46 protein-coding genes (2 of these 46 cut by a window edge) are annotated in these 57,671 nt (G+C 63.5%); 31 read left to right on the forward strand and 15 right to left on the reverse strand.

Translation table 11 applies throughout. The annotated features are described in order from the left end of the window. Both MUN81_RS18495 and MUN81_RS18500 read right to left on the reverse strand, forming a co-directional pair. Positions 1-163, reverse strand: the 5' portion of a protein-coding gene (locus tag MUN81_RS18495) for a LysR family transcriptional regulator (RefSeq protein WP_245113163.1). 743 nt of this gene lie to the left of the window's left edge; only the first 163 of its 906 coding nucleotides appear in the window; it begins with the start codon at positions 161-163; its stop codon lies beyond the left edge, outside the window. 60 nt (positions 164-223) lie between these two features. After that, entirely contained in the window at positions 224-1,681 is a 1,458-nt protein-coding gene (locus MUN81_RS18500) for a L,D-transpeptidase family protein (protein WP_245113165.1), read from the reverse strand. A 234-nt stretch (positions 1,682-1,915) separates the two neighbouring features. On the opposite strand from MUN81_RS18500, the gene MUN81_RS18505 reads away from it, so the two are divergent. From MUN81_RS18505 to MUN81_RS18525, 5 genes are all read left to right on the forward strand, one after another. Then, entirely contained in the window at positions 1,916-2,419 is a 504-nt protein-coding gene (locus MUN81_RS18505; protein WP_245113174.1) for a hypothetical protein, read from the forward strand. Between the two features lie 11 nt (positions 2,420-2,430). Continuing rightward, positions 2,431-3,843, forward strand: coding sequence for a M64 family metallopeptidase (locus MUN81_RS18510; RefSeq protein WP_245113175.1), 1,413 nt, complete (start codon positions 2,431-2,433; stop codon positions 3,841-3,843). 84 nt (positions 3,844-3,927) lie between these two features. Continuing rightward, a complete protein-coding gene (locus MUN81_RS18515; protein WP_245113177.1) occupies positions 3,928-9,504 on the forward strand; it encodes an MG2 domain-containing protein in 5,577 nt (1,858 codons plus the stop codon). Positions 9,505-9,512: 8 nt separating this feature from the next. Then, positions 9,513-11,948, forward strand: coding sequence for a penicillin-binding protein 1C (gene pbpC / locus MUN81_RS18520; RefSeq protein ID WP_245113178.1), 2,436 nt, complete (start codon positions 9,513-9,515; stop codon positions 11,946-11,948). Between the two features lie 45 nt (positions 11,949-11,993). After that, positions 11,994-12,413: a hypothetical protein gene (locus MUN81_RS18525; protein ID WP_245113180.1), complete on the forward strand. Its 420-nt coding sequence runs from the start codon at positions 11,994-11,996 to the stop codon at positions 12,411-12,413. Between the two features lie 15 nt (positions 12,414-12,428). On the opposite strand, the gene MUN81_RS18530 is transcribed toward MUN81_RS18525, so the two are convergent. The 4 genes from MUN81_RS18530 to MUN81_RS18545 form a co-directional block, all read right to left on the reverse strand. Next, a complete protein-coding gene (locus MUN81_RS18530) occupies positions 12,429-13,298 on the reverse strand; it encodes an SMP-30/gluconolactonase/LRE family protein (protein ID WP_245113182.1) in 870 nt (289 codons plus the stop codon). Between the two features lie 15 nt (positions 13,299-13,313). Beyond that, positions 13,314-14,303 carry a 2-dehydro-3-deoxygalactonokinase gene (locus MUN81_RS18535; protein ID WP_245113184.1) on the reverse strand — a complete coding sequence of 330 codons (990 nt, stop codon included), beginning with the start codon at positions 14,301-14,303 and terminating at the stop codon, positions 13,314-13,316. A gap of 158 nt (positions 14,304-14,461) precedes the next feature. Beyond that, positions 14,462-15,610, reverse strand: coding sequence for a galactonate dehydratase (dgoD, locus tag MUN81_RS18540; protein WP_245113193.1), 1,149 nt, complete (start codon positions 15,608-15,610; stop codon positions 14,462-14,464). A gap of 67 nt (positions 15,611-15,677) precedes the next feature. Then, complete coding sequence (locus tag MUN81_RS18545; RefSeq protein ID WP_245113194.1) at positions 15,678-16,352, reverse strand: bifunctional 4-hydroxy-2-oxoglutarate aldolase/2-dehydro-3-deoxy-phosphogluconate aldolase; 675 nt, start codon at positions 16,350-16,352, stop codon at positions 15,678-15,680. A gap of 210 nt (positions 16,353-16,562) precedes the next feature. Between MUN81_RS18545 and MUN81_RS18550 the strand changes: the two genes are divergently transcribed. The 5 genes from MUN81_RS18550 (at position 16,563) to MUN81_RS18570 (ending at position 22,522) form a co-directional block, all read left to right on the forward strand. Further along, entirely contained in the window at positions 16,563-17,876 is a 1,314-nt protein-coding gene (locus MUN81_RS18550) for a family 1 glycosylhydrolase (RefSeq protein ID WP_245113196.1), read from the forward strand. 160 nt (positions 17,877-18,036) lie between these two features. After that, positions 18,037-18,780 carry an SDR family NAD(P)-dependent oxidoreductase gene (locus tag MUN81_RS18555; RefSeq protein WP_245113198.1) on the forward strand — a complete coding sequence of 248 codons (744 nt, stop codon included), beginning with the start codon at positions 18,037-18,039 and terminating at the stop codon, positions 18,778-18,780. Between the two features lie 162 nt (positions 18,781-18,942). After that, positions 18,943-19,707, forward strand: a complete 765-nt coding sequence (locus MUN81_RS18560) for a DUF4197 domain-containing protein (protein ID WP_245113201.1) — start codon at positions 18,943-18,945, stop codon at positions 19,705-19,707. A 192-nt stretch (positions 19,708-19,899) separates the two neighbouring features. Beyond that, the gene (locus MUN81_RS18565; protein ID WP_245113204.1) at positions 19,900-20,370 is read left to right on the forward strand and encodes a MaoC family dehydratase; all 471 of its coding nucleotides are present in this window, start codon (positions 19,900-19,902) and stop codon (positions 20,368-20,370) included. A gap of 106 nt (positions 20,371-20,476) precedes the next feature. Further along, positions 20,477-22,522, forward strand: a complete 2,046-nt coding sequence (locus tag MUN81_RS18570) for a S9 family peptidase (protein WP_245113207.1) — start codon at positions 20,477-20,479, stop codon at positions 22,520-22,522. A 160-nt stretch (positions 22,523-22,682) separates the two neighbouring features. Here MUN81_RS18570 and MUN81_RS18575 read toward each other — a convergent pair whose 3' ends face one another. Next, entirely contained in the window at positions 22,683-23,075 is a 393-nt protein-coding gene (locus MUN81_RS18575; RefSeq protein ID WP_245113210.1) for a DUF779 domain-containing protein, read from the reverse strand. Positions 23,076-23,152: 77 nt separating this feature from the next. Between MUN81_RS18575 and MUN81_RS18580 the strand changes: the two genes are divergently transcribed. Next, the gene (locus MUN81_RS18580) at positions 23,153-23,527 is read left to right on the forward strand and encodes a four helix bundle protein (protein WP_245113212.1); all 375 of its coding nucleotides are present in this window, start codon (positions 23,153-23,155) and stop codon (positions 23,525-23,527) included. A gap of 62 nt (positions 23,528-23,589) precedes the next feature. On the opposite strand, the gene MUN81_RS18585 is transcribed toward MUN81_RS18580, so the two are convergent. Further along, positions 23,590-25,119: an aldehyde dehydrogenase family protein gene (locus MUN81_RS18585; protein ID WP_245113214.1), complete on the reverse strand. Its 1,530-nt coding sequence runs from the start codon at positions 25,117-25,119 to the stop codon at positions 23,590-23,592. Positions 25,120-25,284: 165 nt separating this feature from the next. Between MUN81_RS18585 and MUN81_RS18590 the strand changes: the two genes are divergently transcribed. After that, the gene (locus MUN81_RS18590) at positions 25,285-26,214 is read left to right on the forward strand and encodes an AraC family transcriptional regulator (RefSeq protein ID WP_245113216.1); all 930 of its coding nucleotides are present in this window, start codon (positions 25,285-25,287) and stop codon (positions 26,212-26,214) included. A 69-nt stretch (positions 26,215-26,283) separates the two neighbouring features. Here MUN81_RS18590 and MUN81_RS18595 read toward each other — a convergent pair whose 3' ends face one another. Continuing rightward, the gene (locus MUN81_RS18595) at positions 26,284-27,210 is read right to left on the reverse strand and encodes a bestrophin family ion channel (RefSeq protein ID WP_245113217.1); all 927 of its coding nucleotides are present in this window, start codon (positions 27,208-27,210) and stop codon (positions 26,284-26,286) included. Between the two features lie 167 nt (positions 27,211-27,377). Here MUN81_RS18595 and MUN81_RS18600 point away from each other — a divergent pair, with 167 nt between their 5' ends. Continuing rightward, on the forward strand, positions 27,378-28,658 hold the full coding sequence (locus MUN81_RS18600; RefSeq protein ID WP_245113219.1) for a hypothetical protein: 1,281 nt from the start codon (positions 27,378-27,380) through the stop codon (positions 28,656-28,658). Here the strand turns inward: MUN81_RS18600 and MUN81_RS18605 are convergent. Then, entirely contained in the window at positions 28,655-29,173 is a 519-nt protein-coding gene (locus tag MUN81_RS18605) for a GreA/GreB family elongation factor (protein ID WP_245113221.1), read from the reverse strand. The genes MUN81_RS18600 and MUN81_RS18605 overlap by 4 nt on opposite strands. 163 nt (positions 29,174-29,336) lie before the next feature. Between MUN81_RS18605 and MUN81_RS18610 the strand changes: the two genes are divergently transcribed. From MUN81_RS18610 to MUN81_RS18640, 7 genes are all read left to right on the forward strand, one after another. Beyond that, positions 29,337-30,563: an MFS transporter gene (locus tag MUN81_RS18610; protein WP_245113223.1), complete on the forward strand. Its 1,227-nt coding sequence runs from the start codon at positions 29,337-29,339 to the stop codon at positions 30,561-30,563. A 178-nt stretch (positions 30,564-30,741) separates the two neighbouring features. Then, positions 30,742-32,685 (forward strand): tetratricopeptide repeat protein, encoded by a 1,944-nt coding sequence (locus tag MUN81_RS18615; RefSeq protein ID WP_245113224.1) that lies wholly within the window; start codon positions 30,742-30,744, stop codon positions 32,683-32,685. Between the two features lie 128 nt (positions 32,686-32,813). Next, positions 32,814-33,440, forward strand: coding sequence for a response regulator transcription factor (locus MUN81_RS18620; protein ID WP_245113226.1), 627 nt, complete (start codon positions 32,814-32,816; stop codon positions 33,438-33,440). 104 nt (positions 33,441-33,544) lie between these two features. Continuing rightward, entirely contained in the window at positions 33,545-34,996 is a 1,452-nt protein-coding gene (locus MUN81_RS18625) for a glycine-rich protein (RefSeq protein ID WP_245113228.1), read from the forward strand. A gap of 135 nt (positions 34,997-35,131) precedes the next feature. Continuing rightward, the gene (locus MUN81_RS18630) at positions 35,132-36,073 is read left to right on the forward strand and encodes a beta-propeller fold lactonase family protein (protein WP_245113234.1); all 942 of its coding nucleotides are present in this window, start codon (positions 35,132-35,134) and stop codon (positions 36,071-36,073) included. After that, positions 36,070-37,119, forward strand: a complete 1,050-nt coding sequence (locus tag MUN81_RS18635; RefSeq protein WP_245113235.1) for a hypothetical protein — start codon at positions 36,070-36,072, stop codon at positions 37,117-37,119. Before MUN81_RS18630 ends, MUN81_RS18635 begins: the two co-directional genes overlap by 4 nt. A 148-nt stretch (positions 37,120-37,267) precedes the next feature. Beyond that, on the forward strand, positions 37,268-38,734 hold the full coding sequence (locus MUN81_RS18640; protein WP_245113237.1) for a hypothetical protein: 1,467 nt from the start codon (positions 37,268-37,270) through the stop codon (positions 38,732-38,734). Between the two features lie 17 nt (positions 38,735-38,751). On the opposite strand, the gene MUN81_RS18645 is transcribed toward MUN81_RS18640, so the two are convergent. The 3 genes from MUN81_RS18645 to MUN81_RS18655 all read right to left on the reverse strand — a co-directional run bounded on the left by MUN81_RS18645 (position 38,752) and on the right by MUN81_RS18655 (position 41,314). Further along, entirely contained in the window at positions 38,752-39,681 is a 930-nt protein-coding gene (locus MUN81_RS18645) for a TIGR03915 family putative DNA repair protein (RefSeq protein ID WP_245113238.1), read from the reverse strand. An 86-nt stretch (positions 39,682-39,767) separates the two neighbouring features. Further along, a complete protein-coding gene (locus MUN81_RS18650) occupies positions 39,768-39,950 on the reverse strand; it encodes a hypothetical protein (protein ID WP_245113240.1) in 183 nt (60 codons plus the stop codon). Between the two features lie 95 nt (positions 39,951-40,045). Then, positions 40,046-41,314 carry a putative DNA modification/repair radical SAM protein gene (locus MUN81_RS18655; protein WP_245113241.1) on the reverse strand — a complete coding sequence of 423 codons (1,269 nt, stop codon included), beginning with the start codon at positions 41,312-41,314 and terminating at the stop codon, positions 40,046-40,048. A 196-nt stretch (positions 41,315-41,510) separates the two neighbouring features. Here MUN81_RS18655 and MUN81_RS18660 point away from each other — a divergent pair, with 196 nt between their 5' ends. Next, on the forward strand, positions 41,511-43,472 hold the full coding sequence (locus MUN81_RS18660; protein WP_245113242.1) for a hypothetical protein: 1,962 nt from the start codon (positions 41,511-41,513) through the stop codon (positions 43,470-43,472). A gap of 207 nt (positions 43,473-43,679) precedes the next feature. Here MUN81_RS18660 and MUN81_RS18665 read toward each other — a convergent pair whose 3' ends face one another. Further along, positions 43,680-44,177 (reverse strand): energy transducer TonB, encoded by a 498-nt coding sequence (locus MUN81_RS18665; protein ID WP_245117415.1) that lies wholly within the window; start codon positions 44,175-44,177, stop codon positions 43,680-43,682. Positions 44,178-44,546: 369 nt separating this feature from the next. On the opposite strand from MUN81_RS18665, the gene MUN81_RS18670 reads away from it, so the two are divergent. The 6 genes from MUN81_RS18670 to MUN81_RS18695 all read left to right on the forward strand — a co-directional run bounded on the left by MUN81_RS18670 (position 44,547) and on the right by MUN81_RS18695 (position 47,843). Next, positions 44,547-44,876 carry a metalloregulator ArsR/SmtB family transcription factor gene (locus MUN81_RS18670; protein WP_245113243.1) on the forward strand — a complete coding sequence of 110 codons (330 nt, stop codon included), beginning with the start codon at positions 44,547-44,549 and terminating at the stop codon, positions 44,874-44,876. A gap of 64 nt (positions 44,877-44,940) precedes the next feature. Beyond that, positions 44,941-45,399: a DUF6428 family protein gene (locus tag MUN81_RS18675; RefSeq protein WP_245113244.1), complete on the forward strand. Its 459-nt coding sequence runs from the start codon at positions 44,941-44,943 to the stop codon at positions 45,397-45,399. Between the two features lie 30 nt (positions 45,400-45,429). Next, positions 45,430-45,861 carry an arsenate reductase ArsC gene (locus MUN81_RS18680; protein ID WP_245113245.1) on the forward strand — a complete coding sequence of 144 codons (432 nt, stop codon included), beginning with the start codon at positions 45,430-45,432 and terminating at the stop codon, positions 45,859-45,861. A 113-nt stretch (positions 45,862-45,974) separates the two neighbouring features. Continuing rightward, positions 45,975-46,487 carry a GNAT family N-acetyltransferase gene (locus MUN81_RS18685; protein ID WP_245113246.1) on the forward strand — a complete coding sequence of 171 codons (513 nt, stop codon included), beginning with the start codon at positions 45,975-45,977 and terminating at the stop codon, positions 46,485-46,487. Next, complete coding sequence (locus MUN81_RS18690) at positions 46,487-47,209, forward strand: aquaporin (protein ID WP_245113247.1); 723 nt, start codon at positions 46,487-46,489, stop codon at positions 47,207-47,209. Before MUN81_RS18685 ends, MUN81_RS18690 begins: the two co-directional genes overlap by 1 nt. Before the next feature lie 151 nt (positions 47,210-47,360). Beyond that, entirely contained in the window at positions 47,361-47,843 is a 483-nt protein-coding gene (locus tag MUN81_RS18695; protein ID WP_245113248.1) for a hypothetical protein, read from the forward strand. Positions 47,844-48,049: 206 nt separating this feature from the next. Here the strand turns inward: MUN81_RS18695 and MUN81_RS18700 are convergent, their stop codons facing one another. After that, positions 48,050-51,001, reverse strand: coding sequence for an ATP-binding protein (locus MUN81_RS18700; RefSeq protein WP_245113249.1), 2,952 nt, complete (start codon positions 50,999-51,001; stop codon positions 48,050-48,052). A 99-nt stretch (positions 51,002-51,100) separates the two neighbouring features. Here MUN81_RS18700 and MUN81_RS18705 point away from each other — a divergent pair, with 99 nt between their 5' ends. From MUN81_RS18705 to MUN81_RS18720, 4 genes are all read left to right on the forward strand, one after another. After that, positions 51,101-51,937, forward strand: coding sequence for a S1-like domain-containing RNA-binding protein (locus MUN81_RS18705; RefSeq protein ID WP_245113250.1), 837 nt, complete (start codon positions 51,101-51,103; stop codon positions 51,935-51,937). Between the two features lie 111 nt (positions 51,938-52,048). Next, complete coding sequence (locus tag MUN81_RS18710) at positions 52,049-52,708, forward strand: NAD(P)H-binding protein (protein ID WP_245113252.1); 660 nt, start codon at positions 52,049-52,051, stop codon at positions 52,706-52,708. Positions 52,709-53,077: 369 nt separating this feature from the next. Continuing rightward, positions 53,078-54,079 (forward strand): hypothetical protein, encoded by a 1,002-nt coding sequence (locus MUN81_RS18715; RefSeq protein ID WP_245113254.1) that lies wholly within the window; start codon positions 53,078-53,080, stop codon positions 54,077-54,079. A gap of 14 nt (positions 54,080-54,093) precedes the next feature. Then, positions 54,094-57,671, forward strand: the 5' portion of a protein-coding gene (locus tag MUN81_RS18720; protein WP_245113256.1) for a T9SS type A sorting domain-containing protein. It continues 6,205 nt past the right edge of the window; the window shows 3,578 of its 9,783 coding nt (coding positions 1-3,578); the start codon lies at positions 54,094-54,096; the stop codon falls past the right edge of the window.

Below are 57,671 nucleotides of genomic sequence, written 5' to 3' on the forward strand. Positions count from 1 at the left end.
TGCTGCTGCCCAGGCGCTCAAACAGGCCCGTTTTATAATACTCCTCCAGCGCTTTCACCTGCTTGCTCACCGCCGACTGGCTGATGAACAAGGTCTGGCTGGCCTTGGTGAAGCTGAGGCGCTGGGCCACTTCGAGGAAAACTTCGTGGGGATGGGAGAGCATAAGGTAACGAAGCTAACGGGTGCGGGAGATACGGACCGCGCCCACCCTTTGGACTCGTCCTCAACGCCCGAATAGTTGCCGCCGCAGGGCTTCGTCCTGCTTGTACACGTCGGGGTAGAAGCGCAGCTGGCCCCCTACCACCGCGCAGGTAGCGTAGCGCACGTGCAGCGGCACCGCGCGCTCGGCCGTGACGCGGCGCGGCACGGGCGCCGCCGCCAGCTCGGCCTCGGTGGGCAGGGTGGCGCGCAGGCTGTCGGCGCCGCGCAGCAGGTAGTCTGCCAGCTGCAGCGGGTGCTCCATGCGAATGCAGCCGTGGCCGAGGGCGCGATAGGGGCGCTTGAAATCGTGGGTGTCGTAGGTGGCGTGCAGGTACACTTGGTAGGGGTTCGCAAAGCGGAAAATGACCGAGCCCAGCGCATTGCCCGGCCCCGAGCGCTGCCGGACAGTGTAGCGAAACCGCTTCTTGTCCACATCCCACCAGTCCACGGCCGTGGCGTCCACGGGCTGGCCCTGGGCATCGTAAATGGCAAAGCGGTGCCGGGCGGCGTAGCGCGGGTTGTGGCGCAGGCGGGGCAGTAGCTCCTCGGTGGCAATGCTGTAGGGCACGCGCCACTCGGGCGCCAGCGTGAACACCCGCAGCCGGCTGCTAAACGTGGGCGTGGGGCTCTCGGGCTTGCCGATGACGAGGCGCTGGGTTTGCAGCACGCTGTCGCGGTGCACCACTTCCAAGGCGTAGGCGGGCAGGTTGACCAGCACGTAGTTGGTATCCGGAATGGCCTGCCAGCGCCAGCGCTCCAGCGTGAGGGCCAACTGCCAGGCGCGCTTTAGCCGGGCTGAGTCGCGGCCCCCGGGCTGCCGCCGCCAGCGCGCCAGCGCCTGCTGCAGCTGCTGGTACTCGCGCTGCTGCGGCTGGCAGCGCAGCAGAGCGGGCACAAAATCGGGCGCGGCCAAGGCTTGAGAAAGCCAGACCGCCGGCACAAACGTTGAATCGACGGCTTCCAGTGGCGACGGGGTGAGTTCGCGCAGCTGGCCCCGGCGCAGGTGCCGCGTGAACCGCAGCAGGCCGTCGGTGAGCAGCACTTCCAGGCGGGCCTGCAGCACCGCACGGCGGGCTGGGGGCACGGGCGGCCGCAGCGCCTGAACCAGGGCCTGCACCGCGGGGCCGTGGTAGTTGGCCGGCTGCAGGCCATAGTCTTCGGCGCTGAGCAGCAGGCCGCTGGCCGCCCGCCCCCGGGCGCTAAGCCGGAAGCTGTCGCACCAGGCCGGGGCGCAGGCCCGCCGCTGGTAGAAGGTGCGCGTAGCGGGCAGGTCGTAGTACTGCAAGGGGCGGTGGCCGGGCGCGTCTACGGTGTCGAGCAACAAGGCCCGAATGCGGCCGGCCAACGAGTCGGGCGCCGCGCGGCTACTGCTGCTTCCGGCCGGCGGCGGGGCGCTCGCAACGGGCGCGGCCGGCCGGGCTGGGCCGGTGGTTACCAACGTCAGCAACGAGGCCAACAGCAGGTAACCTAGTCGTCGCATAAGCACTCGGAGTACGGAGGTTTTTCACCATAGAAACCCTGCAGATGAAAGCGAAAGCCGGTGTGTTTATATTCAATTTAGGCAATATTTGTGACAGAATCAATACCGGAACGGCAGGCGGGGCGCACCGACCAGCTTGAACGTGCCAGAAGCACCATCTTCCCGAAACGATATCCGCCTGAGCGGAATCACAAATAAGTCAACTCTCTATCATTTAAAGGCTATATTTACACCATGCGCCTTTCGTTCTGCATTGTTGGTTGCGGCCTGCTGCTGGCGGGCATGATGGGGTGCGCGAGACGGCCGGCAGCCGCCTATCAACCGGCGGCGAAGGCTGCGTCGGAACCGGCCCCGGCCCCGCAGCTGCTGTTTCTGAGCTGCCGGCTCACGGCGGCCCCGGCCGGTACGCAGGTGCAGGTGCTGCAGGCCCAGGCCGTGCCCGGCGAGCTGAAAGCGCCGGAACCCGACGCCGATGCTCCCAACTACGTGCGCGTGTCGCAGCTCAACGGCCAGGGCCAGCCGCTGGCGCAGGTGCGGGTGGCGCACCCCTTGCGGCGCAGCGTGGAACACGTGGCCGACGACCAGCGCACCTTTCAGCGCAGCGAAGTGGTGGTGCCCACGGCCGAGCTGTTTGTACGCCTGGCCCTGCGGCCCGCTGCCACCGCCATTCGCCTCGAAGAAGTGGTGGATGGCAAAACCAATTTGCTCACCGAAATTCCTGTTCCGCACAAATCCTAAGCGCCTGCCCCATGAAGAAACTTGCTACCCTTTGCTTCCTGCTACTGCTTGGTATCGGGATGGCCGCGCCGCTGGCCGCCCAGACATTCCCGGTAGACACCCTGGTCAAAACCGGCTCGCTGACCAGGCGCATCAACCTGGTTTTTGTGCCCGATGGCTACCAGGCCAGCGAGATGCCGCTGTTTCTGAGCCGCGTGAACCAGGTGCTGACCAGCTTCTTCGGGCAAACGCCGTTTCAGGAATACCAGCCGTATTTCAATGCGTTTGCCATCAAGGTGCCCTCGGCCCAGAGCGGCACCACGCACCCGCGCACAGCGCCCGACTGCGCCAGCACGCCCTCCTTTGCGGCGAGTACCTACTTCAACTCCACGTTTGACTACGGCGGCATTCACCGCCTGCTGGTGCCGCAGTCCAACGCCGCCATTGCCGGGGTGCTGGCCACCAATTTCCCGCGCTACGACCAGGTGTTTGTGCTGGTGAACCACGCCGAATACGGCGGTTCGGGCGGCACCTGGGCCACGGCTTCGGCCAACGCCAGCGCCACCGAAATCATGGTGCACGAAATCGGCCACTCGTTCGCGGGCCTGTCGGACGAGTACTGGGCCGGGCCGCAGTACGCCCGCGAGTCGGCCAACATGACCCAAACCACCTCCCCCACCACCGTGCGCTGGTCCCCGTGGATGAACACCAACGGCATCGGCATCATTTCGCACGCCACCGACCCCAGCTGGAAGAAGCCCCACGCTGGCTGCAAAATGCAGTACCTAGGCCCGGCTTATCCGTTTTGCGCGGTGTGTCGCGAGGCCTTTGTGGAGAAAATCCACACCCTAGTGTCGCCGCTGCAGGCTTACACGCCCACGGCGCTCAGCATCAACGCGCCCACCCAGAACCTCAACTTTGCGCTGAGCCTGCTGGCACCCGCTCCTAATACCCTCAAAGTGACCTGGACGCTGGACGGCGCGGCCATCGGAGTCCGCAACGCGCCCACGGCCACCGTAGCACTCTCTCAGCTGCCCGTGGGCAGCCACGTGGTGCGCGCCACCGTCACCGATACCACTGCCCTGACCCGCCGCAGCACCCACGCCGCCCAGCACACCTACACCGTGAACTGGACCATCAACCGCACCACCACGGCCGTGCGCATGGCCTCGGCCACGGCCGAATACGAGGTAGAAACCTACCCCAACCCGGTGGGCGACCTGCTCAACCTGAACTACACCCTGCCGCGCACCGCACCCGTGGTGCTCACCCTGCACGACGCCGCCGGCCGCACCGTGAAAACGCTGCGCTACAACCGCCAGGCCGCCGGCCGCTACCAGTACCAGCTGCGCCCCGAGGACCTGGGCGTGCGCGCTGCCGGCACCTACACCCTGCTGATAAACGTGGACGGCGTGCTGATTTCGCGGCAGCTCACAAAAGAATAATAAGCGGGCGACGTTGAGGGCGTAATTATTCCGGCCGTTCTGCTACCTTCCGGCCGGATTTACCCCCCTTTCCTCCCCCACCCCATGCTGGCCCGTTTCCGTTTTTTGCCACTGCTGCTGTTGCTGTTGGCCGCTTCGTCGTGCTCTAAAAAATCGGCTCAGGAGCAGGCCGCCCAGGAGCAGACCGATGGGGAGGAAATTGACCCCTACGCCAACATCACCTTCACGTTTGACGACGCGGTGGTGGACGCCAGCAAAATCAATCAGTGGGACACCACGCAGTTTGTGCAGTTTTCGCCGGCGGTGCCGGGGCGGTTCAAGTGGACCAGCGCGCACGAACTGACGTTTTCGCCGCTGAGCCCCTTTCGGCCCAGCACGGTGTTCAAGGCCGCGCTGCGGGGCGAGAACATGCCCAGCGGCAAGCAGGAGCTGGCCCTGAACCGCCGGGCCTTCCACACGCCGTATTTGAAGATGGCGGCGCCGCAGGTATTCTACGGCGCCTCGAAGCGGGCGGCGGGCACGGCCGAGCTGGCCGCCAACCTCGTGTTCAACTACCCCGTGCGGCCCGCCGACGTGCGGCCCCGCCTGCGCGTGACCCAGGACGGCAAACCCGTGGCCGTGGAAATCAATTCGGCCGAGCCGGATGCCACGCTGGGCCTGACCTTCAAGCAGGAGGTGCGGCCGGGCTCGCCGCTGCAGGTCGACATTGCGCCGGGCCTGAAACCGGCTACCGGCACCATTGCGACGGATGCCACCCTCACGGCCCAGGCCGACGTACCCGACCAGCAAACCCTGGAAGTGCGCGAGCTGACGGGCTCGCTGCTCAACGGCCAGCCCGTGGTGACGGTGCTCACCAACCAGCCCGTGGCCGCGCCCGACATCGAGCCCAACCTCAAAGTGACGCCTAAAGTGGCTTTTTCGGTTGAAACCGTGGAAAGCGGCTTCGTGCTCAAGGGCGGTTTTGAGGTGGGTAAGTCCTACCAGATTGCGCTGGCGCAGGGTACGCGCGGCACGCTGGGCGGCGTGCTGAACGACAAGTTCAGCCAAACCGTGTCGTTTGAGGCGGAGCGGCCGAGCCTGGACTTTTCGACCTCCGACAAAGCCATGTACCTCGACGCGCTGGGCGCCCGCAACCTGGGCCTGCGCATCAACCAGGTGCAGAAGGTGAAGGTGACCATTGCGAAGGTGTACGCCAACAACATCCAGCAGCTGCTGCGCGGCGAAAAGCAGTACGGCTACCCCGAATACGACGAAGACGAACCGCGCGAATCGAACACCGACGAGGAAGGCAACTACATCGACCGCAGCTTCCAGTACTACGACACCGAAAACATCGGCAATGTGCTGTCGGAGCGCACCATTTCGGTGAATGGCCTGCCCAAGGAAGCCGGCCTGCGCCTGCTGAATATCAACCTGAAAGACCTGGAGTTTCAGGGGCCGATGAAGGGGCTGTACGTCATTCGGGTGCAGGATACCGAACGGCAGTGGCTGCAGGTGAGCAAGCTAGTGGCCGTGACGGACATCGGTCTGATTGTGAAGCAGGGTGCCACGGGCGGCACGGTGGTATTTGCCAATTCTATCCGGACCGCACAGCCGCTGAGCGGCGTCACGGTGAACCTGGTGAGCTCGAATAATCAGGTGATTGGCAGCACCACGACTGATAACTCCGGCGTGGCGCAGTTCGACTCGGCGGCCAGCATGAAGCGGTTTAAGCTGGGCATGATTACGGCCACGAAGGAAGCCGACTTTTCGTTTCTGGATTTGACCAAAAGCCGGGTCGAAACCTCCCGCTTCGAAGTGGGCGGGCTGACCTCGAACGCAGCGCACTACCAGGCGTTTTTGTACGGCGACCGCAACCTCTACCGGCCCGGCGACACCGTGCGGACGAATACCGTGGTGCGCACCGAAGATTGGAAAAGCCCGGCTGCCGGCCTGCCCGTGAAAATCCGCCTGCTGCTGCCCAGCGGCAAGGAATACAGCAGCCTGCGGCAGAAGCTGAGCGCAGCGGGCAGCTTCGAGAGCAGCTTCATTTTGCCGCCCACCGTGATGACCGGCCTCTACACCCTGGAAGTGCTGACCGGCAACGACGTGCTGCTGACCTCGCGCCAAATCAGCGTGGAAGAATTCATCCCCGACCGCATGAAGGTGACGGTGACGGCCGCCCCCGCCGTGCTCAAACCGGGCCAGGACGTGACGGCCAGCATCACGGCCATGAACCTGTTTGGCCCGCCCGCGGCCGACCGCAAGTTTGAGGTCGAATTCTCACTCAAGCAGAAGGCGTTTGCGCCGAAGAATTACCCCAATTACAACTTCACCATCAACAGCGGCGAAAAGCGCAAAACCACCAGCGAAGACGGCGAGGAAACCAGCGAAAGCGCCCTCACCTCGCGCTTCGAGAAAACCGTGCGCGAAGGCACCACCGACGCCACCGGCAAAGGCACGGCCGCCTACACCGTGCCCGACTACCGCGACCTCGGCACGCTGGAAGGCGTGGCCTTCGCCACCGTATTCGACGAAACCGGCCGGCCCGTGAACCGGCTCGCCACCTTCGACGTGCAGACGCAGGCCACCATGTTCGGCATCGCCAATCTGCCCGACCTCATCGGCACCAAACACGCCCTCACGGTGAAGCTGCTGGCCCTCACGCCCGCCGGCAAGCCCACCACCGCACCGGCCGAAATCAAGGTGGTGCGCAAGCTTTGGGAAACCGTGCTGGAGCGCCAGGGCGGCCGCTACGTGTACAATTCGCAGCAGCGCGAGCAAACCATTCTGAGCCAAACCCGCCCCGTGGGGGCCGAAACAAGCTTCACGTTCACGCCCATTTACTCGGGCGAGTACGAGGTGCGCGTGAGCCGGCCGGGGGCCACCAGCTACGTCACGCAGCCCTTTTACGCCTATGGCTACGGCGACACCCAGGCCAATTCCTTCGAGGTGAACAACGAGGGCGCCGTCACCATCGAGGCCGACAAGCCCAAGTACGAACCCGGCGAAACCGCCCGGCTCCTGCTCAAAGCGCCCTTCGCCGGCCGCATCCTGGTAACGGTGGAGCGGGCCAACGTGCTCGACCATTTCTACGTGAGCACCGACGGCAAGGCGGCCGAGGTGAAGGTGCCAATCAAGGGCGAGCATGTGCCCAACGTGTACATCACCGCCACAGCTGTGCGCGCCCTCGACGGCCACGACCGCCTGCCCCTCACCGTGGCCCGCGGCTTCCTGCCCCTCACGGTGGAAAAAGCCGATTCGCGCCTCGCCCTGGCCCTGGCCGCGCCGGCTGCCAGCCGCTCCCAAACCTGGCAAACGGTGGAAGTAACCACCGCGCCCCGCGCCCAGGTCACGCTGGCCGTGGTGGACGAGGGCATTCTGCAGCTCAAAAACTACCAGACGCCCGACCCGCACGCCTACTTCTACCAGAAGCGCGCCCTCGAAGTATCGGCCTTCGACGTGTACCCATTCATCTTGCCGGAACTGGGCACCAGCAGCAGCGGGGGCGACGCCGCCGACATGCGCCGCCGCACCAACCCCGTGCCCAACCGCCGCGTGAAACTGGTGGCCAAGTGGAGCGGCGTGCTCACCGCCGATGCCGACGGCAAAGTGCTCTACCGGGTGCGCGTGCCGCAGTTCAGCGGGGCACTCCGCATCATGGCCGTGGCCTACAAAGACGATGCGTTCAACTCGCGCGAGTTCACCATGAAGGTGGCTGACCCGGTGGTGATTTCGACGGCGCTGCCGCGGTTTATGAGCCCGGGCGATACGATTGATGTGCCGGTGACTTTCACGAACACAACTGCGCGAGGAATCACTGGGTTCGCTGGAATCATTTTGAACACGCACGACCCTAAACCTTCGCGGATAGCAACTCAAGGGGCTTTAGTAGCTATTCCTTCTGCCGAAGATTTGCAGGAAGCGGAAACAGCCATTCCCGGTGATAGGACCGGCCGCAGAATTACGCTGGGCCCTAACAGCGAGAAGCGAATTGTTTATCGGGTTCGGGCTAATCAATTGAGTGGCAATGGCATTGTTAACACGGTTTTTCAATCGTCGACAGAGAAATTCCGTGAAGAAATCGAACTCCCCGTTCGCCCAGCCGCCTCGCTCGAAAAGCGCACCGGCAGCGGCGTGATTGCCGGCGGGGCCACGCTCCCGCTCAACCTGAAAACCGATTTCCTGCCCGCCTCACTCACCAGCCGGCTTGTTGTGAGCCGCTCGCCGCTCACGGAGTTCAGCAAGGATTTGCGCTACCTGCTGCAATACCCCTACGGCTGCCTGGAGCAAACCGTGTCGGCCGCCTTCCCGCAGCTCTACTACGCCGATTTGGCGGCCACTTTGCAGCAGAAAACCGGGGCCGGGCCTAAAGCGCAGCGCTACAACCCGAACTACCACGTGCAGGAAGCCATCCGCAAGATTGAGGCGATGCAGCTCTACAACGGCAGCCTGAGCTACTGGCCGGGCGGCGACTACGACAACTGGTGGGCCACCGCCTACGCCGCCCATTTCCTGCAGGAAGCCCAGCAGGCCGGCTTCGCGGTGAATAAATCCGTCCTCGACAAGGTGCTGAAATACCTGGCCTTCCGCCTCAAAAAACGCGAAACCGAGCCCTACCAGTACTTCGACGTCAACAACATTGCCCGCGAACGCACCATCGCCAGCCGCGAAATCACTTACTCGCTCTACGTCCTGGCCCTGGCCGGCCGCCAGGACCCCGTGGCCCTGAGCTACTACCGCGCCAACCGCCCTCTGCTCACCGAAGACGCCAAATTCCTACTGGCCTGTACGCAGAGCCTGCTCGGCAACCAGCGCGCCTTCCGCGAGCTGCTGCCCGCCAAGTTCGGCAGCGAGCGAGCGGCCAAGCGTGCCCTCGACGGCTCGTTCTACTCCCCCATCCGCGACCTCGGCCTCATGCTCAACGCCCTCGTCAGCACCGACCCCAACAACCCGCAAATCCCCGGCATGGCCCGCCAGCTCAGCCGCCGGATGAAAGCGGCCGGTTGGCTCAACACCCAGGAAAGTGCCTTCGCCCTACTGGCCCTCGGCAAAGTAGCCCGCCAAAACACCCGCAGCACCGCCACCGCCGCCCTCTTCATCGACGGCAAACCAGCCGGCAATTTCACCGGCAAAGACCTCGCCGTGCGCAACGTGGCCAACCGCAACGTGAGCATCCGCAGCGCCGGCCGCGGCAGCCTCTACTACTTCTGGGAAACCGAGGGCATCTCGGCCAGCGGCCAGGTGCACGAGGAAGATTCTTACCTGAAAGTGCGCCGCCAGTTCCTCACCCGCGACGGCGCCCCGCTGGGCACGCCCACCTTCCGCCAAAATGATTTGGTAGTAGTGAAGCTCACGCTCGAAGCCGGCGACGCGGCCGGGGTAATCAAAAACGTAGCCATCACCGACTTGCTGCCCGCTGGTCTGGAAATTGAAAACCCGCGCATCGGCGCTTTGCGCGAGCTGGATTGGGCGAAGGACGCCAGCACGCCCGATTACCTGGATGTGCGCGACGACCGGATTAACATGTTTGCCACGGCCACGAGTACGCCGCAGCATTTTTACTACCTCTGCCGCGCCGTGTCGAAAGGCACATTTAAGTTGGGCCCGGTGAATGCGGATGCGATGTACAACGCGGAGTACCACAGCTACAACGGGGCCGGGGTGGTACGGGTGAAATGAGATTCCGAGTGACCAAGCGGCTTAAGCTGGCGGCCAGTGCGGTACTGGCCTTAGTCGGCGTGCTTTTTTTGCTCGATTGGCTGTTTCCCCTACCGCCTGCGCCGCGTTATTCTCCCATCGTGCTGGCGGCCGACGGCAGCGTGCTCCACGCCTTCCTGAACCCCACGCAAAAGTGGCGCATGAAAACCGAGCTGGCGGAAATCACGCCGGCCTTGCAACAGGCCATTATCAATAAGGAAGACCGGTATTTCCGCTACCATTTGGGGGTGAACCCCGTGGCGATAATGCAGGCCGCGGGGCGCAATATGTTCCGAAAAGGCCGCACCACCGGGGCCAGCACCATCACCATGCAGGTGGCCCGGCTGCTGGAGCCCAAGGAGCGCACCTTCGGCAACAAGCTGAAGGAAATGCTGCGCGCCATGCAGCTGGAAGCTCATTACAGCAAGGCCGAAATTCTGCAGCTTTACCTGAACCTAGTGCCTTATGGCGGCAACATTGAAGGGGTGAAATCGGCCGCGCAGCTCTACTTCCAGCAGCCGCCCGACTACCTCTCCCTGGCCCAAACCGTCACGCTGGCCATCATCCCGAACCAACCGCGCGTGCTGGTGCTGGGCAAAAACAACGCCCTGATTCTGGCCGAGCGCAACCGCTGGCTGCGGCAGTTCCAGCAGCAGCACCTGTTTCCGGACCAGGACATTGCCGACGCCCTGGCGGAGCCGCTGGATGCGCAGCGCCACGCGGCGCCCACGCTGGCCCCGCACCTGGCGCGGCGCTTGGTCACGCAGTTTCCCACACAGCCCATCATCCGCTCCACCCTGCGGCGCAGCCCGCAGGCCAATGCCGAGGACCTGACCCGCAACTACGTGCGACGCCTGCACGAGCTGGGCATTTCGCAGGCCGCCGTGCTGGTGGTGAACAACCGCACCCGCGCCGTGGAAGCCTACGTGGGGTCGGCCGATTTTCAGGATGCTGCCAGCGCCGGGCAGGTGGACGGCGTGCGGGCCATTCGTTCGCCCGGCAGCACGCTCAAGCCCTTCCTCTACGCCCTGGCCGTGGACCGCGGCATTGTGACGCCGAAGCTGAAGCTGCCCGACGTGCCCACCAATTTCAGCGGCTTTCGACCCGAAAACTTCGACAAGAGCTGCGCCGGCGAAGTGACCGTGGAGCGCGCCCTGACCTACTCGCTCAACATCCCGGCCGTGCGCGTGCTGGCCGAGGTGGGTGTGCCCACCTTCACGGATAAACTACGGGCCGCCAGCTTCAAAAGCGTGGCCAAAGCAGCCCCGCAGCTGGGCCTGAGCACCATCCTGGGCGGCTGTGGCGCTACGCTGGAGGAGTTGACGGGCCTGTACGCCGCCCTGGCGGATGGCGGGCGGTGGCGAGCTTTGCGACTAGTGGCGCCCTCCGCGTCGACCTCACCCCCTGACCCCCTCTCCAAAAGAGAGGGGGCACCGGACATGCACCAAATAACTTCAGCTAAAAAGTCGACTGTACAAACCGGTGCCCCCTCTCTTTTGGAGAGGGGGTCAGGGGGTGAGGTCCTGGCAGCACGACTCGTCTCCCCCGCCGCGGCCTTCCTCATCACCGACATCCTGGCCCAGCGCACGCGCCCCGACCTGCCGATGGGCTACCAGAACAGCCGGCACCTGCCCAAAATTGCCTGGAAAACCGGCACCAGCTACGGCCGCCGCGACGCCTGGAGCATCGGCTACAACCACGACTACACCATCGGCGTGTGGGTGGGCAATTTTAGCGGGCAGGGTAGCCCGGCGCTGACGGGCGCCGACGTGGCCTCGCCCCTGCTTTTCGACCTGTTCAATTCCCTGGCCTATAACTCGCCCAACCGCTGGGCCACCCCGCCCGCCACCCTCGACTTCCGGCTGGTGTGTGCCGAAACCGGCTTGGTGCCCGGCGAGCACTGCCCCAACCAGCTCATCGACTACTACCTGCCCGGCACCTCCTCCGCCCGGCGCTGCGAGCACCAGAAAGAAGCCCTTATTTCTGCCGATGGGGCCATTTCCTACTGCCGGGCCTGCGTGCCCGAAGCGGGTTTCAAGCGGCAGCTGTTTCTGAATCCCTTGCCCGAAGTCCTGGCTTTTCGCGAGGCCCAAGGCCTGCCTGCATCGCGCCTGCCGGCCCACAACCCCGCCTGCCGGCTCGTACGGAACGCCGACGAAGGCACCGGCGCCGCCCTGGTCATTACCTCGCCCCTCGACCACGCCGAGTACGTGCTGAACCGCGGCGAAAAGCAGCAAATGCTGCTGAGCTGCGCGGCCGGTAGCGAGGTCCGCCAGGTATTCTGGTACGTGAACGACCGGTTTCTACGAGCCGCGGCGGCCACCGAGCGAGTGTTTTTCCGTCCGCCCAGCGGCACCGTCAAAATCTCCTGCGCCGACGACCACGGCCGCAACGTAGACATCGAGCTGCAGGTGGTTGAGATGTAATTCATTAACATTTCAACACCCCGTCGCCGACTGAAGCCAATACATATGGACGAAGAAATAAAAAGCGATTTACACCGGATAATTAATCATTCGGTGGACATGGCCGAAAAATTATTGGGTCAACAGCAAGGAGAATTTTACCCTTTTGGCGCGGCCATTGAAATCAGTGGGGAGTTAAAAAACATTGCTTATTGGGCAGGAGAAGAACATCCGGTAAGCACTTCGGTCATCGAGGGGTTGAGGAATGCGTTCAAAGAACGAGTTGTCCGCAAAGAGGTCAGAAGCTACGCCATTACCTACGATGCATTGGTAAGGCCCGAGCCTCACTTAGAAAAATGCGATACCGTAACTATTGACTATTTCGACACCCGAAACGGCCAACTGGCGCTCTATTATTATCCCTACAAGCTTGACGAGGATTTCAACGTGGTTTTTGGTGAACCTTGGGCAGCCTTAGCGACCTAAACAGCTGCGTGAAAGTTATTCACCAAAAAAGCACGCCGGCACGCCCGCCACGCCCGGCTCGGCCGCAAACACGTTGCCACTCAACGGACACTGCTGCAGCTGCTGCGGCGTGAGGCCCGCCCGCGCCGTGGTGATGTAGAGCGTGCGCAGGTCCGGCCCGCCGAAGGCGCAGGACGAGGTGAACGGCGCGGGCGCCTGCACGACTTGCAGCAGGGCGCCCGTTTCGGGGTCGTAGCGGTGCACGCGGCCGGCGCCCCACAGGGCCACCCACAGCTTGCCTTCGGCGTCAAGAGTCATGCCATCGGGGCTGCCGCTGGCTTCGGGGATGCGAATGAAAACGCGCGGGTTGGCAATGGCGCCGGTGGCGTGGTCGTAAGCAAAGGCCCGCACGGCGCGGGTGGCCGTGTCGATGTAGTACATCGTGCGCTGGTCCAGGGACCAGGCCAAGCCGTTGGAGTTGGTGACGTGGCGGAGCATGACGTGGGTGCTGCCGTCGGGGTCGAAGCGGTAGAGGGTGCCGGCTTGGGCACGGCCCTGCAGGTCGAAAGTGCCCACCCAGAAGCGGCCCGCCGGGTCGCATTTGCCATCGTTGAAGCGCAGGTACTCGTCGGTGAGCGGGTCGGCCAAGCGAGTGAGGTGGCCGTTGTCGAGGTCGATTTCGTGGATGCCGGACTGCAGGGCCACCAGCGCGTGGCCGTTGCGCATGGGCACGACGGTGCCGATGCGTTTGCCGGTGGGGTAGCGCCGGTCTTCGCCCGTGGCGGGGTCGAACACGTGCAGGGCCCGCCCTTCGATGTCGACCCAGTACAGCCGCGCCGTTTCCGGGTTCCAGAGGGCACCTTCGCCCAGCTTGGCCTGCGCAGACAGAATGGATTCGGCTTGCATGACGAGCAGCTTTGGCTAGTGGCTGGGCGTGGAGAGGTGGTGTTGAAGAACGGCAAAATGGCCGTTCAGGGTTACTTCCTCGGCGGTTTTGGTGCGCACGGGGCACCGCCCGGCAATGCCCAGCGCCTGCAAAGCGGCGCCGTAGAGCTGCACCAGCACGGGCTCGCCCGCCAGCGTGATGCCGGCCGGGATGTTCGCCCGCAGCTCATTGCACTCGTTACCGATGAGCAGGCCACTTAAGTAGAAATAATTTTCCGGCTTGCTGGCTTTTTTAAACAAGTCGTTGGTGCGCACCAGAAAAGCATTGTGCAGCAAATTGGCTTCTTGGCTGGTGCGCACGCCTTGCTCAAACCATACGCGGTTCTTCCCTTCCTCCAGCTTGCCGCTTTCTGCCACCGACGCCGCCAGGATGCTTTTGGTAGAAAGCAGCGAGAAAAGCTCGCCGGTCATGTAGGTTTTCAGCGAAACGGCCTGGCCATGTTGCACCAGCACGTGCTTGGCGTGAGTACCGGGGTGCAGGAAAAGCTGCTTCTCTGCCGTGTTTTCGAACCGGCAGCCCACCAGCTGTACTTCCTCGCCGCGCATCACGTCGTCGGCACTTTTCACGCCCGAAATCAGCAGTACTTCGTGCCGGAAGTCGGCCGTGGCGGCAATGGTTTCCGTGGCCAGGTCGGAGCCATCGGTGGCAAAGGGCAGCGGCTTGTACGGCACCTCCTTCATACCCACCGTGGAGGACGCCATGCCCGAAATAATCACCGGCACGTCATCCAGCGGGGTTTTCACGGCTTCCTCCAGCTTCTTTAGATGACGTTGAACAATGGCCAGGTAAAACGCCACGCGCTGCTCAGCGGGCTGGCCGGCCTGCTTCCACAGCTCGGCGGTGGCAGCATTGCCTTCCTTGGAGCTTTCCTCGGCCAGAATCTTCAGCGTCTCGCGCTCCACGAGGCGCAGGCGGAACGAGGAGGTGCCCCAGTCGCAGCTGAGAAAGGTGGTTTTGGGGTCCATGGGTTATTAGTGCTACGAGAACGTCATGCAGAGCGCAGCGAAGCATCTCGCATGCGGTAGTAATCAATGCCAATGCAACGGAGCGAGCGAGATGCTTCGCTGCGCTCTGCATGACGTTCTCTTGTCAATTTATTTCTAGCGTAATCAAGCCATCGCCCTTACCACTCCGCCACGCTCCCATCCACGTTGCGCCACACGGGGTTGCGCCAATTGTGCCCGATGGCCGCGCGGCTCAGCAGGTATTCCTCGTTGATAGTAATGCCCAGGCCCGGCCCTTCCGGAATTTTGCAATAGCCGTTTTCGTAGTCGAACACCGTTTTATCCGTCAGGTAATCGAGCAGGTCGTTTTCGCGGTTGTAGTGAATGCCCAGGCTCTGTTCCTGAATGAAAGCGTTATGGCAGGTGGCATCCACCTGCAGGCAGGCCGCCAGCGCAATGGGCCCCAGCGGGCAGTGCGGCGCGGCGGCCACGTCGAAGGCCTCGGCCATGCTGATGATTTTCTTGCACTCGGTGATGCCGCCGGCGTGCGAGAGGTCGGGCTGAATGATGTCGACGTAGCCATCGATGAGCAGCTGCTTGAAATCCCAGCGCGAAAACATGCGCTCGCCGGTGGCAATGGGGATGTTGCTGTGCCGGGCTATTTCGCGCAGGGCCTCGTTGTTCTGCGGCAGCACGGGCTCCTCGATGAACATGGGGTGGAAGGGCTCCAGCTCTTTGGCCAGCACCTTGGCCATGGGCTTGTGCACGCGGCCGTGGAAGTCGATGCCAATGCCCAGGGCCGGGCCACCAGCCTCGCGCACGGCGGCCACGCGGGCCAGCACTTCGTCGATTTTAACGTGCGAGTCGACGTAGTTCATTTCGTCGGTGCCGTTCATTTTGACGGCGGTGAAGCCCTTGGCCACCATGCCCGCGGCGGCCAGGCCCACGTCGTGGGGCCGGTCGCCGCCAATCCAGGAATACACGCGCATGGTGTCGCGGACCCGGCCGCCCAGCAGCTGGTGAATGGGGGCGTTGTGGTACTTGCCCTTGATGTCCCACAAGGCTTGGTCGATGCCCGCAATGGCCGACATGAGGATGGGCCCGCCGCGGTAGAAGCCGCCGCGGTACATCACCTGCCAATGGTCTTCGATGTTGAGCGGGTTTTTGCCGACGAGGTTTTCCATCAGCTCCGCCACGGCGGTGGCCACGGTGGCAGCCTTGCCCTCAATCACGGGCTCGCCCCAGCCCACGAGGCCGGTGTCGGTTTCGATTTTGAGAAACAGCCAGCGCGGCGGCACTTGGAAAAGGGTAAAATGGGTGATTTTCATAGGGGCTAAAAACGCTGTAATGGTACCCGGTCCGACCGCCCTAGGCGGTCCGACCGGGTGTCGTTGTTTACCGGAACGTGGTTGCGTCAACCGGTCGGCCTAGGGCGGTCGGACCGGCCGCCCCGGCCGCCACAAACGCCCGCGCCTTTTCGGTGAGCTGCGCCAGGTACTCGTCCGTCACGGCCTGCCTGGTGTCGACCAATGAACTCCCCACACCGAACGCCTTCGCCCCGGCCTCGGCAAAGCTCTTGATGTTGTCGAGCGACACGCCGCCGGTGGGCATGAGCGGGATGTGCGGCAGCGGCCCGGCAATGTCCTTGAAGTACCCGGCGCCGCCGGCCGAAGCAGGAAACACCTTGATGATGTCGCCGCCACACTCGTAGGCTTTCAGAATTTCGGTGGCGGTGTAGGCGCCGGGGATGCTGACGGCGCCGTAGCGCTTGGTCATGCGAATGGTTTTTTTGCTCAGGGTGGGCGAAATGATGTATTTCGCGCCGGCCAGCAGGGCGGCGCGGGCCGTTTCGGGGTCGAGCACGGTGCCAGCGCCCACCAGCAGCTTGCCATCCATCTCGCGCGCAATTTCTTCGATGGACGCCAGCGCGCCGGGCGAGTTCAGCGTGATTTCCATCATCCGGACGCCGCCGGCGTGCAGGGCCTGGGCAATGCGGAGCAGGTCGGGCGGGTTGGCGCCGCGCACGATGGCAACGACCTTGTGTTCGAGGATATGGGCGAGCGGATTCATAGCAAGGGAAGAAGCGGAAAGTGGGATGGCCTTCTGCCAACGTAGAAGCATGAATTCAGGTTAAGTTCATCATTTGGCGCTGAGTATTGCCCGGCCGGCACCGCTGCCACAAAGCGCTGCCCAGATGCAACACCGACGAGGCTAATGGAGTAACGCTTGCAACTACGGGTAACTCCCGCCCTCCCCCCCATACCCTCACCCCCTATTCGCATGGGCCCTCAGTTCCTTTTTGCCACCGGCATCGAAAACAGCAACCCCACCATCCAAAACGGCAAGCTGCGCGTGGACGAGCTGGAAAAATGCAAGCATTACCAGTACTGGCAGAAGGATTTTGACCTGGTGCAGGAGCTGGGCATCTGTTTTCTGCGCTACGGGCCACCCATTCACACCACGTTTCTGGGGCCGGGCAAGTACGACTGGAGCTTTGCCGACGTCACGTTTCAGGATTTGCTGCGGCGCAACATCGCGCCCATTGTGGACCTGTGCCACTTCGGCGTGCCCGACTGGATTGGCAACTTCCAGAACCCGGAGTTTCCGGCGCTGTTTGCGCAGTACGCCAAGGCGTTTGCGCAGCGGTTTCCGTGGGTGCAGCTCTACACGCCGGTGAACGAGATGTACATCTGCGCGCAGTTTTCGGCCCGCTACGGCTGGTGGAACGAGCAGCTGACCGGCGACAAGGCCTTCGTGACGGCCCTCAAATACATCGTGAAGGCCAACGTGCTGGCCATGCAGGCCATTCTGGAAGTGCGGCCCGATGCCATTTTCATTCAGAGCGAGTCGTCGGAGTATTTCCACGCCGAAAACCCGGCCGCCATCAAGCCCGCCGAAACCATGAACGCCGAGCGGTTTCTGTCGCTCGACCTCAACTATGGCAAGCGGGTGAACAGCAGCATGTACGAATTCCTGCTGGACAACGGCATGACCCGCGACGAGTACCACTTCTTCCTCGAAACCAAGATGAAGCGGCACTGCATCATGGGCAACGACTACTACTACACCAACGAGCACCGCGTGTCGGCCGACGGCAGCACCCGCGCTTCGGGCGAAATATTTGGCTACCACGTCATCACCTCGCAGTACCACGACCGGTACCGCCTGCCCGTGATGCACACCGAAACCAACATCTGGGAAGGGCCCAAGGGCGACGAAGCCGTGAACTGGCTCTGGAAAGAGTGGGCCAACGTGCTGCGCGTGCGCAACGACGGCGTGCCCATGGTGGGCTTCACCTGGTACTCGCTCACCGACCAGGTGGACTGGGACACGGCCCTGCGCGAAGACAACGGCCGCCTCAACCCCGTGGGCCTCTACGACCTCGACCGCAACATTCGCCCCGTGGGCACGGCCTACAAGCAAATCATTGAGGACTGGCGGCAGGTGCTGCCCTCCCAAAGCGTGTGCCTGCAGGTGCCCATCGTGATGCCCCAGGACAGCAACGACGCCTGGGCCCGCGAGCAAAAACAGGACGTGAAAGAAGCCTCCGCCGACAAGTCGACCACCGCCGCGAACGCCGCACCGGAGTCGTGAGGTGTTGGCTTCGATTCGTCGTTTTTCCAAAACGTCATGCTGAGCTTGTCGAAGCATCTCTACTGCGCAAGTAAAATCATTTACTGCTGCGGCAGAGATGCTTCGACAGGCTCAGCATGACGGCCTTTTCCGATTCTTTTTCATCAATCTCCGCCCAACTATGGAAACCCGTTTCACCGATAAAGTCGTCCTCGTTACGGGCGGCGCCAGCGGCATTGGCCTGGCCGTGTGCAAGCGCCTGGCCGCCGAAGGCGCCCGCGTCGTCATTGCCGATTACAACCAGGCCAACCTCGACGCGGCCGTGCCGGAAGTGAAGGCCGCCGGCGCCCCCGACGTGTGGGGCAGCCTCTGCAACGTGGCCGCCGAAGCCCAGGTAGAAGCCACCGTGGCCGGCACGCTGGAGAAATTTGGCCGCCTCGACGTGGTGGTAAATAACGCCGGCCTGATGCAGTTCAAACCCCTGGAAGAGCTGACCGGCGACGACTGGACGCGCATCCTCAACGTGGACCTACTGGGCGCCTTTTTCTTCACCAAGCAGGCCTTCCTGCACATGAAGCCGGGCGGCACCATCGTGAACGTGGCCAGCATTCACGCCGTGGAAACCAGCCCGCTGGTGGCGCCCTACGCGGCCGCCAAAGCCGCCATGCTGTCGCTCACCCGCTCGTCGAGCCTGGAGGGCAAGCCCAAGGGCATTCGCACCAACGTCATTCTGCCGGGCGCCATCGACACGCCCATGCTCTGGGACAACCCCAACGTGAAATCCGGCGTCGAAGTCATCGACAAGGCCGACGTGGGCCGGCCCGAAGACGTGGCCGCCACCATCGCCTACCTGGCTTCCGATGATGCGGCCTTTGTGCAGGGCGCCGAAGTGCGCGTAGACGGCGGCCGGCTGGACCGCCTGTAGCAGATTGGTCGATTATTTCGGGCTTTCTGCCCGGGCTTTGGCGGAGTTTGGGGATGCGGCACGGGCCTTGCAAAGCAAATACCTGTAGCCGCCAGCGGCCCATATCCGTGGGAATGGGCGCTGGTTAGGCCGCTTACGGTTGCTCCTTAGCTGGTCTTTGCCATGAAAAAAATCATTCTCTCCGCGCTTCTTTTGGTGTTGGCCACGAGCCTTGGGGCTTCGGCCCAGGTGTTCAAGCTGCCCACCATCAAAGGCATCAATTTGCCGAACATCCTCAAGACGCCCGCAGGCGGCGCCAGCACCGCGGGCACCAACGGCCTGAGCAGTGCCGAGGCTGCCAACGGCCTCAAGGAAGCCCTGCTGCAGGGCATCGGCAAGGGCGCCGACCAGGCCTCACAGACTGATGGGTTCTACCTCAACCGCCTCATCCGCATCCCGTTCCCGCCCGATGCCCAGCGCGTGGCCACCACGCTGCGCAGCATTGGCCTGGGCAGCCAGGTCGACAAGTTTGAGCTGAGCCTGAACCGTGGCGCCGAAGACGCGGCCCGCAGCGCCAAGCCCATTTTCATCTCGGCCATCAAAAGCCTCACGTTTTCGGATGTGTGGAACATCCTGACCGGCCAGAAGGACGCGGCCACCCAGTTTCTGAAGCGCACCACCTCCACGCAGCTCGTCACGGCCTTCGCGCCCATCATGCAGAAAAGCCTCGACCAGGTGGGCGCCACGCGCTACTACACCCAGTTGGCCACCACCTACAACCAGCTGCCGCTGGTGCAGAAAGTGCAGCCCGACCTCAACCAATACGCCACTGGCAAGGCCGTGGACGGCCTCTTCACCCTCATTGCCCAGGAAGAGGCCAACATCCGCGAAAACCCGGTGGCCCGCACCACGGAAATCCTGCGCCGCGTGTTCGGCGGCCGGAGCTAGAGTTGCACCTGAAAGAACGTCATGCAGCGCGCAGCGAAGCATCTTGCCCGCTGTTACTAATTTAAAACGTCCTCACGATTGGTTTGGTGGCAGCACGCACGATGCTTCGCTGCGCGCTGCATGACGGTTCCTTATGATTCTAATAGTGGCGTATGTTTGCGGCCCTCAATCCGCAACCGTACGCCACTTTTTATGTCAAAAATTACCATTCGCAGCCTGGCCGAGCTGGAGGCCTGCGTGGGCCAGGAGCTGGGCGTGTCCGAGCTTCACACCATCACGCAGGAGCAGATTAATCAGTTTGCCGCCGCCACGCTCGACTTTCAGTGGATTCACACCGACGCGGCGCGGGCGCAGGCCGAATCGCCTTTTCAGGCCACCATTGCGCACGGCTACCTCACAGTGGCGCTGCTGCCCTACCTCTGGCAGCAGATTGTGGCCATCGAGAACCTGAAAATGCAGGTGAACTACGAAATCGAAAACCTGCGCTTCAACCAGGCCGTGACCGTGAACAGCCGGGTGCGACTGCGCGCCACCCTGCTGTCGGTGGCCAACCTGCGCGGCATTGCCAAAGCCCGCGTGGGCGTAACGCTGGAAATAGAAGGCCAGAAAAAGCCGGCTTATGCGGGCGTGGTCACGTTCCTATATCATTTTCAGGAAATGTAGCATTGTCTACATGTTTACTACGCCTGAAAAACGCCCGGGCCGCACTTGCGGCCCGGGCGTTTTTGTTTACATTCGGCACACACATTCATCTTTTTTCTGCTTACTTATGAGACGACTCCTTTTTGGCCTGGGCCTGCTGATGGCCCTGGCAACTCCGCACGCCGGCGTGGCGCAAACGACCAAAGCCAGCGCCCAGCCCCCAATCATCGACCGCGAATTGCTGTTTGGCGACCCTGAGATATCGGGCGCGCAGCTCTCGCCCGATGGCAAGTTCCTGTCCTTCATCCGGCCCTACAACGGCACCCGCAACATCTGGGTGAAGGGCCTAAGTGAGCCCTTCGACCAGGCCCGGCCCATGACCAACGACCAGGCCCGGCCGGTGCGCAACTACTTCTGGAGCCGCGACGGCAAGTACCTGCTCTACAGCCAGGACAAGGCCGGCGACGAGAATTTCAACATTTACGCGGTGAACCCGGCCGAGGCCCTGCCCGCCGGCCAGGCCGTGCCCACCGCCCGCGACCTCACCGGCCTGAAGGGCGTGCGCGTGCAGCTGCTCAACGCACCGCTCTCCGACCCTAATTCGCTCTACATCGGCCTCAATGACCGCGACAAGGCCTGGCACGACCTCTACAAGCTGAACCTGACCACCGGCGAAAAAACCCTGGTGCGCCAGAACACCGACCGCATCGGGGCCTGGGAATTTGACTGGAACGACCAGCTGCGCCTGGCTTCGCGCTCGAACCCCGACGGCAGCACCGAATGGCTGCGCGTGGAGGGCGACAAAATGGTGCCCTTCTACAAAACGAGCATCGACGAGCAAAGCGCCGCCATTGCCTTTGCCAAAGACAACCAGCACGTATATATGGCCACCAACATGGGCGCCGGCCGCGACCTGGCCGAAATTGTGCTCATGGACCCCGCCACCGGCAAGGAGACGCCCTACCAGGCCGACCCGCTGAAGCGCGTGGACGTGGGCAACCTGGCCATGTCGGAAAAAACCCACGAGCCCATTTTTGTGAGCTTCGAGGACGACCGGCTGCGCCGCGTGTGGAAAGACAAGGCATTTGAGGCCGATTTCAAGCTCATTAGCAGCAAGCTGCCGGGCCTGGACATTTACCCCGCCTCGAACACCACGGACGAGCGGCTGTGGCTGCTCTCGGCCAGCTCGGCCACGCAGCCCAGCGTAGCCTACCTATTCGACCGCCAGACCAAGCAGCTCACCAAGCAGTATGAAACCCGGCCCAAGCTGAAAGCCGCGGATTTGTCCGACATGAAAGTGGTGCGCTACAAGTCGTCGGACGGCCTCGAGATTCCGGCTTACCTGACCCTGCCCAAGGGGCTGACGGCGAAAACCCTGCCCATCATCATCCTACCGCACGGCGGCCCGTGGGCCCGCGACAGCTACGGCTTCAACGCCATGCACCAGTTTCTGGCCAACCGGGGCTATGCCGTGCTCTCGCCCAACTTCCGGGCCAGCACCGGCTACGGCAAGAAATTCCTGAACGCCGGCAACGGCGAATGGGGCCGCAAAATGCAGGACGACCTGACCTGGGGCGTGAAATACCTCGTGGCCCAGGGCATTGCCGACCCCAAGCGCGTGGGCATTATGGGCGGCTCCTATGGCGGCTACGCCACGCTGGCCGGCGTGGCCTTCACGCCCGACGTGTACAACGCCGCCGTGGCCATTGTGGCTCCGTCTAACCTGACTACGCTGCTCAACGCCATTCCGCCCTACTGGGAGGCCGGCCGCAAGCAGATGTACGCCCGCATGGCCGACCCCGGCACGCCGGAAGGCCGCGCCGCCCTGGCCCGCATGTCGCCGCTCACGGCGGCCGATAAAATCAAAACCCCGCTCATGGTGGTGCAGGGCGCCAACGACCCGCGCGTGAACAAGGCCGAAGCCGACCAGATTGTGGTGGCCCTGCGCGACCGCAACTACCCGGTGCAGTACATCTGTGCGCCCGACGAGGGCCACGGCTTTGCCCGCCCCGTCAACAACATGGCCATGTTTGCGGCTTCTGAGAAGTTTCTGGCCGGCCAGCTCAAGGGCCGCTACCAGGAAAGCATGAGCCCGGCCGTGGCCAAGCGCCTGCAGGAAATCACCGTGGACCCCAAAACGGTGCAGCTGGCCACGCAGACGAATGTGAAGTAGGTGGTAGTTGAATTTTAACAAAAAATCCCTGCCGATATCGGCAGGGATTTTTTCGTTGTAGAAACGATGTAGAGACGCAACATTTTGCGTCTCGTCGTTGAACGAAATCGTCTGACGAAGCTAGTGCGAGTTCAACGACGAGACGCAAAATATTGCGTCTCTACACCGCTTCCGGCACTTCATCGCCGGCGTATACGGGCTCCATGTCCTTCTCTTCTTCCTCGGTGAACAGCCGCGAGCGAATGAGAAACCGCACGCCCAACGGGATTTCGAGCGAGAAACTGGCGCCCCGGCCTTTGACCACGTCCACCGTGAGCTGGGTGTGTTTCCAGTACTCGAACTGGCTGGCGCTCATGAAGAAGTCGCAGCCGTGAATGCGCCCCAGCCACACATCGTTGCCACCCACCCGAAACTCGCCCTTGGCGAAGCACATGGGCGAGGAACCGTCGCAGCACCCGCCGCTCTGGTGAAACATGAGCGGGCCGTGCTCGTCGCGGAGCAGGTCGATGATGGCTTCGGCGGCGGTAGTGACGAGGACGCGGGGCGTGGGCATTTCTATCAATGGGTGAATGGCTGAATGGCTGAATGGCTGAATGAATTGTATGTTCAGCCTCCTTTTAATTACGACACATGGATTCCTCTACCAAGGTTGGCTTCATCAACACGTTCAGGCAACGGACCAAGACAGCAGCGCTACGAGTTATCAGACTGTATCAAAGTCTGCCGCAGACTGGCGAAGCACAAGTAGTAGGGAAGCAATTGCTGCGGTCGGCTACTTCGGTGGCCGCAAATTATCGGGCCGTGTGCCGGGCCCGCTCCGCCAAAGAGCAATACGCGAAACTGTGCGTTTGCGTCGAGGAAGCGGATGAAAGCCAGTTATGGCTTGAAATCCTGAGAGAGTCGGGCATTGTGTCGGCGGATAAGCTAACTGGGTTGGAGCACGAATACTTAGAAATTGTCTCCGTACTAGAAAAAGCCCGCAATACGCACAAGGGCAAAGAATAAATGGCTGAATGTGCGAATGAAAAACCATTCACCCATTCAGCCATTCACTCATTCACCCATTGCTAAAAGAAGCCCAGCTTCTGCTGGCTGTAGCTGATGAGCATGTTCTTGTTCTGGCGGTAGTGGCTCAGCATCATCTTGTGGTTTTCGCGGCCGAAACCGGAGGCTTTGTAGCCACCGAAGGGCGCACCGGCGGGGTAGTCGTGGTAGCAGTTCACCCACACGCGGCCGGCCTGAATGGCGCGGGGCACCTCGTACAGCTCGTGCGCGTCGCGGGTCCACACGCCGGCGCCGAGGCCGTAGAGCGTGTCGTTGGCAATTTCGATGGCCTCCTCCACGGTTTTGAAGGTCGTCACGGACACCACCGGGCCGAAGATTTCCTCCTGGAAGATGCGCATCTTGTTGTGCCCTCGGAACATGGTGGGCTGGATGTAGTAGCCCTCGGCCAGGGCGCCGTCGGTTTGGGTGTAAGCCTCGCCGCCGGTCAGCACTTCGGCCCCTTCGGCCTTGCCGATTTCAAGGTAGCTCAGGATTTTCTCGAACTGGTCGTTCGAAGCCTGGGCGCCCATCATGGTTTCCATGTCCAGCGGATTGCCCAGCTTGATGGCTTTCACGCGCTCAATCACCCGGGCAATAAACTCGTCGTAAATGTCCTCGTGCACCAGCATGCGCGAGGGGCAGGTGCAGATTTCGCCTTGGTTCAGGGCAAACATCACGGCCCCTTCAATGGCCTTGTCGAGAAAGTCGTCATCGGCATCCATCACCGATTTGAAGAAGACGTTGGGCGACTTGCCGCCCAGCTCCATCGTCACCGGAATCAGGTTTTCGGAGGCATACTGCATGATGAGGCGGCCGGTGGTCGTCTCCCCCGTGAAGGAGGCCTTTTGGATGCGCGGCGACGAGGCCAGCGGCTTGCCGGCTTCCAGCCCGAAGCCGTTCACCACGTTAATCACGCCGGCGGGCACCAGGTCCTGAATCAGCTCCATGAGCACCATGATGCTGGCGGGGGTTTGCTCGGCGGGCTTCATCACCACGGTGCAGCCGGCCGCAATGGCGGGGGCCAGCTTCCAGGTGGCCATCAGCAGCGGGAAGTTCCAGGGAATAATCTGGCCAATGACGCCCAGCGGCTCCTGAATGTTCATCGACACGGTGCTGCTGTTCAGTTCGGTCACGTTGCCTTCCTCGGCCCGAATCACGCTGGCGAAATAGCGGAAGTGGTCGATGACCAGCGGCATGTCGGCGTAGGTGGTTTCGCGGATGGGCTTGCCGTTCTCGACGCATTCCACGGCGGCGAGGTGCGCGAGGTTTTCCTCAATGCGGTTGGCGATTTTGTTGAGGATGTTGCTGCGCTCGGTGGCGGAGGTTTTGCCCCAGGTTTTGAAGGCTTCGTGGGCGGCGTCGAGGGCCAGCTCGATGTCTTCCTTGGTGCTGCGGGCCACTTTGGTGAAGGCCTTGCCGTCGATGGGCGAGGGGTTTTCGAAGTACTGGCCTTTCACCGGGGGCACCCACTTTCCGCCGATGAAGTTGTCGTAATGAGACTTGAATTTGGGGCGGGCCACCACGGTGGTGGTTTCTTCGAGGGTTTCAGCCATGGCTTTTGAAGATGGGAATTAAGGTGAAATGGAAACGGTGTAAAGGTCCCTCCTACCCTGGCCCGGCGGGTTGTGCTATTATCGCAAAGAGTGCTAAAATTGTCGCAACTTGTCGTCCCATCCCCTTGTTGGAAGTGAGTACTCCCCCACCCAGCTGCTCTTGCCATGACCTCCCGCGTCCATTTGCCCGCCGCTGTCGCCCCCCTGGCCCTCGAACGCCTGCATTCATTGGTTGAAAACCGAACGGTGTACAACCTCGAAGGCTTTGAGCTCAACGTGTTTGAAACGCACCGCGCCGCCCACCGCGTGCCCCTGCGCCTCGACGGTCTGGCCCTGACCACCATGCTGCGCGGCAAGAAAGTGATGCACCTGCCCGGCCGCGCCGCCTTCGACTACCTCCCTGGCGAGAGCGTGGTGGTGGACAAGGACGAGCTCATGGAAATCGACTTCCCCGACGCCTGCCTGTGCCAGCCCACGCAGTGCCTGGCCGTGGCCATCGCGCCCGACACCATTCGCCACACCGTGGACCTGCTCAATGAGCGCTACCCCAAGGCCGAAGTGCACACGCCTTGGAAAATAGAGGGCCCCGACTACGCCCACCTCACCAATACCCCCGAGCTGACCGATACGCTGGGCCGCCTGGTGGCCGTGTCGCGCACTTCCGACATCAACAAGGACGTGCTGGCGGGCTTTACCCTGCAGGAGCTGCTGGTGCGGCTGATGCAGACGCAGGCCCGCCAGCTCATTTTCCACGACTACGCCCGCTACCTCACCACGCACCGCTTCGCGGCCGTGGTCGACTACATCAAGCAGCACCTGGCCGAAAATCTGAGCATCGACAAGCTGAGCGCGCTGGCCTGCATGAGCAAGGCCACGTTCTTCCGCCTGTTCAAGCGCGAGTTTGGCATAACGCCGGTCGAGTACATCATTCGGGAACGGCTGAGCGAGGCCAAGCGGCTGCTGCGCCACCCGCTGGCCAGCGTGGCCGAGGTGTGTTTACGGGCGGGTTTCAACAACCTGTCGTACTTCCAGGCGCTGTTCAAAAAGTACGAGGGAATGACGCCGGGGGCTTATAAGAAGCAGGCGGTGGCGTAGCGTGGACACTGCGAGTCCGCGCCTGATAGTACTCATTCGATGCGCGGACTCGCAGCGTCCACGCTACATTTAAAACACCACGCTGTAGGGCACGTCGGCCAGGGTGCGCACGTCCTCGTGCAGCTCCACACCCAGTATTTCGTGCACGTTGGCCCGAATACGGTTCGAAATCTGGGTCAGCGGCAGGTCGTTGCTGTCTTTGCCGAAAGGGTCTTCGATTTCGTCGCCAATCATTTCCACACCCAGCAGCGCGTAGGCGCCCAGCATGGTGATGGGCACCGTGAGCCACTCGTAGGTATCGAGCAGGTTGAAGGGCATGATGAGGATAAACACCGTGACAAAGCCCTTGATGAAGTAGCTGTAAGAGAAGGGAATGGGCGTGGCCTTGATGCGCTCGCAGGCGCCGGCCACGTCGAGCAGGGCCTCGTGGTGGCGCTGCAGCGTGATGAGGTGGTTGGGCAGCAGCACCTCCTCGCGTAGCATCCGCTCGAACGACTCCTGCAGCAGCGCGGACAGGCGCGAAGGCACGTGGTGAAACGGCTGCAGCCGCTCCACAAAACCGGCGTCGGCTTCTTCGAGCTTTTCGAAGCGCACGCCCTTGCGCAGGTGGCCGTCGAGGGCAATGGGAAAGTTGGACAGCAGGCGGGCCAGGTAGGTGCGGGTGGCGTGGTCGTGGGCCGGCAGGCGGGCGTGCAGCAGCACGGCCAGGTTGCGGCAGTTGTTCACGAGCTGGCCCCAGAGGCGGCGGCCTTCGTAAAACCGGTCGTAGGCGGTGTTGGTCCGGAAGGCCAGCAACAAACTGAGCATGATGCCCAGGAACGAGAAAAACTCCTTGTCGACATTCAAGTTGAACCGGTCGTATTTCACCACCAGCCCCGTGACCACGGCCGCGTAGAGGCCCACCCAGAGCACGCGCTTCAGCAGCAGGCGAATGACGTCGGAAGCACGCAGGTGGCGCAGCGCCTCCACCCAATCGGTCGATTTGTAAACAATCATGAACTAAAAAGCGGCTGAATCGCCCCGGCACAAGGTAGCAGCCGGGCCGGGAGCGCCCCGGTACAACTCAGCTTTCCCCTGCCTTACGCACGGGGCCGGCCTCCGCGTTGCAATCGCATGGCGCAAATGCGATATTTTAGCAGCAAAACCTCTCTTTTCAGTTATTTATGCAGGCAACGCTCCCGTCTTCTACCCTCCGTTGGCCGCTGTGGCGCAAATGGCTCTTTTGCTTTTCCAGCATCTACCTGCTGCTGTTCATCTCGCCGCTCACCTGGCTGGCCAGCGTGCCGGGGCTGGGCGAAGTGGCCGGGGCCTACGGCGCCGCCGAAGGCTGGTTGGTGAACCTGGGCAACCGCCACCTCTTCCACGTGAAAGACGTGCTGGTGCCCCTCAACGGCAGCGGCGACACGTCCTACGGCTACGCGCAGCTGTGCTTTTTTGCGCTGGCGGCCGTGGTGGGCGCCACGCTGTGGGTGCTGCTCGACCGGCAGCGGCCCAACTACGCCCGGGGCTACTACTGGCTGCTGGTGCTGGTGCGCTATTTCGTGGCCCTCAACGCCCTGGGCTACGGCATTCTCAAGGTGTTTGCCCTGCAGATGAACGAGCCCAACCTGAGCGCGCTGGCCACCCCGCTGGGCGACCTGCTGCCGATGCGCTTTTCGTGGTTTTTCATTGGCTACTCCAAGCCCTACCAAATATTCTCCGGAGCGGCGGAAGTGGCAGCGGGCGTGCTGCTGCTGTGGCGGCGCACCAGCACGCTGGGGGCGTTTGTGGCGGCCAGCGTGTTTCTGAACGTGATGATGCTGAACCTGTGCTACGACATCCCGGTGAAGATTTTCTCCATTCACCTGTTCGTGCTCAGCGTGTTTTTGCTGCTGGGCGACGCCGAGCGCCTGTTCAATTTCTTTGTGCTGAACCGGCCCACGCCCCCGGCCCCCGAGGTGCCGCCGCTGCCCTGGCGCTGGCGCGTGGCCCAGCTCACCCTCAAATGCGTGTTTATCGGCCTGTTTGCGCTGCTGCCGCTGTATCAATATTCGCAGGGCAACCCCATGGCCACTGCACCGGTTAAGGGAAAGCTCACCACCGGCTTCTTTGAAGTCGAGCGGTTTGAGGCCAACGTGCCCGATAGCCTGCGCTGGAAAGACGTGGTATTTGAAGCCGGCACCTCGGGCAGCGTGGGCTCGCCCGACACCCTGCTCCGGCAGCGCTACCGCCGCGGCTACTTCGCCTACAGCCTGGACTCGGCGAACAGCACCATCGCCTTCAAGAAGATGTCGTCTGACTCGCTGCCGGTGTTTACGCTGCGCTATGCGCAGCCCGATTCCAACCACCTGGTGCTGCGCGGCAAAATGCGCAACGACACCGTGCTGATTGCCTTGAAGCGCCAGCCCCGCCATTTCCAGCTAGCGGAGCGCCAGTTTCACTGGCTCTCGGAAGCCAACCGCTAAGCGTAGGCTATCGCGGCTACTTCCACCACCTCCTCGTTGGGGCCCAGCTTCAGCGTCACGGGCTTTTTGAGCTTCGCACCTAGTACGGCCCGCGCTATGGGGGCTACAAAAGCTACTTTGCCTTCGGCGATATCGGCCTCGTCGACGCCTACGATGGTGAACCTGCGCTCGAAACCCACCTTCCCACCGCTCACGGTTCGCAGCGTCACGGCGGCGCCGAAACGCACCTCCTTGGGCGGCTGGCCGGCGGGGTCCACCACTTTGGCGCTGCCCAGGCGCTCGGTGAGCAGGGCAATGCGGCCGTTGTAGAGCGAGAGTTGGTGGGTGCGGTCGGTGTCGTTGTCGCGGTTGGCTTCGGCCTGGGCGCGCTCGGCTTCGAGGGCCGCGAGCTCGGCGCGCAGCAGCTCCAGCCCGCGGGGCGTCACGTAGTTGGGCGTGCCCGGCGGCAGCGCCGCGCGGGGCGGAATGATGGGCGGCGTCTGCGCGTCGTCTTCCTTAACAAAACCTCGGCTCATGCCCGGTTGAACGCAGTAGCGCGGCCAGCGTTGCGGGCCCGCCGGGCCAGTGGTTGCGGCACCGGGCGCCGGGGCCGAATTGCCGGCGGGTGCAACCATCGGGTGCATTGGGCGGTTGGAGGAGTCTTGTGCCCACGCAGGCCCAGGCCCGCGCCTTCCGTCCATGTCCCACTCCGCTATCGAAAACCGACCACCCACACCGGCGCCACCGGCGCCCACTCCACACGCCGAAACGCCCCCGCTCAGCAACGCACTTGTCTGGCTGATGGCCGTGACCTGCGGCCTGGTGGTGGCCAACATCTACTACAACCAACCGCTGCTGGCCGCCATTGGCCGCACCTTCCACAAAACCGACAGCGGGGCCAGCCTGGCGGCCACCGCCACCCAGATTGGCTACACGCTGGGCATGCTGCTGGTGGTGCCCCTGGGCGACATGCTGGAGCGCAAGCGCCTGATGCTGCTCATGCTGCTGGGGGCGGCTGGGGCCATGGCAGCGGCGGCATTTGCGCCGTCGTTTGCCTTGCTGGCGGCGGCCAGCGTGCTCATCGGGCTGCTGTCGGCGGTGCCGCAGCTGCTGGTGCCCATGGCCGCCCACCTGGCTCCGGAGGCCGAGCGCGGCCGCGTGGTGGGCCGCGTGATGAGCGGCCTGCTCATCGGCATCCTGCTTTCGCGCACCGTGAGCGGCTACGTGGGCCTGCACCTGGGCTGGCGGGCCATGTTCGAAATCGGGGCCGGGCTGATGGTGCTGCTGGTGGCCCTGCTGGCCTGGCAGCTGCCGCAGGACCGGCCCACGTTCACGGGCACCTACGCCTCGCTGATGAAGTCGCTGGGCACGCTCGTGCGCGAGCAGCCGGCCTTGCGGCGGGCCACGCTGGTGGGCGCGTTTTTGTTTGCGGCCTTCAGCGTGTTCTGGACCACGCTGGCGTTCTACCTCGAAGGCCCGCGCTTCCACTACGGCTCCGACGTGGCCGGTTTCTTTGGGCTGATTGGAGCATTTGGCGCTTTGGCCGCGCCGCTGGCCGGCAAAACGGCCGATACCAAAGGTTCGGACTACACCATTGGGCTGGGCATTGCGCTGGCACTGGTGGCCTACGCCATCCTGGGCGTGGGCGGTGGTTGGGTGGCCGGGCTGGTGGTGGGCGTCATCCTGCTCGACGTGGGCGTGCAGGCCACGCACATCTCCAACCAGTCGCTCATCTTCTCGCTGGTGCCCGAGGCCCGCAGCCGCCTCAACACCGTGTACATGACCGGCTACTTCACCGGCGGCTCGCTGGGCTCCATTCTGGGCGGGCTGGCCTGGACGCACGGCGGCTGGCCGGGGGTGTGCGGGCTAGGCGCGGCCCTGGCCGGCGCGGCCTGGCTGATTAGCCGGTACTACGCGCGAAGCTGAACCTGAGACGGGGCTACGGTCGAGGTTGTTTACGCAGAAGGGGAAGCCTTATTTTACGGTTTCCACGTTTCCCTTCATGGTTTTCCGAGTCGTCTTTAGTCAGCACTACTGGCTGTGCTGGTGCTTTTTGCTGCTGGCTGGGCCAGCCGTTGCCCAATCGGTACCCTCCTTGCCGCCTGTGCCCGACAGCTTGCGCCGCGTGTTGGCCGTGGCCCCCACGAGTGGCGCGGGCCGTGCCACTGCCTTGCTGCGCGTTGCCGAAGCCTATTTGGAACCTTTCGATTCGGCGGGCGTGGTGCTCTATGCCGAGGCGGCCGAGCGCGCGGCCCGCCAGGCGCAGCAGTCGGTGCTTGTGGGCCGGGCCCTGGACCTGCGCGGCAACTACTACCGCGAAGCCGGCGACCTGCCCCGCGCCCTGCGTCTGCTGCAGCAGGCCGGCCCGCTGCTGGCAACGGCATCCAAGGCCAGCCAGGCCAATTACCGCTACCACCTGGGCATGGTGCACGGCAGCCTCAACCAGCCGGCCCGGGCTTTTGCCCTCTACCGCGACGCCTACCAGCTGGCGGGCCCCGACGCCGACCTGAAGGCCGAAATCGTTAACTCGCGCGGTATCCTGTACGCGCGCCAAAACCAGCTCGATTCGGCCGCCGTCAACTTGTTTCGGGCCGTGCGCATGCACCATCGCAGCGGCAACCAAAGCTCGGAGGCCGCCGCGCTCGGCAACCTGGCGCTGATTTACGCCCAGCAAAAGCGTTGGGCCCAAGCCGCCGCTTACACCCGGCAGGGCAAGGCCCTGGAAACCGCGCTGCACGACACCGTGGCCCTGGCCACCTCGTGGCTAAACCTGGGCATCGTGCTGATGAGCCGCGACAGTGCCCGCGCCGCCCGCAACAGCATTCGGCTGGCCCTGCACATGCAGCAGCGCGCCCACATCACCGGCAACGAGCCCATTAGCTGGAACGCCTTGGCCAAGGCCTACGAGCGCCTCAACCAGCCCGATTCGGCCCGGTATTACTACGGCAAAGTACTGGCCCTGCGCCAGCGCACCGGCGAGCCCGCCACCCTCAGCGTGGCCCTGAAAAGCCTGGCCGGGTTTTACCTGCGCCAGGGCCACTGGCCGCAGGCCGAAGCCTACGCCCGCCGGGTTCTCGCTCTGCCCAAGCAGGCAGTGGAAGCCAACCAGGTGCTGGACGCCCTGAACGTGCTACGCCAGGTGGCCGCGCACCGCCGCGACTTCGCCGCCGCTTATGCCTGGCAAACCCGCGCCCAGGCCTTGCGCGACTCCCTGCGCGCCCTGGCCGACACCCGCATCACCGAAGAGCAGCGCGCCCGTTACGAAACCGACCGCGCCGAGGCGCGGGTGCGCGAGCTCACCCAGCGCCAGCAGGTGGTCGACCTGCGCCGCCAGCAGCAGCTGCTGGGGGCAGGGCTGACGGCCCTGCTGCTGCTGGCCGCGGGCGCCGTGGTGCTGCAGGAATACCGCCGTCGCCAGTTGCGCCGCGAGCTGGCCCTGCGCACGCGCCTCTCGGCCGATTTGCACGACGAAGTGGGCGCCCTGCTTACCCAGATTTCCATGCAAACCGATTTGCTCGAAGCCGGGGTGCACGCCCCCGCTCAGCAACAGGCCCAGCTGCGCGAAGTGGCCGCCACCAGCCGCCGGGCCGCCACTCAATTGCAGGACGTGGTCTGGAGCTTCGATGCCCGCAACGACGCCGGGGGCCGCCTGCTCGACCGCCTGCGCGACCACGCCTACGAGGTGCTGCAGTACGGCGAGGCCACCATCACCTTCGCCACCGACGCCGCCAGCGAAACCCAGGTGCTGCCCGTGGAAACCCGCCGCGCCCTCTACCTCATTTTTAAGGAGGCATTGACCAACATTCAGAAGCATGCCCCTTCGGCAGCACACATTGAGGTAGCGCTGCGCACGGCGCACCAACGCCTCACACTGTCCATTGCCGACGACGGCCCGCCCACGACCGCCGGCCCGGTGCGCGCATCGGGCCACGGCCTGCGCAACCTGCAGGCCCGCGCCGAAGCCGTGGGCGGCACCTGTCGCGCTGGCTTCGGCGCGGTGCCCCCCCAGCCGGGTTTCGGGGTGGTGGTGGAAGTGCCGGTGGACTAAAGGGAGGATTCGGCCAGTAACGAGGAAGCGCCGGAGGGAGCGCCAAGCTGAACCAATGAGCGGGACGCCCCCTCCTACCCCATCAAGATGTGATGGCGGCGCTTTCCGGCCGCCGGTACTTTTGCGCCATGCCCGTTACGCTTGCCATCATCGAAGACGTGCCCGCCGTGCGGCAGGCCCTGCACACCTACCTGTGCGCCCAACCCGAGTTCGACTGCGTGCTGGTCGTGGGCTCGGTAGAGGAATTTCTGGCGCAGGCCGGGGCGCTGGCCGCCCCGCCCCGGCTGGTACTTTCCGACATTGGCCTTCCGGGCAAGTCCGGCATCGAAGGCGTGGGGCTGATTCGGGCGCAGCTGCCGGGCACCGACGTGGTGCTGCTCACCACCCCGCCCGGCAACCCCGAGTGGATATTCCAAGGCCTCTGCGCGGGCGCGGTGGGCTATTTCCTGAAAAATACGCCGCTGGCCGACCTCAAAGCCGGGCTGCTTTCGGTGGCCGAAGGCGGCAGCAGCATGAGCCCGGCCGTGGCCCGGCAAGTGGTGCGGTTTTTTCAGCCGGCGGCGGCGCCCGCGCAGCCGCTCACCCCGCGCGAGCAGCAAGTGGTGCAAGCCATTGAGGAAGGGCTCAGCTACAAGCTCATTGCCGTCCGACTCAGCATTGGGCTCGACACAGTGCGCGGCCACATCAAGAATATCTACGCCAAGCTGCACATCAATTCCAAGGGCGAGCTGCTGGCCCGCAACCGCCGCTGGTAGCGGCGCCCCCCATCAAGATGTAATTGTGCGGCGTGGCCGCGGCCGGGAATTTTACTGCCCGTTCCGGGCACGTCATCAAACCGCTCCCGGCTCATCAATCTGCTATGAAAGCTTCGCTTACCCTGCTGGCCGGATTGGCCGCGTTGCTGCTGACACTTTCGGCCTGGGCCCAAACCGGCGGCGTGCACGTGGGCGCGGCCGGCGCCCCCGATGCCGCCGCCGTGCTCGACGTCGAATCGAGCACCCGGGGCTTCCTGCCCCCGCGGCTGAGCCAAACCCAGCGCGACAACATGCCCGCCAAGGCGGCTGGCCTGACCATTTACAATACCACCACCAACCAGCTGAACCTGTGGAACGGCACCCAGTGGGTGGCGTATTTGCCCGATAACACTCCGTCGATGGGCAATCCCCCCATTGCGGTGCAGTATAATTTCAGCGGCAGCCCGCAAACCTATACGGTGCCCCCCGGCGTGACCAAGCTGCTGGTCGACATGGCCGGCGCCAGTGGCGCCAACGGCATGGGCGCCGGCGTGCGCGGGCTGGGCGCCCGGGTGCAGGCCACCCTCGACGTGACGCCGGGCCAGGTGCTGACCCTGGTGATTGGCAACACCGGCATATCCAGCGGCGCCTACAACGGCGGCGGCCGGGTTTCGGCCGGGGCAACCGGCGGCGGCGGCGGTGCTACCGACATCCGCCTGGGCGGCACGGCCCTGACCAACCGGGTGCTGGTGGCTGGCGGCGGCGGGGGCGGTGGCACGGCCGCCGGCGGCTGCGGCGGACTGGCCGCGTGTGCCGGCGCCAACGCGCCCAACGCTGCGGGCGGCGGCCCCGGCACGGCCACCAGCGCGGGCACTGGCGGGGCCCCCGGCGGCGGGGCCGGCAGCGGCGCCACGGGCGGGGCCGGCAGCATAACGGGTGGCGGCGGGGGCGGCGGCTACTTTGGCGGCGGCGGCGGGGGCGGGGCCTTTGTGGGCGGCAGTTACTACGGCGGGGGTGGCGGGGGCGGCTCGTCTTACGCCGACGGGACGGTGGCTTCCGGGGTGGTGCACACCGCGGGCTATCAGTCGGGAGACGGCTACGTGCGCTTGAGCGCAACAGGCGTGCCTGCGCCGGTCATCAGCGCCGCCAATATTGTCAACCTACCGCAAGCCGACAACCTCGGCAACCACCGCGCCACCCAGGACCTTGACCTGGGCCCAAACCAGTTGATTGGCAACGGCGGCTCCGATGGCCTGAGCGTCACCAACGGCGGCTACGTGAAGCTGGGCCCCGACGCCCCGGCCCTGCGCACCAAAGAGCTGAGCGGCACGGTGCCCAGCGCGGCCAGCAGCCAGGCCTTCGTGGCCCATGGCCTCACCGACAGTAAAATTCTGAGTGTGACGGCCATGGTGGCGGTGGGCAACGACCAAGTGCCGCCGGGCTACACCCTCAACAACGGGGTGCTGTACGGGGTGTACATCTACGCCGGCAACGTGGTGGTGCAAACCGGCAGCGGCGCCAGTGCCAACAACATTGTGGGGCAGCCCATTCGCATTCTTCTCGTCTACAAAGAGTAGCGCGGGGCACCTTCCGGCGGGGCGGGCCAGTGCGGTAGCGCACCGAGAAGGCCGCCCGACACCCCCACGAAAGCCGTCGTTCCCATTCGCTGCGCTCAGCCAGTTACCAGACCACATTTTCCACCTGACCATTTTATGCATCACACGCGAACAAACAGCTTGCGGGCGCTGGCCACGGCCGTGCTGCTGGCCTTGCCCTGGGCCGCGCGCGCCCAAACTGCTGCCGGCAACGTGGGCATCGGCACCACCGCGCCCACTCAGAAGCTGGACGTGAACGGCCACCTGCGCGTGCGCGGCCTCGGCGGAGCGGGCCCGCGGCTGCCCCAGGTGCTGCCCGATGGCACCCTGGGCCTGCTCGACAACGCCGACTCCAGCCCCGTGGGCACCGCTCCCAACCTGCTGAACGGCGCCAATGGCACGGCCACCGGCCGTGGGCCCGTGGCCGTGGCCGTGAACGGCGCCACAGCCTACGTGGTGAATGCCACCGATAACACCTTGCAAACCTTTGACGTGACCAACCCCGCCAACCCGGTGCTGCTGAACGGCACCGTCCCGGGCTCGGGCGGCGGCGGCCCGGGCGGGGGCACGTCTGGTCTGCCCATTGGCGATGGGCCCAGCGGGGTGGCCGTGCGCGGCACCACGGCCTACGTGGTGAATGCGAACGACGGCACCCTGCAGGTGTTTAATGTGGGCAATCCCGCGCAACCCACGCTGCTGAACGGGGCCACGCGCAACGCGGGTACGCGCACAGGCAGCTCTCCCAGCGCCGTGGCGGTGAGCGGCACCCTGGTGTACGTGGTGAACAGTTCCAGCAACACGCTGCAGGTGTTCGACGTGAGCGACCCAGCCAGCCCTGCGTTGCTCAATAATGCCTCGCCCACCGGCACGCGCACGGGCAGCGCCCCCAGCGCCGTGGCGGTGAGCGGCACCCTGGTGTACGTGGTGAACAGTTCCAGCAACACGCTGCAGGTGTTCGACGTGAGCAACCCGGCTAGTCCTGTGCTGCTGAACCCCGCTACCCCCGGCGGAACCACCGGCGGCACCGCCACCGGCAACGCCCCAAGGGCGTGGCCGTGAGCGGCAGCACGGCGTTCGTGGTGAACAATTCCAGCAACACGCTGCAAGCCTTCGACGTGAGCAACCCGGCCGCGCCGCGCCTGCTCAATCCTACCGCGGCCGGCGGTACCACCGGCGGCACCGCCACGGGCAACCGGCCGGCCGGCATTGCACTCAACGGGTCACGGGCCTACGTGGTCAACAGTTTTTCTGCCACGCTGCAGGCGTTCGACGTGAGCAACCCAGCCGCGCCGCTTTTGCTCAATCCTAGCACGGCCGGCGGCACCACCGGCGGCAGCGCCACCGACCGCGAGCCCCGGGCCGTGGCCGTGAGCGGCACCACGGCTTACGTGGTGAACTACAGCGGTTTTTCGTTGCAAACTTTTCGCATCAACTCCCTGCGCGCGCTGGGCTTGCTGGCCGACGGCAGCCTCGCCGTGGCCGATGACGTCATCAACCTTCCCGGCGACAACCTGGGCAGCCACACCGCCACCCGCACCCTCAACCTCAACGGCTTTCCGCTCAGCGGCGGCGCGGGCCCCGTCAGCTTCGCGTCCGACCTGCTGCTCAACAACCGCTTGCTGCGCGGCGCCACGGCCGTAAACCTCGGCAGCAACCTCAACCTCGGCACCAACCAGCTGGTGGGCAACGGCGGCAGCCAGGGCCTGACCATCGACAGCGGCGGCAACGCGGGCGTCGGCACCAGCTCCCCCAACGCCAGGCTCGACGTGAACGGCTACCTGCGTGTGGCCGGCGCCAGCGACGCGCCCGCCATTGGCACAGTACCCAGCGTGGCGTTTCTGAAAATGACGGCCACCATGCCCACCGCCGCCGGCACCCAGGTTGTGCTCGACCACGGCCTGAACGTGAGCAAAATCCTGGGCCTGCAAGTGCTGGTGGACTGCGGCAACGGCAACCACTCGCCGCCCGGCTTCACCGACAATGGAGGCGAACTATACTATGCCTACTTCAACAATGGCCGGGTGGTGCTGCGGGCCGGGGCCGCCGGCACGTCGGCGTCGGTGCTGGGCAAAACCGCCCGCATCCTCATCACCTACGAACCGTAAGGATTTGAGCCAACGCTTTTCTGTTTAATTTTAGCAATGTACATGCGTTAAATTTGCCTTACCGCGCGGCTGCGCATGTAGCGGAGGACCGGCATCAGCGCCTGATTGCAAGCCAGTTACTCCCCCATAATTCCCGAAGCCTAACGCTATGAACCACTACTACTTTTCTTCCATGTTGGCTGGGATGCTGCTGTTGGGCAGCGCCACCGCTGGCACGGCCCAGGTGCTCACCAACGACGGCGCCACCCTCACCGTGCAGGCGGGTGCGGCGCTCTACGTGGGCGGCGGGGTGCTCAACAAAGCCGCCGGCACGCTGCAAAATGCCGGCACCGTGCAAACCACCGGCGACTTCACCAACGCCGGCACGGTGAACGGCGCCGGCCTGCTGCGCCTGAGCGGCAGCGCCGACCAGCAGCTCACGCCCGGCAGCGCCAGCCTGGCGCAGGTGGAAGTGGCCAACACCGGCGCCGCCGGCGCCAACCGCGTGCTGTTGCGCGGCAACCTCACCGTGACCGGCCAGCTGCAGCTCAGCAGCGGCCTGCTCCGCACCGACCCCGCCGCCACCCTCACCCTGCCCGATGGCGCCACCCTGGCCGGCGAAGCCAGCGGCCGCTACGTGCAGGGCAACCTGCGCGTGGTGCGCGCGGCCGGCAGCGGCGTGCTCGACTTTGGCCTCGGTGCCACCCTCGACCGCACCGGTTTAGGCCAGGTAACCATTACGCGCACGGCTGGCCTGCTCACCGACAACGTGAGCCGCGGCGTCAATTTCACCAACGGCTCGCTGAAGGGCATCGACCGCATCTGGGCCGTGGAAACGGCCGTGGCCCCCGCCGCGCCCGTGCCCGTGACGCTGCAGTGGCTGGCCGACGATGACAACGGCCTCAGCAGCTTTGCCAGTGCCCAAGCCTGGCGCGCCGACTTGGGTTCGGCCCTGTGGGGGCCGGCCGGCACGCCCCAGGCAGCCACCGTGAGCGGCAGCACCCGCAGCTTTTCCTTCAGTACCGCCGCTCTGGGCCGCCTTACCGTGAGCAACGCGGCCAACCCGCTGCCGGTAGAGCTCGCCGCCTTCACCGCCGAGCATGTGGGCGACAACGACGGCCTGCTGAAATGGGCCACCGCCTCGGAGAAAAACAACGACCATTTCGACGTGGAAGCCAGCACCGACGGCTTTGTGTTTCGCCGCATCGGCGCCGTGAAAGGGCACGGCAGCACGGCCCAGCCGCAGGCCTACCAGCTCATCGATAAGGACCTGGCCCGCTACGCCGCCGAAGTGGTGTACTATCGCCTGCGCCAAATCGACACCGACGGCACCGCCACGTTCTCGCCCGTGCGCACCCTGAAAGTGGCCGCTCCGCTGGGCCTCACGGCCGCGGCCTGGCCCAATCCATTCGGCGCCGCGGGCACTTCGCTCAGCGTGCGCACGGCCAGCGCCGGCCCGGCTACCCTGCAAGTACTCGACGCCGTGGGCCGGGTACTCTTCCGGCGCGCGCTGGAGCTGCCAGCCGGCCTCACCGCCCTGCCGCTGCCCGAGTTGGGCGCGCTGGCCACCGGCCCCTACGTGCTGCGCCTGGCGCAGGGCGCCCACCAAGCCAGCCTGAAAGTGGTGCACGAATAGCGCCGCGCCGCCACTTCCTACCGCCCCCCGTCGGGGCCCGGCAGTCGCCGGGTTCCGTCGGCGGGCGGCTGCTTGTTGGCAATGGGCTGGAAGCGCGTTTCGCGCGGCTGCTTTTCGCTGAGGTATTTCCAGTAGCGCAGCGGCATGTGGCGGCGGTGCAGCTTCAGGTTTTTGCGCTCGGGAATGTTGACGTGGTCGAAATACGCCTGCCACAGCACTTTGAACAGCGGCTCGCGCTCATCGAGCACCGTGGCCGAAAGGCCGGTTCCGCGGGGCGCAGTGGCGCTTTCAAATTGCACCACGTCGGTGCGCGTGAGGTCGTAGTAGAGGCCGTAGTGGCGGCGCCGGTCGTATATCAGCCAGCGCTGGTCGGCGTAGCGCTTGGTGAAGTGGGCGGCGATGAGCGGCAGCACGTCCATGTCGGGCTCGATGGTGGCGTGAAACAGCTCGTCCTGGGTTTTCTCAAAGCGCACGAAGGCTTCCATGCGGTGCTTTTCGCGGAACATCTGCTGGGCCAGGCGCTGCACGCGGCGCACGTCGGCGTTGGCGTAGTTCTCGGCGATGTCCTGCGGCGAGCGCAGAGCCAAATCCACGTAGCGGAAAACCAGCATTTCCCGGTCCGCATCCTCGCTCAGAAACACGTGGTAAAGGCGCGTGCGCGCTTCCGCATCCATCGAATTCACCAAGCCATCCCACACCCGCGCAGCCAGGGCTTCGCTGGTTTCGGTGGGCGCGGGCGCGGCAAACAGGCCGCCCTGCACGGCGGCTTCGGGCTGAATGCTGTTCGGCGCCGCCCTGCTGTCGTAGATGGTAAACAGCACCGTGAGCAGGCCCTCAAACGTACCGTCGTAGGTGTAGTCGCGTGGGGCAGCCGTGAGCACGGGCGCCCCGACGCGGCGCGGAGCCGCGGGGGCCAGGGCGGTGTGGGGGCGGCGAATGGGTTTCAAGAATATTGGCAGTTAAACGACATTTCAGAACGTCATGCTTCGACTACGCTCAGCATGACGTTCTACAGCCAGACGTTCTACCTGCCCTACGCCGCTTGCTGGCTTTGCTCGCTGCCCAGCTGGGCCTGGTGGCGGGCACGGGCGTCGTCGTGCATCTGGCGCACCAGGGGCATGAGCTCGCTGAGGCGGCACACGCAGGAAAGGCGAGCGACTTTATCCGACGACTGCGTGGCCGGAATGGGCTGGTTTTGGCGGTGAATGACTTTCATGACAGAGAAAAAGATGTCGTGTTGGACGCCGCCCAAGCTGCTTTTCGACAGCGAAGGAAGGCCGTTGGAAAATGGAGCGTCGTGGTTCATAGCTGCTAAGAAGCCTGAGCAAATAAGTCGAGTTGTTGAATGACGAGGGCCGAGCGCACCGAGCCGGAGCCGAACAGAATCTGGCGGCGCACCTGCTGCTCGCTCAGCTCGCCGATGATGGGCTGGTGCTCGCCCTCGCAGGTGAGGAAGTATTTGGCCCGCTTGAGCACCACGCCGAGCTGGCGCAGCGTCTCCATGTTGAGCCGGGCAAAGCGGCGGGCGGCCACAATGCGCTTGGCCGAGCGCGCGCCTACGCCGGGGATGCGCAGTATCATCTCAAAGTCGGCGGTGTTCACGTCCACCGGGAACACGTGGCGGTTGCGCAGGGCCCAGGCCAGCTTGGGGTCGATTTCGAGGTCGAGGTGCGGGTGCGCGGGGTCCAGAATTTCGTCGGCCTGGAAGCCGTAGAAGCGCATCAGCCAGTCGGTCTGGTACAGGCGGTGCTCCCGGATGACGGGCGGCTGCGTCACCTGTGGCAGGCGGGCGTCGTCGGTCACGGGGATATAGCCGGAGTAGTACACGCGCTTCAGGCCGTAGCCCTGATAGAGCGAGTCGGTGAGCTTGATGATTTGCAGGTCCGTCTCGGCGCTGGCGCCCACGATGAGCTGCGTCGTCTGGCCGGCCGTGGCGAAGTTGGGCACCTTCTTAAACAGGGCCTTTTCTTCTTTATTCTGAATAATACCGTCCCGAATCTGACTCATCGGGGTCAGAATCTCCTGGTAGTTTTTCTCCGGCGCCAGCTGCGTGAGGGCCAGCTCCGAAGGCAGCTCAATGTTCACGCTGAGGCGGTCGGCATACAAACCAGCTTCCTGAATCAATTCCTCCGAAGCGCCCGGAATGGTTTTGACGTGGATGTAGCCGTTGAATTTGTGCTCGGTGCGCAGCTTTTTCACGATGCGCACAAGGCGTTCCATGGTGTAGTCGGGGCTGCTGAAAATGCCCGAGCTCAGGAACAGTCCTTCGATGTAGTTGCGGCGGTAGAAGTTGATGGTGAGGTCCACCACTTCGTCCACCGTGAAGGCGGCGCGCTTCACGTCGTTGGAGCGGCGCGACACGCAGTAGGCGCAGTCGAAAATGCAGTGATTGGTGAGCAGGATTTTCAGCAGGCTCACGCAGCGGCCGTCCTCGGTGTAGCTGTGGCAAATGCCCATGCCTTCGGCGTTGCCCAGGCCTTTGTTCTCGTTTTTGCGCTTAGCGCCGCTGCTGCTGCACGAAGCATCGTACTTCGCGGCATCGGCTAATATGCTTAGTTTCTCTTGAATGCGCTCGTTCATGAGGAAGGGCTGGCTTTCGGGCTTAAAAGTAATATACAGTGGCCAAACAGGCAATATATTCTAAGCTAATTTTTTTGGGAATAGTTTCTTTTTTCGAGAAAATATCTCCTGGGCGATGCGCGCACTTTTAGCACGAATGCCTCTGCCGGCCAACGGGCGAGGCTCCTTTTCGTATTTTGCAGCGTTGCGCCCCATTATGAGATTTCGCGGTTGGATATTTTGGCTGTTTGTGCTGCTGGTCGGGGCCGCCCGGCCCGCGGCGGGGCAGGTATTTGACCCGCGCTCGGCCATTCCACCCGACTCGCTGAAAGCCGCCGACGAAATCCTGCCGCACCGCGCCGACTCCCTGCGCCGCCGCTTCGACGAGGAGCGCATCATCAACCGCCTCAAGGCGTACTCGCGCCGCAAAACCATCGTGGGCAAGGCGCTTTCGGGCTTGCTCAACTTCACCCAGCGCCAAGAAGAGCAGGCCGGCCTCGACGCCGTGCTGCTGAACCGGCAGTTCGACCAGCACAACTTCAAGGTGGTGCGCCGCGTCGAGATTACCACCCTCGACGCCTTCGGTTACAGCCTCAGCGACTCAGCCAAGGTGCCCCGCTCGTTCTGGGAAAAGTCGGGCAACGCCCTGCATCTCAAAACGTCGCGCTCGCGCATCCGGCAGGTGCTGCTGTTTCGGCCCGGCCAGCCCCTGGAGCCCCAGGCCCTGGCCGAGTCGGAGCGCCTGCTGCGCCAGACGCCCGAAATCCTGGACGCCCGCGTGCTGGTGAACGAAGCCAGCAGCACGCGCGACAGCGTCGACATCCGCGTGATTACCACCGACGTGTTCAGCATCACGGCGGGGTTGCAGGTGGGCTCGGCCACGGCCGGCATCGTCACTTTCGGCGACCAGAACTTTCTGGGCCAGGGCCACCAGCTCGAAAACGCCTACGAGTACGGCCGCGGCCTGAGCACCGACAACGGCGAAACCCCGCAGCAATGGTCGTACGTGGGCAGCTACACTGCCCCGTTTCGCAACTTCGTGTATGGGCAGGCGCGCTACCGCAACGAGAACAACTACCGCTCGGGCGGCGTCACGCTCAAGCGCGACTTCTACTCGCCCAGCGCCCGCTACGCCGGCGCCATCACCCTCGACAGCTACTCGCAGGACGTGGCCCTGGTGGCCCCCCCGCCCGGCCAGCCCTACGTGTACTACCCGCTCAAGTCGCTGGTGCAGGATGCCTGGGTGGGCCGCTCCCTGCGCCTGCGCTCCTACGACCTGGGCTACGAAAACCCCGGCCGCGTGATTGTGGCCGGCCGCCTCATTCGCACCGACTTCAGCGCCGTGCCCCGGCCCGACCCCAGCACCGGCGTACCCATTCCCGACTACCACGACGGCACCCTGCTGCTGGGCACGGTGGGCTACTCCGTGCGGCGTTACTATAAGGACCGGTACCTGTTCGGCTTTGGTCGCACCGAAGACGTGCCGGCGGGCACGCTGCTCAGCCTCACGGCCGGCTACGACGTAAACCGCGTGGTGCCGCGCCGCTACCTGGCCGCCCGCATCGCCGCGGCCGGTTTCAACACCCGCAGCGGTTACCTCTACGGCGCCGTCGACGTTGGGGCCTTTCAGCGCCTCGACCAAAACCGCCAGTGGGAACAGGGCGTGCTGTCCACGGAACTCACCTCCTTCACACGTCTCTACCACTTGGGCGACTGGCAGTACCGGCACTTCCTCAGCAGCCGGGGCACCATCGGCATCAACCGGCGGCCCGGCGACATTCTGCAGGGCATCACCAACGACCGGGGCCTGCGGGGCTTTTCGCCGGCCACGCCCATCCTGGCCACCAGCCGCTTCGTGGTGAACTACGAAACCACGCTTTTCACACCACTCTCGCTCTTGGGGTTCCGGCTGGCCGGTCTGGCCTTTGCCGACGCGGCCTGGGTGAGCGACCAGCCCCGCGGGGGCTCGCCCTTCGGCGGAGCGCCCTACATGGGCTTTGGGCTGGGCATGCGCTTCCGCAACGAGTTTACGGCCCTGCGCACCTTTCAAATCCTGATTGGCTACTACCCGCGCGGCCTCACGGCGGCCAACGGCGTGCGCCTGTTTGAGTCGGCCCGCGAAACGGTGACCTTCAATGACTTTGGCCTGGGTGCACCAGGCACGGCGCCATACCAATAAGCCACGCGGCCAACAAAAAGCCCCGGCCTATGCAGGACCGGGGCTTTTTTCGTCACCTAGTATAAAGCACTCGTTAAAACACAGATATGATGTATTCTAGCAGGATAAAGTAGCGGTTGCGAGTAGCGCGGCTCACAACGGCCCTCCGGATAGGTAGCAATGCGCTGGTATGCGATAAGAAAACGTGGCCGACGGGCCGCAACGGGCTTAGCGGTCGGCCGAAAAAGCAATGGGAATGGTGCAGGCCACGCGCACGGGCTGGCCGTTTACGCGGGCAGGCTCCCAGGGCGGCATCAGCCACACCAGGCGCAGGGCTTCGTCGTTGAGGCCGTTGCCGGGGCCGCTGATGACGTGGGCATCGGTGACTTTGCCCTGGGCGCTGAGGATGAAATTAACGTACACCTTGCCCGAGATGCGGCGCTGCAGCGCCACCTGCGGGTAGCGGATGGACTTGGCAAGGTAGGCCGCGAAGGCTTTGTCGCCGCCCACGAACTGGGGCCGCACTTCGGGGTTGATGAACACCGAATCGGGGCTGAAAGCGGGCGCGGACACCACGGCTTTGAGCACGGCGGGCAGGGGCGGCGCCACAGACACGGTGGCCGGGCCGGGTTGCAGCGAGGCAGTTGCCCCGGCCTGTGCGCGGCTCTGGCCCGTAGCCAGCAGCCCAATCAGGCCTGCAAGTGAGAGGTAGCGTAGAGAATGCATCACAAGCAAAGGGGTAAGGGTAGATAATGGCGGAACCTTGGCTTCCGCTTGCCAGCAACTAACGAAATAAAGATAGTAAATGTTTTAACAAAATTGTCTTTTCGGCATAAAAATAATTTAAATAGCCGAAAGTGCAAAAGCCTTAATAAATGGACTGACAGCGAAGCAAAATATGATAATACTTCGCTGCATGGCATTTATCAACCATATCACTGCAACAAAGGTAGACAATTTTGGCACTCTGCAAATATGGGCAATGTTATTTTTATTGAAAATTTAATTTAACAATTTCAAGATTATTCAGAATGCGCTTATGAAACCCAAAAAACCTTTACTTTTGTCATCGTAAATCGACGATAAACAAAAGACATGGCAACGCACAAGCGGCAGGAATTCACGGACGAAGACCAGGAGTTGGCCGTCGTGGCCAAGGCCCTGGGGCACCCGGCGCGGGTGGCCATTGTGCGGCTGCTGGCCCGGCGGCAGGCCTGCGTGTGCGGCGAGCTGGTGCTGGAGCTGCCGTTGTCGCAAAGCACCGTGTCGCAGCACCTCAAAGAGCTGAAAGCCGCCGGCCTGGTGCAGGGCGACGTGGACGGCCCGCGGGTGTGCTACTGCCTCTCGCCCACCGGCTGGGCCCGGGCGCGCCAGCTGCTGGGCAGCCTGCTGGCGGAGCTGCCCGAAAATCAGTGCGCCTGCTGAAAACGCTTTTCCCCTTTTCCTTATTCTCCTCCTCCCCACTTCCCTTTTCCCCCGACCCAACGCCATGAATATCTCCGAGATGAAGCAGGCCCTGACGGGCGCCACGGCTGTTAACTTCCGGCTGCCAGACGGCAGCTACCTACCGGCGCATTTTCACGTGACGGAGGTGGGGCTGGTGAACAAGCATTTCATTGACTGCGGCGGCGTGGAGCGGCGCGAAACCGTGGCCAACTTCCAGCTGTGGGAGGCCGGCGACTACGACCACCGGCTGGCGCCGCAAAAATTTCTGCACATCCTGCAGCTTTCGGAGCGTATTTTGGGCAGCGAGGACTTGGCCATTGAAGTGGAGTACCAGCAGGCCACCATTGGCAAGTTTGGGCTGGAGTTCAATGGGACCGACTTCGTGCTGACGCCGAAGCACACGGCCTGCCTGGCGCAGGACGCCTGCGGCATTGCGGCCGAAATGTTGTCCTTGCCCCAGCTGCAAGTGGCCGGCTGCACGCCGGGCGGCGGGTGCTGCTAATGCTGCTGCGTACCGAACAAAGCTGAAGTTATGCCTGATAAGAAAAACGTGCTGGTGCTGTGCACCGGCAACTCCTGCCGCAGCCAGCTGCTGCACGGCTACCTCAAGCAGCTGCTGGGCGAACGCGCCGCCGTGTACAGCGCCGGCGTGGAAGTGCACGGCCTGAACCCGCGCGCCGTGCGCGTAATGGCCGAAGACGGCGTGGACATCTCGGCCCACACCAGCAACCACGTGGACGAGTACGCCCACGTGCCCTTCGACTACGTGCTGACCGTGTGCGACCACGCCAACGAGGTGTGCCCGGCATTCCCCTCCTCGGCCCAAAAGCTGCACCACAACTTCCCCGACCCCGCCAAGGCCACCGGCAGCGAAGAAGAAATCATGGCGCAGTTTCGGGCCGTGCGCGAGCAGGTGAAAGCCTACGCCCACGACTTTGTGCGGGCGCAGTTTCAAACCACCTAGCGGACTGGTAACCGTTTCTTAACGGGGCAGTACCAATCCAATGCGCCGACACTGGCCGTAGGAGACGCTACCTTGAGGCCGGGTTTTATCCGCGGGCTTTTCCATTCCACCGCATGAGCATTCTTCCGATGACGGCCGCGCACTGGCCGGCCGTGTGCGCCATTTATGCCGAGGGGCTGGCCACCGGCAACGCCACCTTCACCACCGAGCCGCCCGCCTGGAACGCCTGGGACGCCAGCCACCTGGCCACCTGCCGGCTGGTGGCCGCGGCCGACGCAGCCCCGGCGCAGTTGCTGGGCTGGGCGGCCCTCTCGCCCGTGTCGAGCCGCTGCGTGTACGGGGGCGTGGCCGAGGTGAGCATCTACATAGCCGCCGCCGCGCGCGGGCAGGGCGTGGGCCGGGCCCTGCTGGCCGCGCTGGTGGCTGAATCGGAAAAACAAGGCCTGTGGACCTTGCAGGCGGGCATTTTCCCCGAAAACGAGGCCAGCGTGCGCCTGCACGAAGCCGCTGGCTTCCGGGTGGTGGGCCGCCGCGAACGGATAGGCCAGCTGCACGGGCAGTGGCGCGACACGCTGCTGCTGGAGCGGCGCAGCACCCGCGTGGGCACTTCCCCTATCACGGCCTGATGGAGCAACCAAACCTCCGCCGCTGCCTGCTGGCCGAAGCGCTGGGCACGGCCGTGCTGTTGATTTTCGGTACCGGCGCGGCCGTGGTGAACGAGCAAACCCACGCGCTGGGGCACGGCGGCGTGGCGGCGGCTTTTGGGCTGGTGGTGTTCGTGCTCATTCAGAGCCTGGGCGACACCAGCGGCGCCCACGTGAACCCGGCCGTGACCCTTGGCTTCTGGGCCATGGGGCGGTTTCCGGGGCGGCGGGTGCTGCCGTATATAGGGGCGCAGCTGGCCGGCGCGGCGCTGGGCAGCTTCGTGGTGAAGCTCATCGCCACCGAAGGCTCTACCCTGGGCGCCACGCTGCCGGCCCACGGCGCCGGGCAGGCCCTGGGCATCGAAACGTTTCTCACCTTCTGGCTGATGCTGGTGATTCTGCGCGTCACGGCCGGCTCGAAGGAGGCGGGAATGCTGGCGGGCCTGGCCATCAGCGCCACGGTGGCGCTGGAAGCGCTGGTGGCCGGCCCGCTCACTGGCGCGAGCATGAACCCGGCGCGGTCCTTCTCCCCCGCCCTGCTCAGCGGCAACTGGACCGATTGGTGGGTGTATGTGCTGGGGCCGGTGGCCGGCGCGCTGCTGGCCGTGGCGGTGGACAAGGGGCTGCTGTTGGGACACGGAACCGCTGCCGAAACGACGGCTCCTTCGGTGGCTGCGCAGCCGAAGAAACAGCCGCAACGCTGAGCCGGTTCCGGCCAAAAATCAAGTAGAAATACGCGGTGTTACCTCCCCTGGCTCCGGCTACCTTGCGGGCCGGCCACGGCGTTCGACAAGGGTTGAAAACGTGTCCCGTAGGCCCGGCAAGTGCGGGGCTTTTTTCTACCCTTTTTCCTTAATGGCAAACCTCGTCACCCAGGCCATCCCGGCCAAAACCCTCGCCGACGCCCTCCAACACGTGCGCGATGCCCGCGCCAGTCTCGCGGCCTACCTCATTTCCCTCACCCCGGAAGAGCGACAGGCCCTGCCCAAGATGGGCGACAAGTCGTTGGCCTTTGTGACCAAAGCGGCTGAGTACGCTCAGAGCCTACCCAAGCTCATGCCCGGCTACATGGATGTGCCCGGCTTCGTGGCCGACGCCAGCGTGAGCGCCGACCTACTGCCCTTGTTCCAAGAGCTCGACGGCTTCACCGCCGACGTGGACAGCACCCGCATGGAGGCCGGCTCGGAGGGCTACACCGCCGCCCTTATGGCCTTCAACTCGCTCAAGGACGCGGCCCGGGCCAACCAGCCCGGCGCCCAGGCGGCCGTGGACGTACTGCAAGTGCGCTTTGCCGGCCAGGGCAAGCGCAAGGAGAAAATAGCGCCGGCCGCAAAGTAGTTGCCTTCGGAAGGCAACTACTTCGGTTCGGAACCGAATCAGTTTAGGTAAAAGGGCAACCGGGTTCCTTCGGAGGGAAACTGGTTGCCCGTTTTGCTTAATTAGTTCCCCTCGGAGGGCAACTAGTCGGGTTTGGAAGGTAACTGGTTTGGTTCTGAGGAGAACAAGTTGAGTTCAGAAGGCAATTAGTTCGGTTCCGAACCCAACTAGTTGCCTTTCGCCGGCTTGCCGCCCAGCAGCGCCCAGGCTTCGTCCGGCACCACCTGCGGGTACCGCTCCTTGAGAAACTGCGCTGCTTGGGGAAACTTGGCTATCCGGTCTTCGAGGGCGAAGGGTATCCAGCTTTTGCCGAAATGTTCTTGCCAGAGCTCGTCGAGGAGCCAGGGTTTGGAAATTGCTTTAAAATACGATTCCTCTGGAAAAAAATGTTCAATAAAATAAGTTCTGCTCCCTTCACCGGAGGAGCGGTGAAATACAGGTTTAGGCCACTTAGTAACATTGAACTCCCTAGTGGGACACCCATGCTCAGCAGCAACTAGCCATCCTTTTTTCTGCTGTTCAAGCTCGTAAACAACTTCGTCACGATAGTTAGATTCTCTCTTCAACTTGCCTCTTGGAGCACTTTTATTACTGTATTTTTCCGAATAAAAAACCTTTCTAGTTAAAGACTTTACTTTCTTATCAGTGCCCAAACCTTCTACAACGGAAATTTCAGATAAATGCGTGCCGTAAGAGCCACTAGCCCAAGGCAGATAATGTCCAAATATTAATGAGTCTTCGGTTTGCACATCTAAAACAAAGCCTGAATGGTGGTGATTTATGGTATGGCGAACAGAAATACCATCTAATAAAGACACCAGCCTGACTGCATAACCACTTTTCGATGCGACTAAAGTATTGTGATTTGCATATGTACTCAGCCAAGGCATAATTGTATGTTGAATTGACACTGATTCAGCACAGACAGGGCCGTTAAACAAAAGCCACGACAACATTTCTTGAAGTAAATCACGAACAAGAGCCAAACCAAATTCATAACTATCAGACCTAATATTATTTCTTTCTAGGTTAAGCGGAAATTTGCCATCCGGGTCTACAATTGAAACTAAGGGAAACTGAACAGGAGCATTGTCCGATTTTAAAATCTCATTCGGCACATTCCTTAATGCATCACTATTACTAACAAAAAGGCCGTTACAAGTCAGATTAGGTGCACCTTGAAGTGTCCAATAAATTTCATAAGGGAAAGGAGTTTCTATTCTACGCCAATTCTGGTCGTTATTGGTAAAATTCATTCCTTCTTGGTTAGTGATATTTACAATCGAATCACCCGGGCCATACCAACGTCGCATAACCGTTGGTTTATCTAAGAGATACCAATTAAATCTACTTGGAGAAAATTTTTTCTGATGTTTAGTCAATAAGCCTATGTAATTATCATGCGAAATCATAATACGAATGCTCGTACCTACCGGCAATTGCGCTCGATTAACATTTATACTATCTAGGTCTAGAGTTGTATTGAAGACATAGCCCTCTTTAGAACCTATATATCGTGTTTCTACTTCCATATCTTGACCTATCAGAAATGCTGCTAGTGCTCCAATACCGAAACGCCCAGAGCGTAATACCTTAGATTTACCACCAGTAGCATCATCAATTTCAAAAGCAGTTTTCCAGTTTGCGCTCTGCCTGTATGAAGCTCCAGCCCGCAAGAAATAATCCCGGATAGTTGCCTCTGTCATCCCAATACCCCTATCCGAAATCGTCATCACAGCATATCCCTTCGCTTCGTCAAAGGGCCCAAGTTCCACCACCACATCCGCTTCCTGCTCCCTGCGTGGTATATCTGCATACTCAGGGTTATCAAGCACAAACTGGTCATACTCCCGCACCGCATCAATCGAGTTCTGCATCAGTTCGCGCACGCCGTAGCTGGGGTCGTCGCCGTATAGCGGGCCGATGAGCAACTTTAGTAGCTCGGCCCGCGCCACGTCGAAGCGGATGCGGTCGGGCACGTAGGGCACCGTTTTGGCGAACTCGGCCACGTCGTCCAGGTTGGAGCGCACGCGGCGGAAAGTGAGGCCCAGTGTGTCCCAGCCTTCCTCTTCATACCTGCCATATACTTCTCCCAAAACTGCCCACGAGGCGTCTAGCTCTTGCTGAATGCCCGCCAGCCATTCCTTCAGGCGCAGGAAAACGGCCACTTCATCCGGCTTAGCCTGAATGAAAAGAGCTTCTTTGTCATCGCCTTTCGTGATGTTACGAACTGCCTGATGGGCCTTGTGCTCAATCTCGGAGATGCCGCTGTAGATTTTCTTGTATTCAAAAATCCGGCTCGACGTCCGGTTGCTGTCGATTTGAAAATAGTCGGCCACGCGCAGCAGCGCCATTAGGTACACGGCGTGCACGCCTTGGTATTCGCGGCGGGCTTCTTCGCCAAAGTCGGGCGCGTTTTTCAGGTAGTCGAGGCAGGTGCGGAGCGGCAGGCCGTGGCTGCGGGCAATTAGGCCCACCAAGTCGCGCCACTCGTGGGGCAGGCTTTCGTCCAGCTTCAGCAGCTGGCCGTTGGGGCCGGGCACCCCGTGCCGGGCCATTTCGTGCGCCAGCCGAGGGTGCTGCTGGCGGATGAACTCGCCGATGAGCAGGTAGTCGGTGCGCGTGAGGTTGTGCCAATGCGCAAAGGGGTCCTGCACCGTGCCGGTGGGCACGCCGTTGTCGCCGCCGAACACTTGCACGAGCTTGGCATCATCCCAGCGCCGGGCCAGAAACATAAAGTCTGCCCACGTCTGCGCCCAGTCAGTTGTATCGAAGGGCTTCATGGGGGCATAAGCAGCGTCAGTGCCTTTAATAAGCTGGTGAAAGCCGGCTTCGGTGAGGTGCAAGGCGCTGTCGTGAAACAGCACGGCGAGCACCAGCGCCGCCGCATCGGCCCCCGAGAAGTGGAGACGAGCCGTGTCCGGAATCAGCTTAACGGCCGTTTCGAGCACTTGCTCCATGTGCTGGATGCCATGGTCGGTGTAATCCGGAAAAAAAGGTAACCGACTGGCGCGAAACCAGTCGCTGAAATTCTCAAGGGCTTTTTGCACCACGTGCCGGTACGGGGCATTGCGCAGTTTTTCTTCCAGAAAGGCGGGTAGCGTAATCTCGGCAGGCATCGGGGGCGAAGTGGATGGGTTGGATTTCCAAACTTAACACCGAACGTACACGCCAATTTCCTCCCGACCTTTGCCCCTTCACCCCCAATACTGCATATCATGGCCAGCCTCCTCCTCGGCGATTACAACGACCTCGAAGTAGCCCGCGAAACCAGCATCGGCCTCTACCTCACCTCCGACGACGGCGACCTGCTGCTGCCCGAAAAGTACGTGGAGGCCGGCACCCGCGTGGGCGACATCGTGCGCGTGTTTGTGTACCGCGACTCCGAAGACCGCCTCATTGCCACCAACCTGCGGCCCCTGGCGCTGGTCGACAGCTTTGCGGCCCTCACCGTGAAGGACCACGGCCCGGCCGGCGCCTTCCTGGAATGGGGCCTGGAGAAAGACTTGCTCCTGCCCTACCGCAACCAGCGGCGCGACCTGCGCGTGGGCGAGCGGGTATTTGTGTACGTGTACCTCGACGAGGAAAGTGACCGGCTGGTGGCCTCCACTAAGTGGAAGCAGTTCCTGAAAAATACGCCCTTCCCGGGCCAGCCCGGCGATGCCGTGCGCCTGCTGGTGGCCGACGAAACCGAGCTGGGCTACCCCGTCATCGTGAACGGCACGCACCAGGGGCTGCTGTTTCACAACGAGGTGTTCCGGCCGCTGCGACTGGGCGAGCAGCTGGCCGGTTTTCTCAAGCAGGTGCGGGCCGATGGCAAGCTCGACGTGCGCCTGCAACAGGAAGGCTACGGCGAGGTAGAATCGGCCACCGACACGCTGCTCAAGGCCATTCAGGCTGCCCCAGGCGGCCGCCTGCCGCTGGGCGACAAGAGCCTGGCCGAGGACGTGTACCGCCGCGTGGGCATGAGCAAAAAGGTGTTCAAAAAGGCATTAGGGGCCTTGTTCCGGCAAGGGCTGGTGCTGCTGGAGCCAGAGGCGACGGTACTGAAGTAGGGTGCGGGGCTTGCCCCCGCCCGCCGTTGAGCAATATTTCTAGTAATCGTTCAACGGCGGGCGGGGGCAAGCCCCGCACCCTACATCCGGCTTATTTCGTACCTGCACCTTATGCAAAAAACCGCTTTACTCGCCGGGGCCACGGGCCTCATTGGTTCGCAGCTGCTGCCGTTGCTCTTGGCTTCGGACCGGTACGCCAAGGTGATAGTGGTGGGGCGCAAGGCCGTGCCCACCATCCACCCCAAGCTGGTGCAGGTGACGACGGAGCTCGACCAGCTGGAGGACGTGCGCCTGAAGCTCATCGCCGACGACGTGTTCTGCTGCCTGGGCACCACCATGGCGCAGGCCGGCTCAAAGGAAGTGTTTTACAAAGTTGATTTCCTGTACGTGGTGAAGCTGGCGGCGGTGGCCACGGCCAATTTCGCCTCGCAGTTCATGGTGGTGAGCAGCATGGGCGCCGACGCGGAAAGCCGCATCTACTACAGCCGGGTGAAGGGCGAAATGGAGGCCGCCGTGCGCCAAACGCCGTTTCGGGCCATCCACATTTTCCGGCCCTCGCTGCTGCTGGGCGAGCGCGCCCGGCCTCGCTTGGGCGAGCGCCTGGGCGCCGCCGTGCTGGCCCTGCTGCGCCCGCTGCTGCGCGGCCCCCTGCTAAAGTACCGTCCCGTGACGGGCACCACCGTGGCCGCCGCCATGCTGCGCGCCGCCGAGGAAGACGGCGGCGGCGTGCGCGTGCACGAGTCCAACGAGCTGGCCACCAACCCAAAGTAGAAACTCAAATCTGCGTCTCTACGCCGTGCTGGCGTTAGGGCGCCTTCGTTCAGCGGCGAGGCACGGCCATCTGTTGCTATCCGTTTTCCGGCCCCGCGGGGCGGCTGCTCCCAATGCGTCGGGGAGGGCCGCGCCGCGGGGCCGGGACCGTTTTGGGGGAGGAGCCTTGAGCTGGGCGGGAAGGGCGCTGGCATCCGTGCTGGCACGGAGGGGAAGCACGTGAAAAATCCGTGCTGGCACGGATATTAATTTTTCACTATATATACAAACTTTACTCATCTAAGCGGCTGTCCGTCGGGCATGTGCCGCCGGACAGGTGCCGTTTTGTTGCTCAACCAGTTACGCTCACATCCAATTTTTTCTTTTTTTATGAAAAACTTCTCCGCTTCCCTCCTCTTCGTGTTGCTGGCGCTGGCCGGCCAGCTGGCCGCGGCCCAAACCATTCGCCGCGTGAACAACACCGGCATCACGGGCACCAACATCTACGCCACCCTGCAGCTGGCCAACGATGCGGCCGCCAACGGCGACATCATTCAAGTGGAGCCCTCCACCACGGCGTACGCGGGCTTTAGCTGCAGCAAGGTGCTCACCATTGTAGGGCCGGGGTATTTCCTGGGCGAAAACCAGCCGCCGGCCCTGCAAGCCAGCACCATCCCGGCCACGGTGGGCGACATTCAGTTCCTTACCGGCAGCTCGGGCAGCTCCGTTTCGGGCCTGTCTAGCAACGGCACCTTTTACGTGCGGGTCAACAACATCACCATTCAGCGCTGCAAACTGGATGGCTACATCTACCTGGGCTACACGGCCGTGACTTCCAACGCTGTGGTGCGGCAGAACTACGGGCCCGGCGTGCAGGAATCGAGTGCCAGCACCAACTCGCTCATCACCAACAACATCTTCATCAACGGCAGCGTGTCGATTACGGGCGTGGGCAACGCCGGCGAATTCAACAACAACACGCTGATTAACTGCAGCGTGGCGCTGAACAACTTCACCGTGCGCAATAACTACTTCGGCAGCACCTTTACGCCCACGGCCAACACCAACTGGGACTACAACTTCTTTGCGGTCGCTACCCTGCCCACGCTGGGCACCAAGGGCGCCAACAACACGGCCAACGTGCCGGCCTCATCGGTATTTGCCCAAACCACGGGGTCGCCGCAGTTTGATGGCTGGTACAAGCTGAAAACCGGCACCAACCCCGCCGTGGGCGCCGGCCAGGGGGGCGTCGACATCGGCTCTACGGGCAGCGCCACTGGCTACGGCTACCACTTCGGCGGCCTGCCGGCCATCCCGTCCATCTACCAGCTCAACCAGGCCGTGACCGGCAACACGCTGAACGTGACGCTGGGCACGCGCTCCAATAACTAAGCGGAGCTCGGTTTATGCAACGCTATTACGACTTTCGACCCACGCGGAGCGACGGGCCGAGGCACGGCTGGCTCCTGCCGCTGGCGCTGCTGCTGTTGCTGCTGCTGGGCAGCATCGCGCGCAGCTACGGCCAGGCCACCATTGCCCGGGCCGAATACTTCGTCGACACCGACCCCGGTTTTGGGGCGGCCACGGCCATTGCGCTGCCGCCCACGCCGGCCGCCGACCTCGGCAGCCTCTCGGCCTCGGTGCCGTTGAGCAGCCTGAGCCCCGGCTTTCACCAGCTGGGCGTGCGCAGCCAGGACTCGAACGGCGCGTGGAGCCTGACCAGCCGCCGCACGTTTTATTACGAGCCCGCGGCCCTCAACGCCCTGGCCAACGTGGACAAGGTGGAGTATTTCATCGACACCGACCCCGGTTTCGGCGCCGCCACCGACGTGGCCGTGACGCCCGGCACCGACCTGAGCGGCGTAGCCTTCAACGTGGGCCTGGGCAGCTTGGGCGCCGGCTTCCACCAGCTGGGGGTGCGCTCGCGCGACGCGAATGGCCAGTGGAGCCTGACCAGCCGCCGTACGTTCTACTACGAGCCGGCCGCGCTGAACGCGCTGCCCAACATTACCAAAGTCGAGTACTTTATTGATACCGACCCGGGTTTTGGCGCTGCCACTGATGTGCCCGTGACAGCGGCGGCCGACGTGAGTGGCCTGGCCTTCAACGTGAACATCAGCGCCCTGAGCGCGGGCTTCCACCAGCTGGGGGTGCGCTCGCGCGACGCGAATGGCCAGTGGAGCCTCACCAGCCGCCGCACGTTCTACTACGAACCCGCCGCGCTGAATACTCTGCCCAACATTACCAAAGTGGAGTACTTCATCGATGCGGAGCCCGGCTTGGGCAACGGCATCGACGTGCCCGTGACGGCCGCCGCCGACGTGAGCGGCGTGGCCTTTAGCGTGGCCTTGAGCAGCCTGAGCCCCGGCTTCCACACCCTGAGCCTGCGCTCGCGCGACGCCAACGGGCAGTGGAGCCTCACCAACGTGCGCAGCTTCTACTACGAGCCGGTGCTGACTGCCGCGCCCAACATCAACAAAATCGAGTACTACTTCGACACCGACCCCGGCTTTGGGCTGGCCACCGACGTGCCGGTGCCCACGCCGGCGCCGGACCTGGCCAATTTCAGCTTCGCGGCAGACGCCAGCGGGCTGGCCGATGGGGCGCACCGCATCTTCTTCCGCTCGCGCGACGCCAGCGGCAAGTGGAGCCTGTTGAACAGCCGGGCCTTCGTGAAAAACGGTTGCGCCAGCTCGGCCAACCTGGCCGCCGGGCTGCCCACCAGCAGCTACAGCGCCGGGGGCTCGGTGGGCAACCCGGCGGAACTGGCCTTCAACGCCGAGCCGGCCACGGTCACCACCAGCAACGCCACCTACGTGTACAACGGCTCCTACATTCAGGCCGACATGGGCAGCGCCCAGACCATCAGCGAGGTGCGGGTGAAGTTCACCAACTCGGCCACGCCCACCAACTTCACGCTCCAGATTCAGACGGCCACCAGCACGGCCGGCCCCTTCACCACGGTAGACAACTACTCGGCCACCTTCAACGCCAACGGCGTGTACCCGGTGGTGCGCACGCTGGCCACGCCCGCCACCAACGCGCGGGTGCTGCGGTTCGTGTTTCAGAGCACGGGCGGCAACTACACCATTGTGAGCGGCGCGGGCGCGTACTACTTCAACTGCGCCAGCCCGAGCATCACCAGCTTCACGCCCTCGGGCGGGGGAGCCGGCACCGTGGTCACCCTCACCGGCACCAACCTGAGTGGCGCCACGGCCGTGACCTTCAACGGCGTGCCGGCCGTGGTGAGCACCATCACCAACAACACCAGCACCGGCCTGACAGTGACGGCCCCCGCGGGCGGCACCACGGGGCCCATCTGCGTGACCACGCCGGCCGGCACGGCCTGCTCGGCGGGCAGCTTCGCCTACCCGCCCACCATTGCCACGGGCTCGGTGTCGCCGGCGGCGTTTTGCAGCAGCACGCTCATTCAGGTGCCCTTCTCGACCAACATGGCCGACTACGGCGCGGGCAACCAGTTCCGCTTCCAGCTGTCGGACGCCAACGGGGTGTTCACGGCCGGCTCGCGGCTCTACGGCTCGCTCATCAGCTCGAACGCCAGCGGCGGCATTCTGCGCGACACGGTGGCGTTTCGCACGCCGGCCGGCAGCGGCTACCGGGTGCGCGTGGTGGCCTCTAATCCGAACATCATCGGGACGGACAACGGCAGCAACCTGACTATTTACCCCACGCCGGCGGCCCTGGCGTCGAGCAACTCGCCGGTGGTGTTCAACGGCACCATTCAGCTCACGGCCCAGCCCCTGGGGCAGAGCAGCTACAGCTGGTATGTGAACTACACCAGCGGCGGCACGGCCTTCGTGGGCTCGGGCCAGACGCTGAACCTGGCCAACGCCCAGAACACCCAGAGCGGCAAGTACTACGTGTACATTGCCAACACCAACGGCTGCCAGGACTCGGCCAGCGTGCGGGTGCTGGTGCAGCCCAACACGGTGCCGGTGCTTGCCATGAGCCAGTTTGGCTTTAATGGCTGCGCGGGCGCCGCGTTCAACATCGGCTTCTCGGTTTCGGGCAATAATTTCCTGAACGGCAACACCATTTCGGCGCAACTTTCCGATGCCAGCGGCTCGTTTGCGGCGCCAACGGTGATTGGCTCGGCGGCCTTCACGGGCCAGGGCGGCGGGGCCATTTCGGCCGCCATTCCCACCAACACGCCTTCGGGCACGGGCTACCGCATCCGGCTGGTGGGCTCCAGCCCCAGCGTAACCAGCAACGACAACGGCTCGAACCTGAGCATCACGACCCAGCCCACGGCCACGCCGAGCAGCAACTCGCCGGTGGCCTTCAACGGCACCATTCAGCTCACGGCCCAGACCGTGGCGGGCGCCAGCTACTTCTGGACCGGCCCCGGCTTCTCCTCGACCCAGCAGAACCCGACCATTCCGAACGCCACGCTGAGCAACGGCGGCACCTACACCCTCTACGTGACGGTGAACGGCTGCCAGAGCCCCGGCACGGCCACCACGGTGGTGGTAAATCCGTCGGCGCAACCTATTCTGGCCATTGCGCAGTTCAACGGCAGCCTGTGCCCCGGCACGGGGTTGGCCATTGGCTTCTCGGTGACGGGCAACAGCTTTGGCACCGGCAATGTCATTACGGCGCAGCTCTCGGACGCCAGCGGCTCGTTTGCCGCGCCGGTGGCCATTGGCTCGGTGGCCTTCACGGGGCAGGGCAGCGGCTCGGTTTCGACCACGGTGCCGCAGAACACGCCGGCCGGCAGCGGCTACCGCATTCGGCTGGTGGGCTCGAACCCGGGCGTGACCAGCACCACCGACAACGGCGCCAACCTGACGGTGCCCACCACGCTGGTGGCCACGGCCAGCAGCAACTCGCCCGTGGCCTCGGGCGGCACGCTGCAGCTGAATGCCGGACCCAACGGCGCGGCCACTTACCAGTGGTTTGTGAACTACACCAGCGGCGGCACCAGCTTCATCAGTAACCAGCAGAACCCGACGTTTAATAACCT

The organism is Hymenobacter sp. 5317J-9 (assembly GCF_022921075.1).
Taxonomy (GTDB): Bacteria; Bacteroidota; Bacteroidia; order Cytophagales; family Hymenobacteraceae; genus Hymenobacter.

Bases quoted from the DNA above. Each gene is read 5' to 3' on its own strand.
- MUN81_RS18500 (WP_245113165.1), bottom strand. From the start codon at position 1,681: ATGCGACGACTAGGTTACCTGCTGTTGGCCTCGTTGCTGACGTTGGTA.
- MUN81_RS18505 (WP_245113174.1), top strand. From the start codon at position 1,916: ATGCGCCTTTCGTTCTGCATTGTTGGTTGCGGCCTGCTGCTGGCGGGC.
- MUN81_RS18510 (WP_245113175.1), top strand. From the start codon at position 2,431: ATGAAGAAACTTGCTACCCTTTGCTTCCTGCTACTGCTTGGTATCGGG.
- MUN81_RS18515 (WP_245113177.1), top strand. From the start codon at position 3,928: ATGCTGGCCCGTTTCCGTTTTTTGCCACTGCTGCTGTTGCTGTTGGCC.
- MUN81_RS18525 (WP_245113180.1), top strand. From the start codon at position 11,994: ATGGACGAAGAAATAAAAAGCGATTTACACCGGATAATTAATCATTCG.
- MUN81_RS18530 (WP_245113182.1), bottom strand. From the start codon at position 13,298: ATGCAAGCCGAATCCATTCTGTCTGCGCAGGCCAAGCTGGGCGAAGGT.
- MUN81_RS18535 (WP_245113184.1), bottom strand. From the start codon at position 14,303: ATGGACCCCAAAACCACCTTTCTCAGCTGCGACTGGGGCACCTCCTCG.
- dgoD (WP_245113193.1), bottom strand. From the start codon at position 15,610: ATGAAAATCACCCATTTTACCCTTTTCCAAGTGCCGCCGCGCTGGCTG.
- MUN81_RS18545 (WP_245113194.1), bottom strand. From the start codon at position 16,352: ATGAATCCGCTCGCCCATATCCTCGAACACAAGGTCGTTGCCATCGTG.
- MUN81_RS18550 (WP_245113196.1), top strand. From the start codon at position 16,563: ATGGGCCCTCAGTTCCTTTTTGCCACCGGCATCGAAAACAGCAACCCC.
- MUN81_RS18555 (WP_245113198.1), top strand. From the start codon at position 18,037: ATGGAAACCCGTTTCACCGATAAAGTCGTCCTCGTTACGGGCGGCGCC.
- MUN81_RS18560 (WP_245113201.1), top strand. From the start codon at position 18,943: ATGAAAAAAATCATTCTCTCCGCGCTTCTTTTGGTGTTGGCCACGAGC.
- MUN81_RS18565 (WP_245113204.1), top strand. From the start codon at position 19,900: ATGTCAAAAATTACCATTCGCAGCCTGGCCGAGCTGGAGGCCTGCGTG.
- MUN81_RS18570 (WP_245113207.1), top strand. From the start codon at position 20,477: ATGAGACGACTCCTTTTTGGCCTGGGCCTGCTGATGGCCCTGGCAACT.
- MUN81_RS18575 (WP_245113210.1), bottom strand. From the start codon at position 23,075: ATGCCCACGCCCCGCGTCCTCGTCACTACCGCCGCCGAAGCCATCATC.
- MUN81_RS18580 (WP_245113212.1), top strand. From the start codon at position 23,153: ATGGATTCCTCTACCAAGGTTGGCTTCATCAACACGTTCAGGCAACGG.
- MUN81_RS18585 (WP_245113214.1), bottom strand. From the start codon at position 25,119: ATGGCTGAAACCCTCGAAGAAACCACCACCGTGGTGGCCCGCCCCAAA.
- MUN81_RS18590 (WP_245113216.1), top strand. From the start codon at position 25,285: ATGACCTCCCGCGTCCATTTGCCCGCCGCTGTCGCCCCCCTGGCCCTC.
- MUN81_RS18595 (WP_245113217.1), bottom strand. From the start codon at position 27,210: ATGATTGTTTACAAATCGACCGATTGGGTGGAGGCGCTGCGCCACCTG.
- MUN81_RS18600 (WP_245113219.1), top strand. From the start codon at position 27,378: ATGCAGGCAACGCTCCCGTCTTCTACCCTCCGTTGGCCGCTGTGGCGC.
- MUN81_RS18605 (WP_245113221.1), bottom strand. From the start codon at position 29,173: ATGAGCCGAGGTTTTGTTAAGGAAGACGACGCGCAGACGCCGCCCATC.
- MUN81_RS18610 (WP_245113223.1), top strand. From the start codon at position 29,337: ATGTCCCACTCCGCTATCGAAAACCGACCACCCACACCGGCGCCACCG.
- MUN81_RS18620 (WP_245113226.1), top strand. From the start codon at position 32,814: ATGCCCGTTACGCTTGCCATCATCGAAGACGTGCCCGCCGTGCGGCAG.
- MUN81_RS18625 (WP_245113228.1), top strand. From the start codon at position 33,545: ATGAAAGCTTCGCTTACCCTGCTGGCCGGATTGGCCGCGTTGCTGCTG.
- MUN81_RS18630 (WP_245113234.1), top strand. From the start codon at position 35,132: ATGCATCACACGCGAACAAACAGCTTGCGGGCGCTGGCCACGGCCGTG.
- MUN81_RS18640 (WP_245113237.1), top strand. From the start codon at position 37,268: ATGAACCACTACTACTTTTCTTCCATGTTGGCTGGGATGCTGCTGTTG.
- MUN81_RS18650 (WP_245113240.1), bottom strand. From the start codon at position 39,950: ATGAAAGTCATTCACCGCCAAAACCAGCCCATTCCGGCCACGCAGTCG.
- MUN81_RS18655 (WP_245113241.1), bottom strand. From the start codon at position 41,314: ATGAACGAGCGCATTCAAGAGAAACTAAGCATATTAGCCGATGCCGCG.
- MUN81_RS18660 (WP_245113242.1), top strand. From the start codon at position 41,511: ATGAGATTTCGCGGTTGGATATTTTGGCTGTTTGTGCTGCTGGTCGGG.
- MUN81_RS18665 (WP_245117415.1), bottom strand. From the start codon at position 44,177: ATGCATTCTCTACGCTACCTCTCACTTGCAGGCCTGATTGGGCTGCTG.
- MUN81_RS18670 (WP_245113243.1), top strand. From the start codon at position 44,547: ATGGCAACGCACAAGCGGCAGGAATTCACGGACGAAGACCAGGAGTTG.
- MUN81_RS18675 (WP_245113244.1), top strand. From the start codon at position 44,941: ATGAATATCTCCGAGATGAAGCAGGCCCTGACGGGCGCCACGGCTGTT.
- MUN81_RS18680 (WP_245113245.1), top strand. From the start codon at position 45,430: ATGCCTGATAAGAAAAACGTGCTGGTGCTGTGCACCGGCAACTCCTGC.
- MUN81_RS18685 (WP_245113246.1), top strand. From the start codon at position 45,975: ATGAGCATTCTTCCGATGACGGCCGCGCACTGGCCGGCCGTGTGCGCC.
- MUN81_RS18690 (WP_245113247.1), top strand. From the start codon at position 46,487: ATGGAGCAACCAAACCTCCGCCGCTGCCTGCTGGCCGAAGCGCTGGGC.
- MUN81_RS18695 (WP_245113248.1), top strand. From the start codon at position 47,361: ATGGCAAACCTCGTCACCCAGGCCATCCCGGCCAAAACCCTCGCCGAC.
- MUN81_RS18700 (WP_245113249.1), bottom strand. From the start codon at position 51,001: ATGCCTGCCGAGATTACGCTACCCGCCTTTCTGGAAGAAAAACTGCGC.
- MUN81_RS18705 (WP_245113250.1), top strand. From the start codon at position 51,101: ATGGCCAGCCTCCTCCTCGGCGATTACAACGACCTCGAAGTAGCCCGC.
- MUN81_RS18710 (WP_245113252.1), top strand. From the start codon at position 52,049: ATGCAAAAAACCGCTTTACTCGCCGGGGCCACGGGCCTCATTGGTTCG.
- MUN81_RS18715 (WP_245113254.1), top strand. From the start codon at position 53,078: ATGAAAAACTTCTCCGCTTCCCTCCTCTTCGTGTTGCTGGCGCTGGCC.